Consider the following 56229-nt stretch of genomic DNA (forward strand, 5'->3'; position numbering starts at 1 on the left):
ACCGGCGGAGCGGATTGCGGCAGCGCACTTTGGATTGAAGCCCGATGAGGTATTGCTGACCAATGGCGTGGACGAGGCTATCCACCTGGTGTGTTGTGCGTTTCTGGAAGAAGGCGACGAAGCTGTGATCTGCACGCCGGGCTTCTTCATGTACGACGTGAGCGTTATGATGATGACGCCAAACCTGCGCAAGGTACAAGCAGATGAAACGCTACAATTTCCATTTGAAAAATTCGTTGCTGCTATTACAGAACGGACGAAACTGATTATTGTGTCATCTCCCAACAACCCTACCGGCGCCGTGGTGAGCCGTGAGCACCTGCTGGCAATTGCACGGGCCGCCCCACAAGCAGTCTTGATGGTGGATGAGGCCTACTACCACTTTCATGGTGAGACAACGATGGGAGACCTGTCGGCTGTACCAAACCTACTAGTGGCGCGGACGTTCTCGAAGGCCTACGGGCTGGCGAATCTGCGGATTGGCATGTTGGCTGGAAATGCCGCGCTGATGAAGTATGTGCGCAAGGTTAGTTCTCCTTACAACGTCAATGGCGTCGCTCTCGATTGCCTGACCGTAGCGCTGGCTGACGAAGACTACCTCGCATGGTACGTGGAGCAGGTGCGAGTGGGCCGGGAACGGATGATGCGCGGACTCGACGAATTGGGTGTTCCCTACTTTCCGAGTCACGCGAACTTTGTGCTGATGAAGATTGGGCCGAAGCATAAGGAACTGGTCGCGGCGATGCGTGCGCATGGCGTGCTGCTGCGCGACCGCTCAGCCGATCCGGGATGCAATGGTTCTGTGCGCATCACGATTGGGATCGAGGAGCATGTGCGGATAGGGCTCGCGGCCTTGCGGTCGTCACTCGAAGAGATTGGATGGAAGCCTGTTGAGGTAAATGTAGCTCAGCAGAGCAGCGATGGGGAGAGGGAGTTTGAGTAATGGCTAAGAGCTTGAGCAAGGTTCGGACAGGAACAGTGAAGCGCGATACGACGGAGACGCAGATTGCGTTGAAGCTCGTCGTCGACGGGCAGGGTGTTTATAAAGTCTCCACCGGCATACGATTCTTCGACCACATGCTGGAACTATTTACACGGCATGGCGGTTTCGATCTGACGCTGAAGTGCACCGGCGATTTGGATGTGGATCAGCACCATACCGTCGAAGATGTTGGGATTGCGTTGGGCGAGGCCTTCAATAAGGCCTTGGGCGATAAGAAGGGCATCATGCGCGCCGGCTACTTTGTGATGGCCATGGATGAGACGCTCGCCGTTGCCGCTGTAGACCTGAGCGGTCGCGTGGCTTACGTCGTCGATGACAAGGTGAAGGTGCGACTGGTTGGCGACTTCCAGAGTGAGCTGCTGGCGGACTTCTTCGATGGCTTTGCTCGCGGCGCGAAGGCCAATGTGCATGTGAAGACGATGTATGGCCGTTCGAATCATCACAAGATCGAAGCGATCTTCAAGGCGTTTGCAAGGGCGTTGCGCGGGGCTTGCTCGCGCGATGAGCGGATGCGGGAGATGTTGCCTTCGACAAAGGGATTGCTGTGATTGCGGTCATTGATTACAAAGCGGGAAATCTGACCAGCGTTGTGAAGGCGCTGAAGTATCTTGGCGCTGAGACGCAGGTGACGCAGGACCCGGAGGTGGTGCGCTCGGCGGCGAAGGTAGTGCTGCCGGGAGTGGGGCACTTTCAGGCTACGCAGTTGCTGACTGATCTTGGACTAACTGAGGCGGTGCGGGAGAGTGTTGCGAAGGGTGCTTGGTTTCTGGGAGTTTGTGTTGGTTTGCAGTGGTTGTTTGAAGGTTCGACGGAAGCTCCGGGGATTCCGGGACTGGGACACTTTGCTGGAATGTGCGAACGCTTCCCTGCTTCGTTTGAGGGCGCAGAGTTGAAGTCGCCGCATGTGGGATGGAACTCATTGGAGAACGTGCGGAGCAATTCGAAGCTGCTGCGTGGCGTGCAGGATGGCGGGTTTGTTTATTACACGCATTCGTGGCGTGCCCCCGTGGTCAATGCAACTGCTGCGGTTACAGAGTATGGAGGAGCGTTTACGGGAGTTGTTGAGCAGGAGAATGTAATGGGTGTGCAGTTTCATCCGGAGAAGTCGAGCGCCGTGGGCTTACAGGTTTTGAAGAACTTCGTGGAGTTGTAGACATGCCCTTTATCTATGAATTGAAGATTGCAGGCAATGAGCCTTCGTATACGTTTGTGCAGCAACTGGTGCCCGCGGGGTCGCTCGTAGGGACGGGACAGGCAGTCTGCACATTGACCGATGGAGCGATGGATTTCCATGTATCTGCGCCGAGGCAGGGGTTGCTCGTGGAGTGGTTCGTGGAGCACGGATCAGTAATCGAGAATATGGATGCGCTGGCTCGAGTTGTCTGCGAGGGAACTGAGGTTGACGTACCGGCGGCTGTGCCGGCGAGGCTGGGATAGATGCTGACGAAACGGATTATTGCTTGTCTGGATGTGCGCGGCGGGCGCGTGGTGAAGGGTGTTCAGTTTGTGGACATCGTCGACGCCGGCGACCCGGCGGAGTTGGCGCATCGCCATGCTGCGGCAGGCGCCGATGAGATTGTGCTGCTGGACATTACGGCAACACATGAAGGACGCGGGACGCTGCTCGATACGGTGAAGCGGACAGCTGCGACTTTGTTCGTTCCGTTTACTGTGGGCGGCGGGATTCGCAGTGCGGAGGATGCGGCGGCGGTCTTCGATGCGGGAGCGGACAAGGTGAGCATCAACTCTTCTGCCATTGCCAGGCCGGAGTTGATTGGCGAGATCGGCGGCAGCTTTGGGGCGCAGGCAGTGATTGTGGCGATCGATGCTCGTCGCGGCACAGCAGGGGTGGAAGACGCCGAAGTTTATGTGAGTGGGGGCCGCAAGCCTACGGGATTGCGAGTTGTCGATTGGGCTCGCGAGGCCGAGAGACGCGGGGCAGGGGAGATTTTGTTGACATCGATGGATACGGATGGGATGCGTAACGGATTTGATTGCGAGCTGACTGCGCGAGTGAGTGAGGCCGTGCAGATTCCGGTGATTGCCTCAGGCGGTGCTGGATCGGCTGCCCATTTCGCTGAGGTCTTTGGCAGAGGCAAGGCCGATGCTGCTTTGGCGGCCAGCATCTTTCATTTTGGAGTTACAGATTCGCGCGAGTTGAAAGCGGAATTACAGCGGGCCGGGATCTCTGTGCGGCTGCCTTGCTGAAACCGACCGCCGATTCATACGGATATACGGATTTAAGAACAGGCATCAGCAAAAACAAAATACAGGGGTCTCTCCACTGCGCTACGCTTCGGTCGAGATGACGTTTTATAAGGGGAAAGAAAGCATGTTGATACCTTCGATTGATTTGATGGGTGGCCGGATTGTGCAGTTGGTGCAGGGCGAGAAGCTGAAGCTGGCCTTCGATGATTTTGAGTACTGGATTGAGCGATTTTCAAAGTATCCCGTGGTGCAGTTGATCGATCTCGATGCGGCGATGCGGCAGGGAGATAATCGCGCGTTGATCGAGATGATCTGCAAGCGGCTCCCCTGTCAGGTGGGCGGCGGCTTGAAGAGCGCTGCGGATGGACAGGCGTTGCTCGATGCTGGTGCAAAGCGCGTGATCTATGGGTCGAGTCTGTTTGGCGCCTCGGGTGTGAACAAGGAGTTCGCCGCCGGGTTGAAAAAAGCGCTGGGTGAGGATGCGCTTGTATTCAGCGTGGATACCAAGGGCGGCAAGGTCGCGGTAAAGGGGTGGAAGGATTCGGTGGACCTGACTCCTGAAGAGGCCGTTACGTGGCTGGAGGATTATTGCGCCGCGTTTCTCTATACGCATGTCGATACGGAAGGAACAATGACGGGTTTCCCGATGGATGTAGCGGCAGTCCTGCGGGCCACGACGGGGCGGCAGCTTATCGTTGCCGGAGGAATCAAAGAACGCGCCGAAGTAGACGCTCTGGATGCAATGGGCGTCGATGCCGTAGCGGGGATGGCGGTGTACTCAGGAGCGATGGAAGCATAGACTTTGCGGGTGGCACAATATCAAGGAGTGTCTGAATGCAGGGAATGACGAGGCGAAAATTTATGCAGAGTTCGGCAGCAGCTACATTGGCAGCGAGTGCTTCACTGGCAAACGCGGGCGTTGGAAGTAAAGACGAGCTGTTACTAGTAGGAACACAGACGACGGGCGCGAGCAAGGGAATCTACGCGTACTCGTTCGATGAGGCGACGGGAGAGCTGAAGCAGACCGGGCTCGCCGCGACGATCGAAAACCCGACCTTCATGGCGCTTGCTCCCGGCGGCAAGCGGCTGTTTTCAGTCAGTGAGGCCAGCGATTTTGCCGGAACGACCGGCGGCGGCATCACGGGATTCAATCTCGACCGCAGCACCGGACACCTCACCGAGATCAATGCGGAGCCTACAGGTGGCCCTGGAACCTGCCACGTCGCCGTGGACCACACCGGCCACTGCGCCTTTGTCGCCAACTACAACGGCGGCAGCGCGGCCAGTTTTCATGTAAGCGACGATGGGCATCTCAGCAAAGCGGTCAGCTTCTTTCAGTACGAGGGGCATGGACCGAATAAGGATCGTCAGGATAAACCCCATGCGCACCGCGTGACCGTGTCGCCGGACAACCGGTTTCTGCTGATCAACGATCTTGGGCTCGATGAGATTCATATCTACAAGCTGGATGCGAAGACGGCTAAGCTGACACCGAATGAGCCTCCGGCATGGAAGTCCGCTCCCGGCGCGGGGCCGCGTGCGCTTTGCTTCCATCCCAACGGCAAATGGGCCTACTGTGTCACCGAGATGACGTCGACGGTGGTTGTCTTCGACTGGAACGCGGAGGCAGGAACGCTCGAGGCGATTCAGACAGTCGAGTTGAATCCCGAGGGATACAAGGGCGAGACCGGCGGGTGCGACATTATCTTCGACAGCAAGGGTCGCTTTGCCTATGTGGCGAACCGAATCAACGACTTTATGGCTTCGTTTACTATCTCGGAGACGGATGGCAAGTTGGCCTTGATGGAGCGGACCTCCTGTGGCGGTAAGATTCCACGGCATATTGCGCTGAGCCCGAACGACCGCTGGCTGCTGGTCGCAAACCAGGTCTCAAACAACATCTCCGTCTTCGCGCGCGATGCAAAGACAGGCAAACTGGCGAATTCGGGGAAGAGCTTTGAGCTGGCTGCTCCGCAGTGTTTGGTGTTTGCATAGCGTTAGCAGGAAGTACAGATACTTATGAAGTGAAAGCCGACGGTCGCTCGTCGGCTTTCACTTTTTGGAATATGCCCGTTTGACTCAATCATTGTTGCCCATGGAATCGGCGAGGGCGTAGTACCCTTTGCGGGCCTGCACCTTCTGACCTTTCTGGCAGGTGATGTTGAGCGTGCGGAAGGTGCCGTCGACCTTCAGGTTGGTGGGGGTGTAGCTGGCGAGGTACTGGGTGCGCAGCTCGTCCTGAATCTGATCGAAGGCATCTTCGAGTTTTTTGCCGTTATTGCCGACGTTGATGACGCGGCCACCCGTCTCTCTTGCCAGGCGCTCCATGTCCGCAGCGCCAGTGTCTGCGAGATTGATGCCGAAGCCTCCACCGTAGAATCGGCGATCCGCGATGAGGATGACGTAGACGATGGTGTTGGCTTTCTGAGCGGCCTCGATGGAGGACTTGAGCGTCTCCTGGCTACCCTGGTCGCCGCCGTCGGTGAGCATGACGATGACCTTGCGACCAGCCTCCTGGCGAAGCTTATCGTGGGCGGCGAGGAAGACCGCGTCATAGAGCAAGGTCCCACGAGGAGACCCGTTGCCGGTGACCGAGCCGGTGCCGGCGCCGGTGTTGATGGTTGCCTTGTCGATGGCACGCTTCAGCTCGCGCGGATTGTTGGTGTAGTCCGAGAGAAGATCGACGTTAATGTCGAAGGAGATGAGGAAGGCCTCGTCTTTGGGGGTAAGAACGTCTTTCAGGAACTCGGCGCCGGACTGCTGTTCCAGCGAAAGGACGTTCTGCTGGCTACCGCTGGTATCGAGCAGAATGCCGATGGTGAGTGGAAGCTTCTTTTCCTGGGTGAAATTCTTGATTGTCTGGGGGACCCTATCTTCGAAGATCGAGCAGTCGTCCTTGTGGAGGTTGGTGATGAAGCCGTCCTTGTCGCGCACGGAGAAGTAGACGTTGACGAGATTGACGTTGACCTTGAGGGTCTCGATATCCTGGTCGTCACGTGGCTGGGCGACGGCGGTGCTGGCCGGCGGTGGCCCGTCGGGCGAGGGAGCTTCCTGCGCGTGAAGAGGGAGAGAGAGACCAAGCAATAAGGCGGCAACGGAGGCAAAGGGGCGCATACCTCATTAGACGACGAAGATTGGGTGGAGTCAGCGGAAAAATGCAGCGTCGCTGTAGAGAGAAGGGCGCAACATAAGGGGGTGGTACAGCGTCCAACCAAAAGGCTTAGCTGGGATGGCGGCGCGGCGGTCGCGCTGGTAGTCTGGTAGTTGGCGGGATAATTCTGGATAGGATCCCGGCTGGAAGGTCATTGGGGGGCGTTCGTGGTGAAGTACAGCATATTGGCGGGAGCTGTGGCATGCATGATGCTGGCGCAGCAGGCACGGCAAACGGTAGCACAGGACAACACACCGCAAACAGTGGCACAGCAACAGGCGATTCCCGATGCTCCAAAGCCGCAGCAAGCGACACCGTTCAATGCGGTTGCGCCGGGCAAGGGCACGACTGCCGACGATAGTGACGCCACCTCTTCGAGCCCGGATGCGGAGGCGCCCCCGAGCAGTCTGCCGCAGACGCCGGCTGAGAAGGCCGCGCAGGGAACGCCGCCTGAGATTCCCGAAGCAGGACAGGGGCCAGAAGCTTTTACGCTGCATGTACAGACAAACTTTGTCGAAGTGCCGTTTACAGTGAAGGACAACAAGGGCCGTCCGGTACCGGGGCTGACGTGGCGCGATGTGCGCGTGTATGAGAACGGCCTACGGCAGCAGATGGCCCTGTTCACGGTTGATCCATTTCCATTGTCGGTAGCGCTGGTCATCGACCAGAGCATGACCTACGACAATATGACGAAGGTCAACAATGCTCTGGAGGCTTTGCAGGGAGCGTTTGCGCCCTACGACGAGATCGCCGTTTTTACCTATAACAACGGCCCAAGAATGCAGACGGACTTCACGGCTGCGCAGAGCGCCCGGGTGAGCGCAGTACTGGAGCGGTCGAAGTCGACCGGACGCGAAGGCGCGATGGCTTATACCAGCGGCCCGCTCTCACAGAACATCAATACCAATGGCGGCGCAAACAGCTATATCGACCCCAATACGAATGCGACCCACGGCACCAGCCTGAGCGGTACGCTGAACGTTCCCAAAGAAGTGCACACGCTGAACGACGCCATTCTGGCTGCCGCAACCCACCTAGCGAAGACGCGCAGCGGACGGCGGCGAGTCGTCTATGTGATCAGCGATGGCAAAGAGTATGGCAGCACGGCGAGCTTCAAAGAGGTTGTGAAGTACCTCCAGACCAATAAGATCGCCGTGTATGGAACGCTGGTGGGCGACTCTTCCCTTCCCGTGGTCGGCTTCCTTGACCATATCCATCTGCCGCTGATGATGCGGGACAACGTTCTCAAGTCCTATGCCGAAGCGACGGGCGGCAATCTTGATGGCGAATTCCGGCAAAAGGGCATCGAACAAAGCTTTGCCAGGATTGCCGGAGAGGTGCGCAACCAGTACACCGTCGGCTATTACACCCATGAGCCGTTCATCGATGGGAAGTACCGGTCTCTTGAAATAAAGGTGATGCGGCCCAACCTGACCGTAATTGCGAAGAAGGGCTATTACCCAACGGCGGAGGATATCAAGCCGTCGGTCGTCGTCCGCGGAAAGTAGGCGCACCCTGCTGCATGTGAATGCTCTGCTGGCCCTGGCGGCGGCAGTTTTATGGGGCGGAGGAGATTTTTCCGGCGGAATGGGCGCAAAGAACGCCGGCGGCACGATGGGTGGCGCACTGCGGGTGATTCTGGTGAGCCATGCGGCAAGCTTTGCCGTGCTCGTGGCCGTCGCCCGCTGGCGTGGCGATTTGTTTCCACATGGCGCTGCACTTGCTTGGGGAATCGGGGCCGGAGTCGCAGGAGGGATCTCGCTGGCGTGTTTCTACGTCGCGCTCTCGCGGGGAGCGATGGGGGCCTCAGCCGCCTTGAGCGGTCTGCTGGCTGCGGCTATTCCGGCTGCGGTCGCGATTGCCAGCGAAGGGTCGCCGGGTCTGCTTCGCATCGTGGGATTCGTGGTGGCGGGCGCGGCTATATGGCTGATTGCCGCGGGACCGAATGCTGAAGCTGTCCCAGCGAAGACGGGTACAATCTGGCTCGCACTCGTGGCGGGGACAGGGTTCGGGATTTATTTTGTGGCGCTGAAGATGGCTGGCGTCGCGGGCGTTCTCTGGCCTATGGCAACGGCAAGGATGGGCAGCCTCACCGTCTGCTCTTTGATGCTGCTGGGACTTTCGTTCAGTTCGAAGACTTCGGCGATCGCTCAGGGCCGGTTAACGCGTGCGGCGGTGCGTTGGGCGCTGACAACAGCGGTGCTGGATACTTCGGGCAATCTGCTGTTCATTGCCGCAACAAGGGCCGGGCGTCTGGATGTAGCGGCAGTACTGGCCTCGCTTTATCCGGCGTCAACGATATTGCTGGCGGCCTGGATGCTGAGCGAGCGACCAACGCGGCGGCAAGGGATTGGAATGTTGGTGGCAGCGGCAGCAGTGGTGATGATTACGCTGTAAGCATTCGTAGGCGAGGGGCTAACTTTTCCTCTCGCGCCCCTCCCATTGACACCCCTTGCTACAATTAAAGCAATGGGTGAACAACAAGCTCGGCTTCGCGCCGGGCTTTCAAGTTTAATCTGTCCGCCACAAGTCTAGACTTAAGTTTATTATTTTGAATACTTTAGGACTTGAAGTACAGTGGGGCTCGAGCTATAGCTAAGTAAACGCAGCAGACCGGGAGGCATTGGTGAAGCTCTATAGCTTAATGCCACTGGCGTCCAAGGTCGGAGCCGGATATTTGAGTTTGAGGCCCTGCATGGCGTCGACAATGATTTGCGAAATGGCAACGTTGCGATACCACTTGTGGTCTGAGGGAATGACGAACCAAGGGGCATGCTTGCGACTGGTGGCGGAGAGGATATCGTCGTAGGCGTTTTCGTAGCTCGACCAGAACCTGCGCTCGTGAAAGTCTGCTTCGGAGAGCTTCCAGTGCTTGTCCGGCGTGTCGATGCGGGCCTTCAGACGGTTGGTCTGCTCTCCGTGGGAGATGTGCAGGAAGAATTTGAGAATCACGACGCCGTTATCGCTGAGCATGTCCTCAAACCCGTTGATATTGTCGAGTCGCTTGCGAGCCACCTTGCCGGAAATAACCTTATGGACTCGAGGCGACAGAACATCTTCATAGTGCGACCGGTTGAAGATGCCGATCATGCCCCTGGGCGGAACAGCATTATGAGCACGCCACAGGAAATCGTGCCGGGCCTCCAGCGGGGTCGGGACTTTGAAGGCGGTGACATCACAACCCTGGGGGTTGACGCCGGAGAAGATGTGGCGAATGGTGCCGTCTTTGCCCGCCGTGTCCATCCCCTCGAGAACGATCAACAGAGCTTTCTGTTCGCTGGCGTAGAACACTTCCTGAAGGGTGTTGAGCTGGCTACGATGTTTGACGAGAACCGCTGCCGCAGACTCCTCGGTTTCGAAGTCGCCCGTTTCGGTGGTTGGCAGGCGGGAGAGACGAACCGCCGCGTGCGGCTTTACGAGATAGGGCGACTTCAGTTTCACGAATACATGCCTGCCTGGTCTCGACGAGACTGTTGGACAGAACTACAGAGAAGAGTCAGAAATTTGAACGGGCGCCGTCCGGGCTACACGTGGGGCTGCTTGATCGATTCTTCCGGCTTCGGCGTGACGGCGTGGGTGGTCTCCGTAGGCTTGTTCATCTCCTCGGTGACGCCCTTCATTCCGTCTTTAAAGCCGCGCAGTCCTTCGCCCAGCCCTTTGCCCAGTTCAGGCAATTTCTTGCCGCCGAACAGCACTATAACGATGATCGCGAGGATGGCAAGATGCCAAGGTTGAAATAGATCGCCCATATGAATTCTCCCTACAAGCCGGGCGCGTAACGCTCCAGGCGGCTCATATCATTGTCGCACAAACTGGTAGTACGGATAGACCACAATTCCGGTCTCTTTGTAGATACGATACAGCGAAGCGGGCAGATCTGCGGCAGACGTTATATCTTGGATGATGAAGGTAATGCAGGAGAAGATGTTGGGAAAAAAGATGCAGAGTGTGAAGTCGGGTTTGAAGATGGCCGGGACGTGGAAGAGTGGGACACGCGCGGTAAGTGGAATGTTGCTGGCAGCCATGTTCGGTGCAGGCGCAGCAGCGATGGGGCAGGCCCAGGGCAAGCTGGCTGCAGCGCCGCCGGTTACCTATAACAATCGCTATGAAGTGTATGGTGGCCTGAACTTTATGAACTTTCAGGCCGGACAGAACCTGCCCACGCGGATGAACATGGGCGGCGGAGAGATTCTGGGAACTTACTGGCTGACCAAGCGGGTCGGCCTGGCTGCCGATTATCGCGGCGAAGCGGGAACGACTCCCGTATTTCCCAGCGCGCCGATTCCTCCAAACCCGAACTACATCAACCGTCCACTGGTGTATATGAACATGGGCATGCTTGGAGCACAGTTGCGCGGACCGAAGAACCAGTTTGCCGCAGTCAACCTCCACGGATACTTTGGCGTTGCGCATGGCGTATTCGATGGCGGCACCGGCGGCGTTCCTCCCCAAGATGTCGGCCTGTATGCCAACCGCACCAAGCCGATTGCAGCGCTGGGCGGCAGCATCGACGTCAATCGCTCAAGAAACTTGGCGTTCCGGCTTTCACCCGATCTAATTCTTGAGCACTTTGGGACAGAGACGCGGGAGTTCTTCGCGGTCTCGGCGGGCGTGGTCTATCGCTTCGGCAATAAATAAGAAAAGACACTTTCAATAAAAAACCGGCCGCGAAGTAAGCGGCCGGTTTTTATTGGGCGGTTACTTACCAGACTTCGCGCTGCTGGAGAAAGTCCGGCGAGACCGGGTTTTCGTAGACAGAATAGTCTCGGGTGACAACCGTGATGCCGCTGGCGGAGACAAAGTAATTCTTCTTGTCTTCGTTGGGATCGTACCCGATGACCGTGCCATCTGGAATGTGGACATCGCGATCGAGGATGGCGTGCCGTATACGGCAATGGCGGCCGATGTTGACATGCGAGAAGACGATGCTTGAGTCCACGTCCGCGTAAGAGTTGACACGAACGTCGTGCGAGACGACGCTGTTGCGCACGACGGCTCCGGAGACGATGGAGCCGGAGCAGACGATGGAGTTGATGGCCATACCCGTGCGCCCGGGTTCGCCGAAGACGAACTTGGCAGGCGGATATTGGTAGGGCCGGGTACGCATGGGCCAGGACTTATCATAGAGATTGAAGGTGGGCGAGACCCCTGCAACATCCATATTGGCTTCGTAGTAGGCCTCCAGAGTGCCGACGTCGCGCCAGTAGAGGGCCTTTGTTTTGTTCTCGTCGACAAAGTTAAACGCCTGCACCTTGAAGCGGCCCAGGAGCTTGGGCAGAATGTCGTGCCCGAAATCATGCTTGGAGTCTGGATTTTCGGCATCTTTCAACAGTTCCGGAATAAGAACATCGGTGTTGAAGATGTAGATACCCATGGAGACATCGACCATGTCCGGGGTGAAGGGCGAACGAATGTTGGTTTCTTTCGGCTTTTCAACGAAACCGGTGACGTCTCCATTGTGCGCAATCTCGACGACGCCGAAGGCCGACACCTCATCGGGAGAGATTGGCAGCGTGGCCAGGGTCACCTCGGCGCCGGAATCCTTGTGCTGGGCGAGCATGCGCCCGTAGTTCATCTTGTAGATGTGATCGCCCGAGAGAATGATGACGTATTTAGGCTCCTCAGAGCCGATGGAATAGATGTTTTGATAGACGGCATCGGCGGTGCCGGTATACCAGTTCTTGCTGACGCGCTGCATGGGCGGCAGGATCTCGATGAACTCGCCCAGTTCGTTGGCGACCACCGTTCCCCAGCCTTCGCGGATGTGGCGGTTGAGGGAGAGCGCCTTGTACTGAGTGAGAATGTAGACGCGACGCAGATCGGAGTTGATGCAGTTAGACAGCGTGCTATCGATGATGCGGTACTGCCCGGCAAAAGGAACGGCAGGTTTGGCACGGTCACGGGTCAAGGGGAACAGCCGTTCACCGGCGCCACCGGCAAGCAGAACACCAAGCGTATCTTTCATAATTGACGACCTCGGACTACGAACTGTGAACTACTTTCGTCGGATGCACAAAACCGCGAACGAGCTTCCACAGAAACGCGAGTCTATCATTATGAGGATTCAGTGTGCTGATTTTTCTGATTCAGTGTGCGCAAAATCGAAACCGGACAAAGATGGCCGGGGGATCCAAAGACCGTACCCAGGCTTATTCTTCCCTTGTGTTCTCTTCGGCTACACTGATGCGCAGCGACTTCAGAAAGGTGAGGTCATTTGGGGTGAATGGACCTTCGCCGCTTTCGACATCGGCCTCGAAAAGTTCATCCGATTCGCCGTCGCCTTTTCCTGACTCAACCTCGTTGAGTCCGATCGTAGCTTCGAGCATGAGCAGCACATCAAAACCCTGCTCACGGATGTTTTTCACGACGACGGCAATGTCCTCCGATTCCGAGACGGACTCGTGAATCGCTTCGCCAAGTTTCTGGATTAGTTTTTTGATTTTCGGGTTCAATGCCACCTCCGGACTGCCCTTTGTATGCAACCAACCACGCATCGGGTATTCCCGGGCTTACGCGACCGGCGGGAACGGCATTGCGGGTGCAGCGACGTACCTTGACGCACATCTACAGAATACGCTCGCTCGGTTCGCCCTGCAATCACATTGAATGGAACCTTTTTAGGTACGCTAAACAACGGTATGATGATCGCCCCAAGCCACTTCGAGCCGTTTTGCCAGTTCCTGCACCGGTTGAACCCGCTTGGGGCCCCAGACCAGAAAACCTGCCGCCGCAGCACAGAACCCGCCCATCATCCAGAGAAAACTCTTCATTGTCTCTTGCCCCTTTTCTTTACCAACTTTCGGTTGGATGCAGCAAAGCCCCGGAGCGTCTATTTTGGAAAAGCGCTTTTCGCGCAAAACATCGGAAGGATTAAACTCCAGCCCCAAACATCAGGAGGCTCATCTCACCCGGAGAAGACTGCTTCACTCGACATATTCAAACCGCGCGGCAAGCGATCCGAAGGTCTCGGCGGCGCGGCTTGATACCGCTATCGCATCGCAAGACGACTAGACATAGCGATTGAAGATTTGTCGCAGAAGCTGTTCCAGCGGGTCGATGAACCGCTACACTTTCTAGTATGGATTCGGTTCGCTTCGGTCGTGCCCTTGGGGTTGGAGCTCGTGCGGCGGCAAAGACGTTGGTGACAGCGGTCGACGCTGCCACTGCGCCTAATCCTTCCGCCACGAAGGCGAGGCCTGCCCCGAGTAGTCCCGAGAGGAGTGCACGGCCAACCGAGGCTTCGGCCAGATCAGAACAGCCGACTCAGGCTCCGAGTGCGCGGGTGGGACAACAGGCTGCTCGCACAGCAACTCAGGCACGTCAGACCGGGCAGGGGCTGGTACGCGGCAGCAAGCGCTTTGGAGAGGCCGTCTGGAGACCTTTCGTGAAGCTTTCCGGCGTTCTGGGGCTTGAGTTGGCCGGCGTATTTTTTGGGCTTTTCGCCTTCTTCGGCGCAGGCTGGGCTTGGAAATTGCGGGACAACCTGCATGAGACCGCCGCAAACCATGATGCTCATGTTCGTTTTCTGGTCTGCGTCGTGATGACAGTCGTGTTCGGATATTTTCTGGTGAGCAGCTTCGTGAAGGCCAACCGCAGGGGACGCGGGCGATAGATCGCAACCGCGGCGAGTACACTACAGCGTCATGTCCGAATCACCTAAAACGAGTTCCGGAATTCCTGTCGATCTGGTCTATGGAGCAGAGAGCCTTGAAGGCTTCGATGCCGCGGAAGAACTAAGCAAGCCGGGGGCGTTTCCGTATACCCGTGGGATTCAGCCGACGATGTATCGCGGGCGGCTGTGGACGATGCGGCAGTACGCCGGCATGGGCGATGCCGAGGAGTCGAACCGACGGTACAAATTTCTGCTGGCCCACGGTACGAAGGGACTATCGGTCGCCTTCGATCTGCCGACGCAGATTGGGTATGATTCCGACTCGCCGCTCGCGCTCGGCGAGGTGGGCAGGGTGGGAGTGGCGATTGATTCGATCGAGGACATGCAGAGGCTGTTCGATGGAATTCCGCTGGATACGATTTCGACTTCGATGACGATCAATGCTACGGCGTCGATTCTGCTGGCGCTCTATGCTGCAGTGGCGCGCCGGACGGGTGCGGACGTAAAGAAACTGAATGGAACTGTCCAGAACGACATTCTGAAGGAGTACATCGCGCGCGGAACCTATATCTATCCGGTAGGGCACGCCATGCGGCTGGTGACGGACATCATCGCGTGGGCAGCGGTGGAGACTCCAGAGTGGAATACGATCTCGATCTCCGGCTATCACATGCGCGAGGCGGGTTGTACCGCCGTGCAGGAGGTGGCGTTTACGCTGGCCGACGGCATGACCTATGTCCAGGCAGCGATGGATGCAGGACTGGACGTCGATGCGTTTGCTCCACGGCTGAGCTTCTTCTTCAACGCGCACAATAATTTTTTGGAAGAGGTTGCCAAGTTTCGTGCAGCGCGGCGGCTGTGGGCGCACATCATGCGCGATCACTTTGGCGCGAAGAATCCGCGAAGCTGGATGCTGCGCTTCCATACCCAGACCGCGGGATCGACGCTGACGGCGCAGCAGCCGGAGAACAATATTGTGCGCACGACGTTGCAGGCGTTGGCCGCAGTTCTGGGGGGAACGCAGTCGCTGCATACAAATGGCTTCGACGAGGCATTGGCACTGCCGACGGAGCAAGCCGCACGGATTGCTCTGCGGACGCAGCAGATATTGGCACATGAGAGCGGGGTGGTGCAGACGGTCGATCCGTTGGCTGGATCGTACTACGTCGAGTCGCTGACGAACGAAATTGAGTTGCGTGCGAAGCAATATATGGAGACAATTGCCGGGTTTGACCGCGCTGGGAAGTACGGGATGCTGCGGGCCATCGAACAGGGTTATGTACAGCGCGAGATTCAGACTGCGGCCTACGCCTACCAGCGGGCAGTCGATGCGAAGGGAACAATCATCGTTGGGGTGAATGAGTTTGCCGCCGAGCAGGAAGTCGGAGTGCCAATTCAGCGGATGGATGAAGCCCTGGAGACGCGGCAGGTGGAGCGGGTACGAGCACTGCGGCTGCGGCGGGATCAGAGTGTTCACGCGATGGCGCTACGTCGTGTTGAAGATTCAGCCCGGAGTGGCAGCAACCTGATGCCGCAGATTTTGAATGCGGTGGAGAGCTATGCCACCGTTGGCGAGATCGCCGATGTGCTGCGGACAGTGTTTGGGGAGTATCGCGAAACCGTTGTGATCTGAAGGGCTACCACTTCTGCCGTTGCAAAATGCTATCGTTGATACTGGAAACGGTTGTTTAACTGAGGAATTAAGCACTATGACTGAGTCAGGCCCACTACGTAAGACTGCACTGAACGCCACGCACCGAGCATCCAAAGCCAAGATGGTGGATTTTGGCGGATGGGACATGCCGGTCGAGTACACCGGCTTAATCGCCGAGCACATGGCAGTGCGGACTTCCGTTGGCCTGTTCGACGTGTCGCACATGGGCGACATTCAGTTGCGAGGACCGGCATCCCTGGCCGCAGTGCAGCAGCTTTGCATGAATGACGCGTCGAAGCTGGCGGAAGGACAGGCGCAATATTCGGCGATGCTTTATCCGAACGGTACTTTTGTTGATGACGTGGTAGTGCACAAACTTTCGGACAACGATTACCTGATAGTCATCAATGCGGGAACGCGTGAGAAGGACATTCAGTGGGTGCGACAGGTGATTGGGCGGATGCCGGGCGTCCATGTGAACGACTTCAGCGACTACTATACGCAGCTTGCGATACAGGGTCCGCGCGCGATGGAGACGTTGCAGAAGCTGACCTCGACCGACTTGAGCGCGATCACGAACTACTGGTTTACCTGGGGACAGGTGTGTGGCCTGCACAATGTGATGATCGCTCGCACGGGCTACACGGGCGAGGACGGGTTCGAAATTTACATCCCGTCGGATGTGCCGACCAGTGAGCGCGTGTGGAAGGAAGTGCTCGCGGCAGGGGCTGAGTTCGGTATTTTGCCCTGCGGGCTGGGAGCGCGCAATACGCTGCGACTGGAGTCGGCGATGGCGCTCTATGGGCATGAGATCTCGGACACGATCAACGTGCTCGAGGCAGGACTGGGACGGTATGCGAAGCTCGACAAGCCGGAGTTTGTTGGCCGCGAGGCGTTGCTGGAGATTCAGGCGAACGGCGGCCCGAAGCGCAAGCTGGTAGGGCTGGAGATGATCGAACGCGGCATCGGCCGCGACGGCTATCCCGTGTTTGCGCTCGATGGCTCTCGAATCGGCGAGATCACCAGCGGGTCGCCTGCGCCATTTTTGAAGAAGAATATTGCGCTGGCTTATGTGCCGGTCGAACACGCCAGACTCGAAACTGAACTGGCGGTTGAAATACGTGGACAGAAGGTAAAGGCGAAGGTGGTGCCGACCCCCTTCTACAAACGCCCCAGAAAATAGCCTGCCCAACTGCACTGCTCGAAAACAAGGAGCTACTTTTGCAATTCCTCATTTTGACTCGACGCCGCACGGATGCTTTTGCCCCTGACACCTGGACGTCCGAATTGCTTGAACGGGAATCTCAGCGTGTACGTGAGCTATATGCCGCCGGAGTGATACGCAGCATCTGGCGACGGGGGGACATGCCGGGCGCGGCTCTTCTGTTGGAAGGTTCGACGGAGGATGAGGTACGCGAAGCCATCTCCAGCCTGCCGCTGGCCACGCTCGGAATGCTCGAAATTGTCGCCCTAACACCGCTTGAACCTTATCAAGGCTTTGGCCCCCGCTAAACAGACGTTGCTGCACAATTTCCAGCACTCAACCTACTACAATGGAAGACGGAGAATACCCAGACATGGCCTATCCTGCCAGTTACAAGTACACCAAGGAACACGAGTGGATTGAGGTTGACGGGGCCAAAGGAACCGTCGGCATCACGGACTATGCACAGAACTCGCTGGGCGACATCGTCTTTGTCGATCTGCCCAAGGTGGGCGACAAGGTTGAAGCGGGGAAGATCTTCGGTTCGGTGGAGTCAGTGAAAGCAGTCTCCGACCTGTATGCTCCGGCATCAGGCACCGTAACGGCGGTGAATGAAGAATTGGCAAACGCGCCGGAGAAGATCAACGCAGACGCGAACAAGACGTGGATGCTGAAGCTTGACCTGGACGGAGCACAGTCCGACGGTCTGCTCTCTGCCGCGGACTATGAAAAATTCATCAGCGAAGAGACCGGACACTAACGATGCGCTATTTGCCGAAGTCCCCTGCGGACCGCGAGGAGATGCTCGCCGAGATTGGCGTTGCGTCGATCGACGATCTGTTTTCGAGTATTCCTGCCGAGTATCAACTGAAGCGCGATCTGGCGGTTCCACGGCAGCATGGCGAGTCGGAGATTCTTGACCGCTTTCGCGCCTTCTCGGAAAACAACGCTGCTGGCTATTCGAGCTTTCTCGGAGCGGGCGTCTATCGCCACTATCGGCCTGTCATTATCGACTCGCTGGTGCAGCGTGGTGAGTTTCTGACCAGCTACACACCTTACCAGCCGGAGATTGCGCAGGGCACGCTGCAAGCCATGTTCGAGTTCCAGACGATGATCTGCGAACTGACCGGCATGGAGATCGCCAACGCGTCAATGTATGACGGGTCGACTGGCGCAGCCGAGGCCGTGATGATGGCGGTGCGCGTCACCGGACGCGATGGCGCAGTGGTAGCGCGGACGGTGCATCCGGAGTATCGCGAAGTGCTGACAACGTATGCGCAGCATCAGGAGATTCCGGTTACTGAGGTTGGCTATACGGCGAATGGCCGGGTCGATCTGGCAGCGCTGGATGCCGCAATTACCAGCGATACGGCCTGTGTGCTGATCCAGTCACCGAACTTCTTTGGCACGATTGAAGATGTAACCGCGATTGCTGAGATTGCGCACAAAAAGGGTGCGCTGGTGATTGTGTCAATTGCGGAGGCGGTATCGCTGGGAATCGTGAAACCGCCTGTCGAAGCGGATATTGTGTCGCTGGAGGCGCAGTCGCTCGGCGTCGCCGTTGGGTATGGCGGACCATACTGCGGCGTGATCGCCTGTAAGGAGAAGTTCCTGCGGCAGATGCCGGGACGCTTGATCGGCGAAACCAAAGACGTGAACGGCAAACGCGGCTTCGTGCTGACGCTCTCCACTCGTGAGCAGCACATCCGGCGCGAGAAGGCTACGTCGAATATCTGCACGAATCAGGCGCTGGTGGCGCTGATGACGACCATCTTCCTGACCGTCTATGGCAAACAGGGCATGAAGGAGTTGGCTGAACAAAATCTGGCGAAGGCGCACTATGCGCAGACGACCTTGGGTGCTGGAGCGAAGGTATTGTTCGATGGCGCGCCGCGCTTCCATGAGTTTGTGTTGGATCTGCCGAAGAGTGCGGAGGCTACCAATACTGCTCTGCTTGGCGAAAAAATCATCGGCGGATTGCCCTTGCAGAAGTGGTATCCCGAGCTTGGGCCAAATGCTTCGCTGTGGTGTGCGACCGAGCTGACGACGCGCAAGCAGATTGACGCAGCAGCAGCGGCGCTCACAGGCAAGAAGGGGTAACCGTGGACGTATCCGCGATCATCGGCGAAGAGCTTGTAGCGGTGGAGTTTGTGCAGGAGTATCTGCAGCTTCGCTTTGCGGCTCCATTGTTCGTCTTGTACGCATGGCCGCATGTGCTGTTTCCCGATTTCTCGGTTGCTTATGGCGAGCCGGAATACCGCAATGCACTATGCGCACAGATTGGTGACAAGGTTGTAGCGGCATCGCTTGAAGAGGGCGACGCGCTGACGATTGAGTTTGAAAACGGCACGGTGTTCGGTCTTTCGTTGCGCGAGGAAGACTTGGATGGCCCAGAGTCCGGTAGTTATTCCGAGTCCGGCAGCGCAGGCGATGCGCAGGAGTTTTAGCGATGGCAGATGAGAAGTTTACAGGCACGCCGAAGAAGGCGACGACGCACGTTAATCAGAACGAAGATCTGATCTTCGAGAAGTCTTCGCCGGGCAAGAAAGCCTATCGGCTGGCTGAGTTGGACGTGCCAGCGGTCGATGCCGCTTCCCTGCTGGGCGCATGGACCCGCACCGATCTGGGCGTGATGCCGGAGCTGAGCGAGATTGAGATCATCCGCCACTTCACCCGGCTTTCGACATGGAACTACGCGATTGACCTGGGGATGTATCCGCTGGGTAGCTGCACGATGAAGTACAACCCACGCGTGAACGAAGCGGTCGCGCGGCTCGAAGGGATCGCCGAGGCGCATCCTTATCAGCCGGAGTCCTTGTCGCAGGGCTGTTTGGGAATCATGAAGCTGTTGCAGGATTGTCTGACTGAGATTACCGGCATGGATGCGATTACGCTGCAACCGGCTGCTGGTGCGCATGGCGAGTTTACCGGCATCCTGCTGGTGCGGGCATATCACGAGAGCAAGGGCAATCCCCGGAAGAAGATCCTGATTCCCGACTCCGCGCATGGAACGAATCCGGCGACTGCGGCGGTTTGCGGCTATGAGGTTGCGAACCTGAAGTCGAACGCTCAGGGTATGGTCGATATCGCTGAGTTGGAGCGGATGGTAGATGAGGATACGGCGGCGCTGATGCTGACCAACCCTTCGACAATTGGAGTGTTTGAGAGCGAGATTCACAAGATCGCCGACATTCTCCATGCAAAGGGAGCGCTGCTCTACATGGACGGCGCGAACATGAATGCGCTGGTCGGCAAGACTCGGCCCGGCGATTTCGGCGTGGATGTCATGCATTTGAACCTGCACAAGACTTTTTCTACCCCGCATGGCGGCGGTGGTCCGGGGTCGGGCCCAGTGGCCTGCAAAAAGATACTGGAGCCGTTCCTGCCGACACCTGTGGTAGTCACACGGGCAGACGGAGCGTTGGGATTGGACTACGACCGTCCCCAGAGTGTCGGGCGGGTGCGGATGTTCTATGGCAACTTCGGCATGTTCGTGCGGGCGCTGGCTTACATCCTGGCGAATGGGCCGGACGGTCTGCGGCAGACGACTGAAGACGCAGTGCTGAACGCGAACTATATCCGGGCAAAGCTGGAGGGCATCTTCGAGCTGCCCTATAAGACGCGGACGCTGCATGAGGTCGTCTTCAGCGACAAGTTGCAGGCGCGCAATGGCGTGAAGACTGGCGACATGGGTAAGCGGCTCATCGATTACGGCTTCCACGCCTACACCGTTTCCTTCCCGATGATCGTTGCAGGCGCGATGATGATCGAGCCCACCGAGAGTGAGTCGCGTGAGGAGCTTGATCTGCTTATCGATGCGCTTAAGCAGATTGCACGGGAGGCAGAGGAGAATCCTGAGCTGGTGCAGACAGCCCCGCATACGACGAGGGTGCAACGATTGGACGAGACCACAGCGGCGCGGAGGCCCATACTGCGCTGGAAAGCTCCGGTGGCCTCAGTCCCTTTGGTCCCTGATAGTGCCGCAAAGGAGTGGTAGATCTCAATCTTCTACGATCGCCCGCTGCAGCTTGAAAATACGAGTTCATGATGGCGAGGTGTGGGGCAGTTGGCTGTCACTCTGCGCTTTGACCCAAAGCCGCGATCTTGGTGGGCAGCATGGGATCTGCAAATCGAGCGCTCGGAACCCTTCGGTCCCGGCGCTCGATTTGCAGGCGATAGTGAAGCTACGGCAGCCTCAAGCGGCGGTCGTAACGCGGGCAGCAGAAGAGTAGCTATTCAGCAGTAACAGTCACATATTCGTCGGCCTTGTCCCATTTGATATGAAGCTGGGCGGTGTTCCCCTTGGCATTTTCAAACGAAATGGACATCTTTTCCTGGGAGGTGGGCAGGGTGTTGTTCTTCATGGGAGTGCGGCCGAGGTCACGGTCTTCGTGATACTCCGTGCCCCATTGGCCCGTCTGCTTGTTAATGATGAGGAGCCAGGTGTCGGGGCTCGGCAAGGTATAGATGGTGTAGGTTCCGGCAGGTACGTCGAGCGTTCCAATCTTCAGATTGGCCTTGGTGATCAGCGTGGTAGCAGGATTGGCTCCCGTCCGCCAGACTTTTCCATAGGGGTCTTCGCCACCGATCATTTTGCGACCGCGCAGGGAGGGCGCGTTGTAATGAATAACGATGTTCTTGCCATCTAGGCGGACCTGAGCAGTAGCAGCCGGGCTGAGGAGCGGCTTGCTGGAAGGTGCAGACATGCCGCTCATATGGTCCTGCATCGGAGCGGCGGACTGTGCGAAGCCGGCGGTGGCAAATAGGGCCGTACAAGCCAAGGTGGCGAGGGAGCGAATGAGCATTGGGAGTAATCTCTCTTTCCTGAGTTTCAGGATAATGGTTCGATGCTGGACTGCGACGAAGCGGCTGTCAACCGGCGCGAAGATCATGCTACGCTAGGGGTATGCACCCGTAGCTCAGCTGGATAGAGCGGCAGCCTCCGAAGCTGTAGGTCAGAAGTTCGAATCTTCTCGGGTGCACCACCTTCCCCCCACATAATCTTTGTAATTTCGGACGAGTTGCCGCACGCTAACTCGTCTGCAGCAGCGCTCGTCTGCTCGCGAACCTTCCGATGAATTTGGCCCAGACCGGACGGTGGGGCGTGAAAGGCAAGAGGATGGCGTATCGATTCCCCCAGAGTGGAGCTCCATACTAACCGCGAGCTAGCTGGCTCCTTGCGGCGTGATGCGGCTAGTGGAGTTGGTCCGGAATAACGGCGTACTGAATGAGAAGTTCGAAGGGGACGATGCGAAGTGTGTTTTCGTGCGTGGCTTCGAGAACGACGGGGCAGGCTGCTCCGGCCTGCTGCACCTGCAGCCAGCGGGCGGCGCAGACACACCAGCGATCGCCGGGCTTGAGGCCGTTGAAGCCATACTGCGGCATGGGCGTGGAGAGATCGTTGCCAAGGGCCTTGCTGGCGGCGAGAAAGGCCGCATCGACGACGCAGCAGATCGTGTGGATACCTAGATCGTTCGGCCCGGTATTGCAGCAGCCATCGCGAAAGAACCCAGTCATGGGATTGCAGCCGCAGGTGCTGAGAGGAAGGCCAAGAACATTTTTGCTGGGAGCTTGTTGCGTTTCAATGTTGGCCATGGAGTATTAGATGCCTTCGAGGACAGTCTGGAGGCGGTCAAGCGCCCAGAGCAGGTCTTCTTTTTCAATGATGAGTGGCGGAGCCAAGCGGATGACGTTGTCGTGCGTCTCCTTGGCCAGAATGCCTTCGCGCATGAGCGCTTCGCAGACGGGCCGGGCGGGGCCGTCGAGCTCGATGGCGGCCCAGAGACCGCGGCCCCGGATCTCGCGAATGTGAGGGCTCTTGATCTTGCGGAGGCGCTCGAACATGACGAGGCCCAACTCGGCGGAACGTTCAGCGAGACGCTCTTCGACGATAACTCTGAGTGAGGCTCGGGCGACGGCGCAGGCCAGCGGGTTGCCGCCGAAGGTGCTGCCGTGGTCGCCGGGGTGCAGCAGGCCAAGAACCTCGCGCGAGCTGAGAACAGCGGAGACGGGATAGAAACCGCCGGCAAGCGCCTTGCCGACGATGAGCATGTCCGGCTTGATGCCCTCGTGCTCGTAGGCGAAGAGCTTGCCGGTGCGGCCGAGGCCGGACTGAATCTCGTCGGCTATAAGCAGGACGTGATTCTCTTTGCAGATGGCGGCGGCCTCTTTGAGGAAGCCGTCGGGCGGCATGAGAACGCCAGCCTCACCCTGAATCGGTTCAACGAGGAATGCGGCGGTGTTAGGCGTGATTGCGGCGCGCAGAGCGGCGACATCGCCAAAAGGGATGATCTTGAAGCCGGGCAGGAAGGGGCCGAAGCCGTCGCGGTACTGCGCATCGGTGGAAAAGCTGATGATGGATATGGTACGTCCGTGGAAGTTATTGGCGCATACGATAATCTCAGCCTGATTTTCGGGGACGCCTTTCACCTTGTAAGCCCACTTGCGAGCGAGCTTGAGGGCAGACTCGACGGCCTCGGTGCCGGAGTTCATGGGCAGCGTCATCTCGAAGCCGGTGAGGTCGTGAATCTCCTTGTAGAAGAGGGGAAGCTGGTCGTTGCGGAAGGCGCGCGAGGTAAGGGTGACGCGGTGCGACTGCTCCAGCATGGCGGCGAGGATGCGCGGATGGCAGTGACCTTGGTTGACGGCGGAGTAGGCAGCAAGGAAGTCGAGGTAACGGCGGCCCTCGACATCGTAGACCCAGACGCCCTGAGCCCGCTCGACAACCACGTCGAGTGGCTTGTAGTTTTTGGTGCCGTACTGGTCCTCAAGCCGGATGTACTCGGCGGTGGAGAGTTTCTGCTGTTCGGTCTCAGTATCGTGATGCAGGATGGTGGCTGCCATAACTGTCGCCTTTTAATGTGATGTGAAGCTATTATTTCACGCGTTCGGCAGGGAGCGGCCAGCCTGTCGCGCGAAAGCGGCTTATCGACGCCAGGAAATGGCATACAAACGAAGCCGCATGGCTACAACGAAGGTCCATGTCCGCCACGGTCAGTGGACCACCTGAATGCCTGGCAGCGGCTGGCCGGCAGCGGGTGTCTGCTTGTTCCAGTCCTTGCCAACGAGCTTGGCCACAGTGGCCGCAATCTGACTCTGGGTGACGGGAGTCCCGCCTGCGACTTCTCCATTGTGCGGAATGCCCGGCCCCATAGCGGCGATGAAGATGTATTTCGAATCGGGGATCTTCTGGCCATGGCTCTTCCACTCGACGGGCGCTTCGCCACGTCCGTGGTCAGTAAGCAGAATCAGCGTGGTGTGATCGCGATACTCAGGGTCTGCCTGAGCCATCTCCCAGAGGCGCCGCAGATACATATCGACGCGGTTCGTTGCTTCGAGATAGCGGCCATAGTTGCCTGCATGTGCCCAGTCGTCCGTCTCGCCCAGAGACAGATAGAAGAGCCGAGGATGTTTTGCCTCAATATATTCGACTGCCGTGTAAAAGGTAGGAGCATCGAAGGTTTCGTCGGCCCAGACGCGCGGCGTCTCCGCCTTTAGGTGATTGAGCAGATCGAGCCGCGGTGTCATGGGGATCGAAGTGAGCGGCTCATAGCCGGCATTGTCGGTAAAGCCGCAGCGTTGCCGGTTGAAGGCGTCCGCAATCACGCTCCAGGCACCGAAGGAGGCGGTCTTGCCTGCGAGGCCGGGCTGCTTATTCAGCCACTCGAAGACGGTGACGTTGGGATTTGGCACTGGATCGTTCGAGTTGATGCGCGGATCGGCATAGCCGACGAGCGTTTCACTGTAACCCGGATAGGAAAAATTCCGGCCATTGGTCACATGCGCATCGGAGCCCGTATCGCGATTCCCGTAGATCTCACCTTCGGGAACGATGTGGCCCCACAGAAACGGCATCAGCGCAGCCCTCGCCTGCTGCGGACTCGAACGGACATACTGCCGCACCAAGGTGTCGATAGGCTGATTGTCGTTGTTAGCCTTGGTCAGCAGCGACGCGTCGGCACCGCGAAAGACCTCCTGCCAGCGAAGACCGTCGGTCATGATCAAAAAGACATGCTCATGCGTGGGGTTGGCCGGTTGAGTCGCTGACTGCGCCCGCAACGGGATCACCGCTGCGAACGCGCCAAGGATGGTGAAAAGAACGAGCAGCTTTTTCGGGAAGACTTTCATCCCGCCATGCTATTCAGCTTCCGCACAAATGGCTACTTCGCAACCATTTGGAGCTGCTGCTGGTACTCCTCGTACGGGCCCTTATGGTCGGTGATGCGGAAGTTGTTGGGACCGCCTTCGAAGTGCCAGATGCGCGTTCCGGCCTCTTCGATGAGGTCCTGGTCGTGAGTGACGAGGAAGACTGTTCCTTCGTACTTCTGGATGGCCTGGTTGAGCGCGTTAATGCTCTCGAGGTCAAGATGGTTCGTCGGCTCGTCAAGGACAAGGACGTTAGGTTTCTGCAGCATGATCTTGCAGAAAAGCAGACGTGCCGCCTCGCCTCCAGACAGGGCGTCGGTCTTTTTGAGGCCTTCTTCGCCCTTGAACAACATCTGGCCAAGAATGCCGCGAATGTCTTCCTTCGTAGCCGTGGGGTCGAACTGGTGGAGCCAATCGCTGGCCGTCATGCCCAGCTGAATCGAACCCTTGTGGTCCTGCGCGAAGTACCCGATCGAGACTTCGTGACCCCATTTGACGGAGCCGGAATCGATGGAGACATCCTTCTCTTCGATGCCGGGGCCGTTGGCCAGAAGTGCCTTGAGAAGCGTGGTCTTGCCTTGTCCGTTGCGACCCATGAGGATGATTTTGTCGCCACGTTGAACGGCCGCGGAGAAGTTATCAATGACGTGCTCGACCTTGCCGTCCTTCTGCACATAGGTCTTGTTAACATTCTCGAACTCGAGGACGTTTTTGCCCGAGGGCCGTTCCATTTTGAAGCTGATGAAGGGGCGCGCGATGTTGGAGCGTGCCAGCTCGGATGTTGCCAGGCGCTCGACTTCTTTCTTGCGCGAGTTCACCTGCGAGCTACGGGTACCGGCGCTGAAGCGGGCGATGAAGTCGTTGAGCTGCGCAATCTTCTTTTCGCGCTGCTCGTTCTGACTCTCGATGCGGGTGCGGACGCTGGTCTTCTGGAAGACCATGTCGTCGTAGCCACCGTTGTAGGTGATGATGGTCTCGTAGTCGATATCGGCGATATGCGTGCAGACATTGTTGAGGAAGTGCCGGTCGTGCGAGATCGTAATGACAGTGCCGTTGTAGCGGTTGAGGAAGTCCTCTAGCCAGTGGATCGATTCGAGGTCGAGATAGTTCGTAGGCTCGTCGAGCAGAAGCGCCTGGGGGTTGCCGAAGAGCGCCTGCGCAAGCAGGACGCGGACCTTCTGACCGCCCTGAAGCTCGGACATATGGCGCTCGTGAACCTCGTCGGGGATGTCGAGACCTTGTAGCAGGACTGCGGCGTTGGACTCGGCTTCGTATCCGTCCTCGTCGCCGACAATGCCTTCGAGTTCGCCGAGACGGCTGCCGTCTTCATCGGTCATCTCCGGCTTGGCGTAGATCACCTCGCGCTCTTCAAGTGCCGCCCAGAGGGCCTTGTTGCCCATGATGACGGTGTCGATGACGCGGTAGGAGTCGAAGGCGTACTGGTCCTGCGAGAGGACGCCGATCTTTTTGGGGCGCACGACGTTGCCCTTTTGGGCATCGATCTCGCCGGTGAGGACCTTCATGAAGGTCGATTTTCCGGCGCCGTTCGGACCGGTAAGGCCGTAGCGGCGGCCTTGGGTAAAAGTAACGGAGACATCCTCGAAGAGCAGCTTCGAGCCGTAGCGCATAGTGACATTAGAGACTGAGATCATGGGATTCCTTCTATTTTACAGGGCTTTGCGTTGCGGCGCGGTGAACGGCGCAGAGTTCGTGGAGTTCATTAGGACTGGCCGATGAGCACTCCCGCGGCGAAGACAAGACCACCGCCGACAATGACTTGCAGGCACGACAGCCCAAAGCTCGTCTTGAAGTAACGGTGGCGAATCAGAGCAATGACGACAAGCTCCACTCCGACGACGGCATAGGCCCACGTCAGTGCGGTGTGGACGTTGGGAATCAGAAACGGAAGCGTGTGCAGGAAGCCGCCGATGAAGGTCATCAGGCCGGTAACGAGGCCGCGAAAGACCGGATTTCCTCGGCCAGTAAGTTCGCCATCGTCGGAAAGCCCTTCGGAAAAGGCCATCGAAATTCCTGCACCAACGGCGGAAGCCGCCCCGATAAGAAAGACAGTGCGGGAGTTATGCGTGGCGAAAGCAGTCGCGAAGATCGGCGCAAGAGTCGAGACGGAGCCGTCCATAAGCCCCGCAAGTCCCGGCTGGACGATGCGCAGGACAAAACTCTTGTCGTTTTCGACAACTTCCGAGAGTTCGCTCAGGTTGGGGATATTTTCGGACATTTGCTGATGTGGATCTAAGAAAAATACTGCAAAACCGCTGCTCCGCTCTGCGGCTGGTTGGCACGCAGAGCGAAGCGCGATTGGTTTCGTTATTGACCGCGGCGGGCTGGGCCGGAGCGGCTGCTACCTGGGCGGCTGCTTGAGCGGCCGTTTGCACCGGGACCACGTCCACCGGCGCTTCGTCCACCGGAGAATCCGCCGCCACCGCTCTTGGCGCGGCTGCGGAAGCCACTGCCGCTTCCCTTTGCCGCCTTGTAGGGGCTGGGGTTCGCGGCCATGGGAGCAACAGGATCGTTGCCGCGCCAGGTGCGAGTCTCGAGCTGCATCAGATTCTGTCCCTGAGTTGTTGTGTCAAGGGGTTGATTGCGCAGTTCCTTCTCAAGGTTCTTATCGGCTTCGCGCCACTCGAACTTGATCTTCAGTTCGCGCTCGAGCTTGCGGGCGTCGTGCTTCTCCTGGGGCATGACGAAGGTGGTCGCCACGCCCTTCTTGCCGGCGCGGCCGGTACGGCCGATGCGGTGAACGAAGTCCTCGGAGGCATTCGGCAGGTCGTAGTTGATGACGTGCGCAATGTCGTTGACATCGATGCCGCGTGCTGCAACGTCAGTGGCGACGAGAACGCGATGCTTGCCATTTTGGAAGCCTTTGAGAGCTGCGCTACGCTGCGACTGGCTGCGGTCGCCATGAATTACGTCGGCATCGTGGCCAAGCCTTTCGAGCTTCTTCGAGATGCGGTCGGCGCCATGCTTGGTGCGGGAGAAGACGAGAAACGTCCCCTCCTCTTCCCGCAGCATCTGGTCGAGCAGGCCGAGCTTTTGTTCCTGCATGACGGTGTAGACGCGAAGCTCCACGCGATCAGAAGGCTTCGAGGTCTGTCCGATCTCGATGCGGACTGGCTTGTTGACGTAGTCGCGAACGATCTCGCGGATATTGGCATCGAGCGTCGCCGAATAGCACATCGTCTGCCGGGTCTTCGGCACTGCGCCGACGATGCGGCGGATGGCGGGCAGAAAGCCCATATCCAACATGCGGTCCACTTCGTCGAGCACAAGCATCTCAACTGCATTGATGTTGATCTCGCGGCGGCGGAGGAAGTCTTCGAGCCGTCCCGGAGTGGCAACGACGAGGCGCGGGCCGCGGTCGAGCTGGTCGAGTTGGTTGTTCTCCGACAGTCCGCCGCAGACGAGCACAGCATCGTTCTTCGAGCCGGGAACGAGCTTCCAATATGCCTCGAGCACCTGCATCGCAAGTTCACGGGTGGGAAGTAAAATCAGCGCGCGAATCGGGCCCCGTTTGCCACGTGTGCTTGGCACAGAGTTCGCGTCCATGCGCTCGATCATCGGGATGAGGAAGCTGAGCGTCTTGCCAGTACCGGTGGAGGCGGTAGCGAGAATATCGGCGCCTTCAAGTGCAGGCGGAATGGCTTTGGCCTGAACCGGCGTCGGAGTCGTAAATCCGGCGGTGGTCAGGCGATTCTTCAGCGAGTCCGAGATGTTGAAGTCGGTAAAACAGACGTTGTTCGAATCGAGAGAAACCGACGTGGAGTTGGCGATGACGCGAGGTTCAGCCTGTGTAAGTTCTTGTACTTCAAGAGTTGCGGTAGTCAAGTAATGTCCTTTGGGGGAGTTAAAGAGATCAGCGAAGGGATGCAGGGGTGCCGAGGCACCATGGTTTCTGATATCAGCATTGCTGTCGATTATCGAAGCGCTGCTGCTGCGCGGCGAGACCTGTCCTGTGACAAGCCTTCCAGCCAGAGCAACCAGCGCGGCTTCCGATTTTTTGAAGGAAGATGAGCGGTGGGGAGAGGCGACTCGCAGTCTCTGGCCAAACCCCTAATTCCATCAAGGGTCTTTGCCTGCGAAGCCTGCACCTGTCTTTCCAGAGTGCATAATCAGAATACCACAGATCTGGGCTTTGATAACCACAAGGTTAAGCCTGCGAAAGCTAAGTCAGGCTTTGTCGAGCCTGCCCATACGGCCGCGAAGACCATCCGCAATACCTCTACTTGCATAGCAGAACTTATCCCACTTCCGGTTCTCGGCAAGAATACATTTCACAAAATCTTTGGAGCTGAAGAAGAAGAGCTTGAAGCAGAAGAAAGGAAATTGCTTCCAATATTTCTTCGTGACCCAAACCTTATTGCGCTCTTGGTAGTAGCGGCGTACCGGACTGTAGTTGGAAGTTTGAAACAGATACTTTCCTCTGAATTTATGAACCCTGGGCGTACCTGGCGAGTGAAGTAACAGCGCCTGATCACATTCCTCAATGAAATAACCGTGACTGCGCAGCCGGAGACTGTATTCGTAGTCAACCGCATCGATAAAAAGGTCCTCCTCGAATGGCCCATGCTGATGGAAGGACGAGATTCGCATCAAGGTTCCCGACGTCATAGCAGCCTCAAGCCCACCTGTCTTGACGACAACCGCAGGTAGATCGGAACTTGAACGCTTGTCGATATATCGAGGGACAAGTATACCGAGACGCTCCCCTCTCAGGTTGCCATCAAAAGCCTGGAGCATGGAATTCATGAAGCCTTCAGTCACGCAACTATCCTGGTCGAAGAGAATCACCCACTGAAATGAGTTGGCGTCAGCCAGACGGATGCCCGTGTTCAACGCAGCCGCAATACCAAGATTCTCTCGGTTCTCGACCAATTCAAAACCAATCTGAGAGCTTGCGGTACGCAGAAGATCGACCGATGGAACTGGGGAACCGTTGTCCACAACGATCAAACCTTGGACCTGCGGTCGCAACTTAGTAAGATTTTCAATTACGTCGGGGTCCGGGTGAAATGTAACCACCACGGCACAAACGCCGTTCATTTCCATGCCTGTGATCTCTTCTGGATGACCGGGCAGCCAATCCGTTGTTCGCATCAAGTTTATTCTATCGCTGCATGGATGCACTCAAAATAGATGGCCAATTGCCATTTAGATTCCCACTTAAAAATCAACGGAAGTCAGGGTGGCTATTCTGTTTTGAACTAATAACTCGCCTCGCTCTAATGTGTCTGTCTCGGCCCTCGACGAAATAAGCAGCACATGCGACACGCCGCTACGCACGTAGGTAGAATGAGCATAAGAATCTGGAGTTTATGCATCTGATACAGCGCGTTCGTCGCCACTTGAACAAAGATACGAGACTGGCACGCATCCTTCATGGAGGCGCCTCAGCGTTGATAAGCCGGGGTGTCGCACTGTTGGTGAATGCAGTGACCCTCCCTCTAACGATCCGGTATCTTGGCCCACTGGAATATGGCATCTGGGTGACCATCAGTACGACGGTCGTCATGTTGGCGGTTATGGATCTGGGAGTGGCCAACACGCTTACGAATATGATTTCGCGAGCGTACGCAATGGACGATCGGGCAGCTGCTCAACGCTACTATGCAACGGCCTTCTGGATCAGTTCGAGTATCAGCACTGTTCTTGGCCTAATCAGCCTGCTTTTGTGGCCACGCATCAACTGGGGGGCGCTCTTTCATCTTCAAGACGCCATGCTAATTCATGAGGTCTCGCTGTGCGTCGCGATTGCGCTCGGATTCTTTCTCCTGAGCCTTCCGCTGAACTTGGTGCACCGGATACTGGGCGGATATCAGCAGACGCAAATTACAAATTATTTCAACCTGTTGAGTAATGGGCTATCACTCACAACCATTTTGGTAGTCATCAAGCTGCACGGATCATTGGTCATGCTCATGCTGATGTACTCCGGCTCATTGCTGCTGGGCAGTATAGCTCTGAATATCTGGGTGAATTTGTGGGACAGGCGATGGCTCATGCCCGCACCTCGATTCATACGACGCGCGGTCATCGGCGATTTGATGAGTTCAGGGATGGGATTTTTTATACTTCAGCTTGCAGGCATTGTTGTTTACAACTCGGACAATCTCATCATCACTCACTATCTAGGAGCGGCGGACGTGACTCCGTACAGCGTGACCTGGAGACTCGCAGGATACGCCGCGGTGCTCCAGACAGCTGTTTTGCCCTCGCTATGGCCGGCGTACTCTGAGGCCTACGCACGAGGCGACTATGATTGGGTGCGCCGAATGTTCTGGAACACTGTGCGGATCGCGATGGGAGCAGTGACTGTGGCCGTTCTGATCCTGACTTTTTGTGGGCGATGGCTGATTCGATGGTATGCCGGTCCTGCTGGCGTTCCAAGTGAGCTACTGCTATGTGCCATCTGCACATGGACGCTGATATGCGCAGGGATGGACCTTGAAGCTTGTTTATTGGCGGCAATCAACCGCGTAAGAGCTCAAGGTATCCTTTCCGCAATCGCGGCGGCACTCAATATCATTCTCTCGATCTACCTGGTAAAAAGACTGGGCAGTCTCGGTGTGATCCTTGGGACAATGCTCTCTTACCTGCTGATCCTGGTGGTGCCACAAACTATCATTGTGTGGCAGGCGCTCTATCGACCTCCACAGACCGCCGCGATTTCAGACATGCAGGATCAGCAGCATGCTTAAGCGCTTATTGAAACCGGTATTAGGTCCGACGTATCGAAATATCTATCTGCCACTCCTGGATCGGTCAGGCATGTTGACCTTTCGCTGGAGTGTCAACTTGGCTCGCGCCCTCCGCATCCTGCCGCAGTCCACTTCAATCGCACAGGAGGCCGAAGAACGTTTTTTGATCGTAAACCTTACGCCGCATCTGGGCGATTCGATCATGATGATGCCAATGATCGAATCCTTGCGCAAGGCACATCCTCAATCCAGGATTGAATGCGCTGTAGAGGCTTCGATCGCTCCACTTTTGCGGGAGATGCCAATTGTCGATTGTGTCTACGCTCTGAGATTGGGCAACATCCCTCCGATAACACGTGCACTCGTAACGCATCGCATCTTGCGCATTGCGCAATATTACCGACAGCAGATGCGTTGCAGCGCACCCACAACGTGCGTCATGCCAAGGTGGGGTGATGACCTCTTCCGATCGAATATCCTCGGGTATCTGACAGGAGCTAGACGCCGTATAGGCTTTGCCTCAGATGTGAGCGCCGCTCAGCAACATCCGCTGCCCTATCGCGATGCACTGTTGACTGAACTGATACACGGCGGCCGTGGAGTGCACGAACCGGAAAAGTTCTGCCTTCTCTTGAGGGAAGCTGGATTAATCCCAAATGCCAATTCCGGAGAAGCAAGCACTCAGGTAATCGCCTCACTCCAACACATTGCCGACAAGACAGACTGGCCTAATCTAGCAGAGCGGGTTGGAGTGGACAGAAATCTGCCTTTTGCAGTCGTCGCGCCGGGTGCAAGTATGCCAAAGCGACAATGGCCAATCGAATATTGGGCCGAGGTAATGGCGGACCTTCGCGCCAAAGACATGAAGGTCGTGGTGCTAACGGGCGCTCCAGACGCGAACCTAGCAAAGCAGTTGCACGAACTGAGTGGAGGCTGGGCCACGCTGGTTGCCGGAAAAACCAGTGTGGTGGAATCAGTTGCGCTGATATCACATGCGAAGATGTTCTTTGGCAATGACTCCGGCCCGGGACATATCGCCGGGGCATTGGGCGTTCCAACCTTCATTCTTTTTATCGCAGAAGAAAATTGCGATCCCGATGGACCGTCTGCGCCGGAACGTATCCATCCTATTGGACCGCACGTGGTATTTTGCCGGCCAGCGAAATGCCTCCCTCCCTGCGTCTCGTGCTGCGAGGCAGAAGAGGCACATTGCATCAAAACAATATTGCCATCGGATGTGATTGAATCAACTTCACGCAAAAGGACAAGCGACGGATTCGTTACAACCATGACAGGACGGACTGGACGCGAAATTGAGCATACTGCCTGAGATCGAAATACTGTTGGCGACGTATAACGGCGAGCGATTCCTATCAGAGCAGATCGACTCTATTCTCGCGCAGGATTATGCAAATGTACGGGTCCTCGCGCGAGATGACGGATCGGATGACGGCACAGCAGCCATTCTTGAGGAGTATGCAAGCCGGTTCCCCGAACGCTTCCGGGTTATGCCTTCCAGTCCAGGAACGGGGCATCCAAAGTGGAATTTCCTGCGTCTCATGGAAGCATCGACAGCCGAGTATGTATGTTTCGCTGATCAGGACGATGTATGGCTGCCGCAAAAGCTATCGATGACGATGCAGGCGATGAAGCGACTGGAAGCTCGATACGGCAGGGAACTTCCGCTCCTTGCATTTACCGATCTCCGCGTGGTCAATGAGCAATTGGAGACACAGCACGAATCCTATTGGAAACTCCATCGCATGAACCCGCGTCAAGCCAATCATTTCGCTCGGCTACTTGGTCAGAATGTCGTTACCGGATGCACCGCTATGCTAAACCGGCCATTGCTGAAGATGGCACTTCGTATGCCGGACGAGGCGGAGATGCATGACGGTTGGACGGCTCTGCTGGCAGCGGCATTTGGGGCAAGCGAACCCGTCCTGACGCAGACAATGCTCTATCGGCAACACTGCCATAACATCCTGGGAGCTGCCAAACCGGAGCCCCAATTGAAGGTGCCCAAACTACGCCACCACCAGGAACGACAGAAGCGATGGCAGATGAGTGAGCGACAAGCCAAAGCACTACTGCGCATCCATGGCGCCGAGTTGATGGCAGACAAGCGAAGGATATTGGAAGCTTTTGTACAGTGCGGAGAGAGCGGCAACAGACTGTCACGAATTGGAACAGCTCTGCGTCATGGTTTCTATGTGCCGTGGGTGAGAAACAACCTGTCCATGCTCTGGTACCTGTGGGATCTAAAAGCAGCAAAAGTTACGCCGCAAAAATAACATCGGCCAACGATGAAATCGCCGGCCGATATTCTTAGTGTTCCCAATCTTGCCGATTCGTTAGATATGACAGCTCACCATGCCCCGCTTCTCGAGATAGCGCTGATGGTATTCCTCAGCTTTCCAGAAGGCTTTGCTCGGCTCAACCTTCGTCGCAATCGGTTGACGATAGGTGCCGGAGGCATTCAGTTCGGCGATCTTCGCTCTTGCCTCTGCGGCCTGCTCGTCGGAGTGGGTAAAAATGACGCTGCGGTACTGCGTTCCCCAGTCCGGCCCCTGTCGATTGATCTGGGTCGGATCGTGAAGCGCAAAAAATGCGTCGAGGAGTGTCTCGTAGGAGAGGCGGGATGGGTCAAACGTAACTTGAACGACTTCCGCGTGGCCGGTGCGGTCGGTGCAAACTTCCTGATAGGTTGGGTGTTCGAGGTCTCCGCCTTCGTATCCTACTGCTGTGTCGATGACTCCGATAAGTTCGCTGAAACGGGTTTCCACACCCCAAAAACATCCTGCTCCAAATGTTGCCTTTTCGATTGCCACGTATTACTCCTTTACTGATTCATTGGATGCGCGACGTACGCGTTTGTCATCGCCCTCCGGATGAATAGCTCGAGTATTTTGTGCCTTGGAAGACACCAGCGTCAAGTGCACCGGATGGCACAAACCCTGTAAGGCGAAAATCTGCCTGGCGAAAGAATCAAGGCATCCGTTTGTACAACTTAGGCAATTCCCATCCCGCCTACGGCGAAGCCACTTGCTAAGGCCAGCAGCAAGATAACTAAATCAATTGCAAGCGGAAAAGAGAAGCTAAACTGGCCGTCGTCGCGGAGCTGTGGATTTCCCCACAAACGTTCGGCGCGGCCTGCTCGATTTCGGCTTCGCGGGCGTTTTGAGCTGCGCAAACTCGGGTGTCTTCTTCTTCGGGACGACTTTCTGGCCCTTGGCCGCGCGTCCCAGCGCCGTCACTTCGCCCGGCGTCAGTTCGCGAAACTCGCCCGGAGGCACATCGAGACGCAACGCGCCGTAGCCGATGCGGCGAATCTTTTCAACATGGTGCCCAATCTCCTCGAACATCTTTCGAAGCTGGCGATTGCGGCCTTCGGTAAGCGTCAGTTCATACCAGGGATTATCCCCGCCACGGACGAGTTCGAGCTTTGCCGGAGCCGTAATGACCCGGTCGCGCCGTCCGCTGCGGACTTCGTTGAGCCGCCCACGATCAATCATGATGCCGCGCCGGATCTGGTCGAGCCCGCTGGCAGGCGGCTGTCCGCTAATTTTGACGAGGTACGTCTTCTCCACCCCCGCAGCAGCCTTCGAGAGCGAGTTTGCCAGTTCGCCATCGTTGGTCATCAAAAGCAGTCCTTCGGAGAGATAATCCAGCCGCCCGACAGGATAGAGCCGCACATGGTCGCCATGCGGCCCCTTCTGCTTCGTCATCAGCTCCATGACGGTGGGGCGCTTCTCCGGATCGTCGAGCGTGGTGACGTAGCCTCGCGGCTTGTTGAGCATGTAATAGCGCTGCTGCTCGCGGCCATGCAGCAGCTTACCGTCGACGCGGATGTGATCTTTTGAGATATCGTGACGGGTGCCCAGCTCTTTAATGACATTGCCGTTCACCTGCACGCGACCATCGAGGATGATCTGTTCGGCCTTGCGGCGGCTGGCGATACCGGCTTGCGCAAGAATCTTCTGGAGACGGTCGCCCTGAGGGGCTTCCTCGGGCTGTTTTACGCTTTTCGTGGTCATATTCCTGGCTTTCTGACTGCGGGGCTGCTCATCGCGGTCGGGTACTTCTCTGTAGATTGTATCTGCTGCGTAAATAGTTGTATCTCAGAACGCTGGTGATCTGGCGCCCTCATCATTGATCAATGTCTCTCGCTGGCGTCAAAGGCTTTATAAAAGCTACTTCATTGAGGCTCTGGTTCAGCGGCCCCCTCATGATCCTCTTCAGGTTTGTCGAGCGGGTCATTCTCTCCATCGCTGTCGACAGGTTCTTTCGAAGCGTCCAGTGGATCATCGAGCGGGTTGTCCTCCGGATCGGGACTGCCGTCCGCCTGAAGCGCATGGGTGTGTCGCTCGGCGTCGATGGCGTGCGCCCCTTCTTCACGATCCCCCGGAGCCTCTCCCGCTTCAGCATGATGCTCCATGGGAATCTCTTCCTGCTCGGCCAGTTCTCCGGCCATCTTCTCGAACTCTTCGATGCTGGGCAGCTCGTTGATGTCCTTGAGGCCAAAGCGCAGGAGAAAGTCACGTGTCGTCTTATAGAGGATCGGGCGGCCGATCACCTGCTTGCGGCCGGCGGTAGTGACCAGCTTGCGCGCCATCAGACTGCCCAGAACGCCGCCCGAATCGACACCGCGAATCTCCGAGATCTCGGGTGCCGTGACCGGCTGTTTGTAAGCCACCACCGCCAGGGTCTCCAGCGCCTGCAGCGAAAGCTTCAGCGGTGGTTTCAGCGATTTGACGAAGCCGCGGACAGCATCGTGATACTCCGGCTTGGTGGCAAGACGATAGCCGCTGGCGACCTCACGAATTTCAAGACCACGGTCGCCGGTCGCATAATCCTTAACAAGCTGGTCGAGCATAGCCCGGAAATAGTCCCGCAGGCGGCGTTCCTTCTCCTTGGCCTCGCGTGCAATCTTCTTTTCGTCGGGGACCGGGACGGCATCCGCAGGAGCTTCGCTTCTTGGTTCTGCGGCTTCGGTCGAATGCAGTTCTCCAGCCGAAGGTACCGCTTCGCTTAACGGAGAAGACGCTCCCCCCTCTTCCTCGATTCCTTCTTCCTGGTCAAGAACCTCGTTGTTGAGGATATCGACGCCCGCCGAAGCCTCTTGCAGATCAAGCGATTGCTGAGCGGCCTCAATCTGGTCGAGTTCAGCCTGGGCTTCATGCCCCAGCAGGCCGACAAGTTGAGCCAGAGTGACTGGCTCTTCCGAGGCATAGATGACGGCTTCGATCTTGGCTTTAAGGCTCATAGTTTATTCCCTAAGCATACCAACGCCGCACCCGTTCGACGCGATCTCAATAGTATGTTTCAGCATGGAGGGTAAAAATGGCACGAATGGAAGTCGTTCGCGGAGACATTACACAGCTTGCCGTCGACGCAATCGTAAACGCGGCCAACAACTCCCTGCTCGGCGGAGGCGGGGTCGACGGCGCAATTCACAGGGCAGCGGGTAAGGAACTTCTCAGAGCGTGCGAAAAGCTCCACGGCTGCGCAACCGGTTCGGCCAAGGCCACGTCTGGCTTCGATCTCCCGGCAAAGTGGATCTTCCATGCCGTGGGTCCGGTCTGGAGCGGCGGCTCCCACGGCGAAGCCGACCTGCTGGCGGGCTGCTACCGCCGCTGCATGGAGCTAGCCGGCGAGCACAACGCGAAGTCCATCGCATTCCCGGCGATCTCGACCGGCATCTATCGCTTCCCCCTTCAGCAGGCAGCGGAGATCGCCGTCCACACAGTTCGCCAGCATCTGCAAAGCAGCGACGTAGACCGGGTAATTTTCTGCTGCTTCGACGATGCAACGGTTGAGGTCTACCAGAAAATCGTTTAGGGAGTCGCACGGCGACTCGCATGCCGGAGACCGAGGTGGCATTCTTTTGCATAAATGGAAAAACTTTGCCCACAATCGGTCTCCGAAAGACACGGATCAGGAGCTTTTTACGGTTATGCTTTGGCCTGAAAATTGCTTAATTTCGATTATGTTTCACCTTATGTTCACCGACACCGAATTCACGGCAGCGCTGCCAATGGGTCAAGCGCTGTCATGCAGGAACCAGTCTCGCTGATGCTGATGGGTACGGGGATGCTCGGCTAGCCGCCGCGCTTCGCCGCAGACTAAGCTAGTAGGATGCAGAAGCATAGAAAGCCCCGGCCCATAAGCCGGGGCTCTTTGTTTTGTACTCTTACTTCCAGAATAAGTTGAACATGCGATAGGCTGACACCTTGACCCTCTTTGCCCTGCTTAGCGTGATCGTCTGCCTCGCCGCGCTCTTCGGTCTGGTGAGCAACCGCTTCCTGCGCCTTCCTCCTACCATCGGCACGCTCGCTCTCTCGGTTGTCGCCGTCTCCATCCTCACCGTACTCGGCAAACACCTTCCCGGCATCCAGGACTTCGCCACGAAGCTTGTTCAGTCCATCGATTTCAACGCCATCGTTTTGCACGGGATGCTTGCCTTCCTGCTCTTCGCGGGTGCCCTGCATCTCGATCTCGGGCGTCTGAAGAAACAGGCTTTCCCAGTCGCCGCGCTCTCGGTAGTCGGCACTATACTTGCCACCCTCTTCGTTGCAGGCCTACTCTGGCTGATCCTGCACCTCTGCCGCATGGCTGCCGACGTCCCGACCTGCCTCATCTTCGGCGCACTCATCTCGCCCACCGACCCCGTCGCTGTGCTCGAAATGCTGCGCCGCGTCAAAGCCCCCGCCGAGGTGCAAACCCTGCTCGGCGGCGAATCGCTCTTCAACGATGGCGTCGGCGCCGTCCTCTTCCTTGCGCTCCTCGAGGCATCCGGCCCACATGGAATGCCTTCTCTCTCGCGTTTTTCCATCCTGTTCCTACTCGAAGCCGGTGGTGGTCTCGCGCTGGGGCTCATCGCAGGGTACGCCGTCTCGCGCCTGATTCGCCTAAGCGACGACTACACTCTTCGCACCCTGCTCACCCTCGCCCTGGCCATGGGCGGATACGCTCTTGCGGACGCACTGCACCTCTCCGCGCCGCTCGAAGCCGTCGCCGCTGGCCTCATGGTCAGCTACCGCGCACATGCCGTTTCCACACCTGTCCGGCAGGAAGTTGCTGATTTCTGGGCTCTACTCGATGACATGCTCAATGTCGTTCTGTTCCTTCTGCTCGGGTTCGCCATGATCTTGGTGCCCTTCTCAACGCGCCTCTTCGTCGCTGGCCTGCTGACCATTCCTGCCGTTCTGCTGGCGCGCGCAGCATCGGTCGCGGTCGTCCTGTTCCCTCTCCGCCGCTATGTAGACCGCTTCGGAGCCCTGTGCGCCGTGCTTACCTGGGGAGGGCTCCGCGGCGCGCTTTCCGTCGCCCTCGTCCTGACGTTGGCGCATCGCGCCGGGGCAATCGAACTGCTGTCGATCACCTACACCGTTGTCGTATTCTCTGTCCTCGCGCAGGGTCTCACCATGGTCCCGCTCCTCCGCCGGTTGGGATATGCCCGCACACAAGTATGATGGGACCGCAGAAAAAAATCAGAGCGGAGCAGGCGAAAATGCCGTCAGAGATACGCACGCACAGGTCCATTCTCCAGAAGTCCCTCACCCTCTGCCTCGCTCTCACCCCCTTCGCCACGGCGCAAACAGTTCCCCACTCTCCGGCGGCAATTCATCTGGTGGGAGTCCGCGCCGTACTGGACAAAACTCTCGACGCCCGAAAGGTAAAAGAGGGAGACACCGTCCTCGCCAGGCCCGAGGTAAAGATTCACCTTGGCGATGGCGTCGACCTCGAGACCAACAGCAAACTGCTCGGACGCGTCGATACCGTCCAACCGTCGCTCAGCAAGAGCGACTCCACTGTAACCGTGACCTTCGACAGGATCCAGTTGAAGGATGGCCGCCAAATCCCGATCAAGGCGACCATTCTCTGGATCGGCCAGCCTCCCAGCCTCCTCAACCCAACCGTCGTCTCCGCCGCCGCCGATCGAACCACGCCCGGCGTAGGCGTCGGTGCCGGGATGACCGGAACACCACCCGCGCAAGGTTATCAAGGTTCAGAAATAGCCGGTCCGCCGAAGCGTCACCAGGATCGGCCCGCCCCTGCCCCCGCGCCAACCGGCGTCTTCTCGCAAACCAATGCAATTCCTGGCATTAACTTCACCAGCGACATCCGCAAGCCGGAATCCGGTTCGTTCAATTCCTCAGGCCGAAACGTGAACATCCCCGCAGGGACTGTCTTCGCCTTCGCCCTTGCGGCTCTGCCCACCAATGCGCCGAATCCATAGCAATCGGCCCAAAGCAGCAATAGCTCACTACCGCCAATCGTCCCGGGCCTGCGCCTGATCGGCAAAGACAGCATCGAAGTTATCCGTCTTCTTGATAAGGATGTCGCCCTCCTGCATCGGCTGATGCAATAGCACCGCCTGTAGACGCACCAATTCCAGCATCGCCAGAAACATGCAGATCAGCGCGCGCTCGGTATGGGTATTGTGCAGCAGCCGCCGTAGGCTCACCGGCTTCTCTTCCATCAGGAGCCGCCGCTTCACATAATCGATCATCTGTGCGACAGTCACGGACTCCTCGTCCACATTCAGGACTGGCCGCTCCCGTAGACGGCTCAAAATATCCTGGAACACGCGCACCAGATCAACGGTATCGGCGGCAATCTCGCGTTCGGCGCCGGCCGCCTCTTTGAACTCGCGCATCCCCGGATTCGTCCAAGTGGCCTCTTCAATCTGTTGCTTCTGCATCAGCATCTGCGCCGCCGCCTTAAAGCGCTCATGCTCCAGCAGCCGCTCCACAAGTTCACGCCGCGGGTCTTCCGGGTCGCCGCCGAGCACATCGCTGGGGTCGCGCGGCAGCAGTGTCTTCGACTTGATATGGATCAGCAGCGAGGCCATGTAAATAAACTCGCCTGCGGCATCTACATCGGTCTGCTTCAACTGATGCGTATAGTCCAGAAACTGGCTGGTGATCCGCGCAATCGGAATGTCGTAAATATCGATATTCTGCTTGCGAATCAGGTCCAGCAGCAGATCAAGCGGCCCATCGTAGACGTGGCGTACGGTAACCGAAAAGGGCGACTGCGAAGCCTCTTCCTTGGCCGCGGAAGGCCGCTTCGGCTCCGGCGGCGCGGGGGGAACCGGCTTGGGCTGCAACTCAAAAGGCTCATGCGACTCTGCAGCATCAGGGGTCGTCGTGTCGGGTGTCGCAACAGTTTGCTCGACCGCAGCCTCTGCATGTTCTGTCTCGTGGGGCTGCTCAGACGTGCCTTCGGGATGGAGAATATCTTCAGCCATAGTTATTCGAGACCTACCACAGAGCGAACCTGCTGCATCGTTATTGCGGCACGTGCTGCTGCTCTTGTAGCGCCGTCCGCGAGAATCGCATCGACCTCAGCGGGATTCGCCTCAAAATAACGGCGGCGCTCCTGTATAGGCGCCAGCGCCTTAACTACGCCATCGGCCAGCCAGCCCTTGCACTCGATACATCCTATTCCAGCAGTTGTGCAGCCTTCACGCGCCTTCTGCTGGGTCTCTTCTGTCGAAAAGACCTTATGCAGATCGAAGACCGGACAAACATCCGGATTGCCGGGGTCTTCGCGGCGAATCCGGGCCGGATCGGTGACCATTGTCTTCAGCTTCGACCGAATCTCCGGCTCCGAATCGGAGAGCAGAATCGTGTTCTTATAGCTCTTCGACATCTTGCGGCCATCGGTGCCAGGCAGCTTGGGCGAGGGCGTCAACAGGACTTCAGGCTCGGGAAGAATAGTCTCAACAAAGTACCCCGATTTGAGCTTTGTTTGATGTGCTGCCTGAACCAGTTCATGAGTGTTGAAATCGTCTTTATCGGGCTGTTTCGCGATCTTCCGCGCCTTCGTTTTGACAGCATCCAACTCCCAGGGAGCCGCGTTGGCATCAAGATAAAAACGCCCCGGATACAACGAGTTGAAACGACGCGCAATCTCGCGGGTAATCTCAACGTGTGCCTCTTGGTCTTTACCAACGGGGACATACTTGGGCTGATAAAGAAGGATGTCGGCGGACTGCAGCAGCGGGTAGCCAAGGAAGCCGAAAGTAGCGAGGTCCTTTTCTTTTAGCTGCTCCTGCTGATCCTTATAGCTGGGAACGCGCTCGAGCCAACTTAACGGTGTGATCATCCCCAACAAATCGTTAAGCTCGAAATGAGCTGGAACCTTGCTTTGAATAAAGATTGTGCAAAGCCCCGGATCAAGCCCCGCAGAGAGGAAATCGAGGGCCACATCGCGGATGTTTTGCTTGAGATTGCTTGTATCCGCATAGTCAGTCGTTAGCGCGTGATAATCCGCGATGAAGAAATAGCACTCATATTCATGCTGGAGCTTCACCCAGTTATAGAGCGCACCCATATAGTTGCCGAGATGCAACCGGCCCGTGGGACGCATACCGCTCAAAACGCGGCCGCGCGGAGTAATCGATGTATTTTCAGTCATTGCTATCAAAACCTAAGGTTACATGATGGGCTGGCTGGCGAAATCGTGTGTCGGCATTGCAGAACAACCACGGCGGTCAAAGCGTAAAAAGAAGCCGATTAAAAGTCCCCAGCAGAGGGTTGAAGAACAACGTGAAGATAAAGCTCCCTCCAATCAGAAACAGCACAATCAAACCAATCATGCCCATCCGGTCATAGAGTTGCACCGCCTTGTAGGGCAGAAAGTGCCGCAAAATATGGCTTCCGTCCAAAGGAGGAATTGGGATCAGGTTAAAGATGAACAGCAACAGATTGATAAGGATCACAAAATAAAGGAACAGAGCCACGGGGAACAATGTCGGAAGGTTCGCTGTGGAGATACCTTTCATATTGGAAGCCAGCGCTACCGCCGTCGCCACCGCCGATATCCCCCCTGCGATCACATGCTTGAGAATAATGAGCAGCAGCAGCGCCACCGTAGCCATAGCCAGATTGCTGGCAGGCCCGGCAAGCGTCACCAGGATGTCGTCCCTCTTATAATTCTTGAAGTTACGCGCCGTCACTGGCGTAGGCTTGGCCCATCCGATGAGCGGCCAATGGTAGACCAGCGCCAGTAGCGGCATAAACACCGAACCCAATGGATCAAGGTGTTTCAGCGGATTCAGCGTGACACGCCCCAGCATTTTACCCGTCGGATCGCCCAGCTTCCACGCAACCCACGCATGGGCGCACTCATGGACGCTGAAGGCAAGCACAAGTACAACAACCTGAAAAAGCACCAGCACAACTTCCTGATTCATATCTCTAGCTTATCGGAGGCTTGGCCTTCTGGCGCTTCACATGGGCAGGAATCCCCACCGAGACGCTCGCCGCAGGCACGTCACGGGTAGCGACAGCCATCGCGCCCAGCATGGCATCTTCGCCAACATTCGAGCCCGCCAGTACCGTGCCATGGTAGGTAACACGCGCCCGCGGACCAAGCTCCGTAGGCTTATTCGTCACATCCGCCTGCATGTTGATGTCATGCGTATGGCTGTAGATATTGGCATAATCTGCAACACTGGTGCCTTCATGCAGAATGATGCCGCCCCGATCGTCGAGCATGACATTCTTGTGGATCGTGCAGTTGTCTTCGATGGTCAGGTTGTAACCAAAGGTGAACTCGACATTGTGGAAGATCTTCACATGCTTGCCGACATGCTTAAAAATATGTCGCCCCAGCATGCAGCGAAAGCGGAATCCCAGCCAGTGATTCAGCCCCAACGGCGAGCGGTCGAACATCTGCCAGAACCAGATCAGCGGCTTGCGCGGTGCATACTGCGCCGGGTCGACGTCCCCATAATACTCAGGCTCAAGCGTAGCGTTGCGCGGATCGAAGGACTCAGCCAGTACGCTCGACGCTAGCTCGATCGTAAGAGTGGTCTGTTTACGTCCGCCATAAATTCGGCCGAGATAAATCTGGTGAAGTTCGTCGCGAACGATCTCGGAGCGACGGTCAATGGATTGGCAGCGAGTGAACTCTTCGTTAAGCTGTGAAAGCCAACGGAGGTAGGTGGCCTCCGCTTCAGGAGTAGGTTTGAGTTCGCGGTACGCGTGAATCGTCATAAGGCGCTTCCTTCATAGACCTATTCGATGGCGAAAACGGCGGTGACGGTGGCAGACTTTTCAATCTCGCGGGGATTGATAGCCAGTGGCTGAACCTTCTCCATCCCCATCGGCGCAGCCATGGCGCGCATCATCGGGCGAATCAGTGAGGGCTGCACCTCGTTACTGGCATAGAGCAGCACCCCTAGTTTGGCATTGAGACTCTGCGCCATCTGTTCGGCCTGCGTGCGCGCGTGCTTCAAGGCCTTGGCGGCTGCCTCAGCCTCGGGAGCGTTCTCGTCCTTGAAGCTCCAGTCAATCTGGCCGCTCTGGTTGGCACCGGCCTTGACGGCGAGATCAAGCACCTTCGCCGCCTCATTGGCATTCGTACGGACTGTCCAGCTCTGCGTCACCTGGAACTTGCGCTGCGCCTTCTCGGCGTCGCTCAGCTTTTCCACCTCATAATTCTGGACCGGAGCAACCGACTGGTTCTCGCTCTGGATCGACTCGGACGGGATACCAGCCCCAGTAAGAGCCTTGACAATGGCATTCGAGGTGCGCGATCCGGCGGCGTAGGCGGCATCGCTGCTGGGGCCATAGGCGATAAATCCGACATGAACGGTGGCGATATCCGCCATGACCGTCACCTTATCCGTCGCGGTAACGGAGATTGTGCGATTTTCCTTGCTGACCTGAATCGTCTGCGCAAAAGCGGAGACGGAGACGGCTACAGCAACAGTGCAAAGTGCGACGGCGTGGAAGACCTTCATTCTTCTTCTCCTATATTGCCGATCAGGTCGGCCATGGTGGGCTTATGTTTCGGCTTGGCTGCGAGCTTCTGTTTGGGATCGGGGAGGACGCGCTCCGGCGGCGGCGTGCCGACGCGGGCTCGCGCATTCGCCTTCACCGCTTTGATCTTCGAAAAAACCTGCTTCTTCGGCTTGCTCATCTCGACACCTGCCGGCTGCAAAGCCCACACCGATTATGCAATACTCTCTTCGCAAGGGCAGCATAACGGACGACGCAGCGAAGTAACCGTCCCAGACCCCCGGATGAGGTGCCCGATGGAAGAGCGAGATTTTTTCGATGAGCGGCCGGAACAGCGGACGCATGTAATGACCTGTCCGCATTGCGGACAGCAGGACGAGTATCAGCTGAGCTGGCTGGTACGGCGCAAAAAGCCACAGTTGCCCCGGGGAGCCGACGACCGCGATCGTGCCCGTTTCGCCAAGGCGCAGAGCTATATGGTCCGCCGCGACGATATGGTGGGCTGTAAAAACGTCCGCTGCCGGAAACGGTTTGACGTCGCCGGAATCCAGTCGGTGGCGTTTATTTAAAAAATCCCTGCTTTAGGGCACGGCGTCAGCCGTGCCCTGAGCTATTTTGTTTACTGCGCGGCTTTAGCCGCTAAGGTACATTTTCTTTAGGTTTTTTCGCTCACGCGACCGATAATGGTCTGCTGTGATTTAATGGAGCGGTATGACCCGGCGGGGTGACGCAACCTTCGAACCGGAATCACACGCAGGAGACGAGTACACCGATGGCCAACACCTTGCTGCCCCTGGAAGAGCGGAATCTGACCCCCGATCAGGTCGAACAACTGGATCGTCGCCGCCGTCGCGGCCAGCTTTTTCTGACGCTCTGCCTGCAATGTTTCGTCGTGGCATCGCTGGTCACCCTATGGGCCGGACAAGACTGGACGCTCTCTCCGGGCTGGATGCATCCCATGGTCTACTGGGATGCGATCATGTTCGCGGCGGCTCTCTTCTTTGGCGTCGTTGGCGTTCGCCTGCGTCGCGGCAGCACGGAGTTCATCAGCTATTAGGAAGGTAAGGTTCCTTCCATAGCTGACGGGCCCTTGGAACCGCCTGCGGAAGCTGTAACGGATGCGGGCCGCGCTGAGTGAGGCGCAAGTTCGCGGATGGATTCGGATGGTTGCTGTAGCATGCGTAGCGACGGTGGGTGTCCGCTCGATGGGCGCAGCTTCCATTCCCGGAATCCATCTCTCCGCAACCCTGGCCGAGCCGGTGCACTTCTCAGAGATTGAAGTCGCCCTTTTTCTCATCGCCACTGCGATTTCAGTAGCACTTTTCTTCTGGCGTTTTGGGCCCATTCTTCGGACGATCTACCGCTCAAAAAAAGATACTGACTTCTCTCTTCACCCAATCGCCCGAAGAATAGGCGACTTCGCATGGGAAGTCCTCTGCCAGGGGAAGGTCATCCGCCAGCGCCCCCTCCCCGGACTGGCGCACGCCTTCGTCTTCTGGGGATTTCTGGCGTTTGCCCTGGTAAGCCTAAACCACATCGCCAACGCCGTCGGCCTGGGCTTCCTTAGCCCCACCAGCTACATCGGCAACTTCTACTTCATCTTTGCGGCAATCTGGGCGCTGCTGGTCGCAGTCTCGATCACCGCTCTGTTTGTGCGGCGTTTTTTTGTGCGCCCCATCTGGCTAGGCAAAAAGCTCTCCTATGAATCAGGCGTAATCGCCTTCCTGATCTTCCTTCTGATGGTCAGCTATCTCGGCGCATTCTTTGTCGACGCCAGCGGAACAGCAATAAAGATTCTATGGTGGACTCACACCCTTACACTGCTGGTCTTCCTGCCGCTGATTCCTCACACCAAGCACCTTCATCTGGTCATCAGCCCGTTTACGATCTTTCTGAAACGCGATGGCTTCTCCAAGATCCCTCCACTTAACGGCGATGAAGACTTCGGCCTGGTCGCCGGCAAAGATGTGACCCAATTGATCTCGCTCCAGGTCTACAGTTGCGTTGAGTGCGGTCGCTGCACCGAGCACTGTCCCGCGTCCAACACTGGAAAGGTGCTGAACCCCAAGGAGATTATCCTCGGCACGCGTTCCTACCTGAACGAGTTCGGCCCAGCCTCCGAGACGCCATTATTGACGGATGCGCGGGTAGAATCTCCCGACAATCCGGCCGCAAAATATATGAGCATGGAAGCCGCCTTCGAGTGCACCACCTGCGGAAGTTGCGAGTACCAATGTCCCGTAGGCATTCAGCACTTACCCATCATCATCGGGCTGCGGCGCGGCGCAACCAACACCGGCGAGTGGGAAGACACGCACGGAACCAAACTTTTTCTGGCGCTTGAAAAACAAGGCAATGCTCTAGGCTTGAGCGCGATGGAGCGCGACAAATTCATCCAAAAGCAAGCGTTCCCCATCTTCGACGGAACCCAGAAGTATTGCCTCTGGCTCGGCTGCATGGGCGGATACGATCCCAAGGGCCGCGAGATTATCGCCGACTTCGCACGCGTCATGCAGCATCTCGGAACAACATTCGGCGTACTGAAAAAAGAAAAATGCACGGGCGATCCGGCGCGCCGCTTGGGCAATGATCTCCTGTTCCAGACAATGGCGGAGTTTGGATTGAAGGCATTCGAAACCGCAAAGGTTCAGAAGATCGTAGCCATCTGCCCCCATTGTGTCAGGACGATCTCGAACGACTGGCGCGAGTACGGCATCGCTCCCGAGATCGAGCATCACAGCGAATTCATGGCCCGCCATAAAGACCGCTTGCCTCAGCAGAACTCGGGCGAAAGCATCGTCTACCACGACCCCTGCTATCTTGGCCGCTATCGCGAGGTCTACGAAGAACCGCGCAAAATCGTGTCAATGGCGGGCAAGCTGGTCGAAGCCCCCCGCTCGCACGAGCGCAGCTTCTGCTGCGGCGCTGGCGGCGGACTTGCCTTCCTTGGTGAAGAGAGCGGCGAGCGCGTAAGTCACGTCCGCGCAGCCGAGCTTGCGGGTACTGGCGCGCAAATCGTGGGCACTGCCTGCCCCTTCTGCAATACCATGTTCCGCGATGCGCTTTCGGCAATGGGCGAAACTCCGCCGCAGTTGCTGGACATCGCGCAATTAACCGCCAGAGCTCTGCCGGCATCAGAGATTAAAACAGGAGTTCAATGAAGATACTCGTAGCGATAAAGCAGGTGCCGGAACGCGATGCCCCCATTAGTATTGCAGCGAACGGCAAGTGGATTGACGAGGGCGGCTTGAGCTACACCATCAACGAGCCTGATGCCTACGCACTTGAAGAAGCATTGCAGCTAAAAGAAAAAACCGGCGGCGAGGTGGTCGTACTCTGCGCCGGTCCGGAGCGCGTCACCAGCACACTCCGCGAAGCGCTGGCCAAAGGTGCCGACCGCGCCATCCACATCGAAGCCGACGACCTCGGCGAGCGCGACACGCTGGGGGTCGCCCAGTTACTCGCAGATGCGGCCAAAGCCGAATCCCCTGATTTGATACTGACAGGGTTACAATCTGACGATCTCGGCCTCGGCCAGACAGGCGTGGTCCTCGCCGAACTCTTGGGTATGCCTCACGCGACCATCATCATGCAGGTCGAAGTCACCGGCTCCAGCCTTAAGGTAAAGCGCGAACTCGAAGATGGCTGGTTTCAGCACGTCGAAATGCCTCTGCCCGCTCTGCTGACGATCCAATCCGGAGGCAACAAACTGCGCTACGCCACGCTGATGGGCATCAAAAAGGCAAAGACAAAAGAGACCAAAACGGTCCAGCCCGCAGCTTCCATATCGTCTAAGGCAGTTACTTTAGAACGCGTCTATCTTCCGGAGAAACAAAAGCAAACAGAGATGCTGACCGGGACTCCCGCCGAAGTAGCAACCAAACTGGTAGAGAAATTGAAGTTCGAAGTGAGGGTGATTTGAGCAGCGTTCTCGTATTGATGGAGCAGCGCGGTGGCATCTGGAACCGCATGAGCTTTGAAGCTCTGGCAGCAGGCCAGCAACTGGCGGCGAAGCTCGGCATCGAGTGTTCGGCTGCGGTCCTCGGCGAAAACCTTGATACCCTTGCCTCTGAGTTGACCGGAAAAAATCTGGCAAAGGTCTTCGCCGTTCAGTATGAACTCCTGAAGACCTACACCTCGGATGGCTACGTCGTCGTGCTCGAACAATTACTAAAGCACGCCGCCCCAGCTTACGTGCTTATGCCGCATACCTATCAGGTGCGCGACTTCGCTCCCGCGCTGGCAACTCGTTTCAAGCAGGTGCTCATCAGCGATGTCATCGCCATCCACGATGGTCCGATATTTGTGCGCCAGTTGCTGCAAGGCAAGTTGAACGCAGACTACAAGCACTCGAGCGCAGGCCCCTGCTTCCTGTCAGTGCAGGCCGGAACCTTCCGCGCCGAGGCCATCGAAGCCGGAACGGCAACCCTCGAAAACTTCACGCCACAACTCGAAGCCAGCCAGATTCGCAGCACACCCGGCGAGCCATTCCGCGAAGCAGCCCAGACCATCGATCTCAGTGCCGCACCCGTCATCGTCTCCGTCGGTCGCGGCATCGGCGAGCAGGAGAACATCGCCATCATCGAAGAGCTTGCCTCAGCACTCGGGGCGGAACTCGCCGCATCGCGTCCCATCTGCGACAACGGCTGGCTGCCGATGGAGCGGCAGGTCGGTAGCTCCGGCCAGACCGTCTCGCCCAAACTCTATCTTGCCGTCGGAATCTCCGGCGCCATCCAGCATCTCGTTGGGATGAAAGGCTCAAAAACCGTAATCGCAATCAATAAAGACGAGAATGCGCCCATCTTCGAGGTCGCCGACTACGGCGTCGTAGGAGACCTCTTCGAGATCGTCCCAGCCCTGACCAAAGCGGTGCTTGCGGCAAAGAGTTAACGATATTTGCAATGGATCGCCCGGCGATAGCTATACTGAGGCATATCGCAATTGCCTGCTTCCCTCCCCAAGTGAATGCATCCAATAGATGTTGAACAGAAGTCGATGGCTGACCCGATGTCCTATACAACGATTGACGATGCCGCTACCACCGTTCTGGAGCGGACTGAAGCTGACCGGGACGGTGCTCCTCAACAGGCGCAGGGCAGGCTGCGCGACAAGTTTGGCCGCGCCATCACCGATCTCCGCGTCTCGGTCACCGATCGCTGCAACTACAAATGCGTCTACTGCCGCACCGGCAACGAAGGCGCGCAATATACCGAGCTTGCCATCGCTGATTACCTGCGCATGGTCGAGCGCTTCGTCTCACTCGGCGTGGAAAAGGTACGTCTGACCGGTGGCGAACCGCTTCTGCGTCATGGCCTGGTCGAGATGGTCAGTGAGCTAGCAAAAATGCGCACAGCTTATCTACCGGACGGCACGCCAACCGAAACTGGCCATCCACTCGATATCGCGCTCACCACCAACGGCCATCTGCTGGAGGATCTGGCAAAGCCGCTGAAAGACGCTGGGCTCAATCGCATCACCGTCAGCATGGACGCCGTGGACGCGGCGACCTTTTCCGCCATCACACGCGTCCCCCGCAGCTTCGACCGAGTCATGGCAGGCATTCGACAAGCAAAAACTGTTGGCCTCGGACCCGTCAAGGTAAACTGCGTCCTCCTTCGCGGGTTCAACGATGGACAGATTGAGCAGTTCGCAGACTTCTCGCGTCGCGAAGGCATCATCGTGCGCTTCATCGAATTCATGCCGCTTGAGGAAGACCGCAGTTGGAAGCCCGAGACCGTCATCCCCATGGATGAGGTTATTACCCGGCTCAGCGCTTACCGCCCGCTGGTAGAACTTCCGCCGAATGCCGCAAGTGAGACCGCAAAGCGGTTTACCTTCGACGACGGACTCGGCGAGATCGGTATCATCGCGCCCGTATCGCGGCCCTTCTGCGGACACTGCAGCAGGGTACGACTTACATCCGATGGGAAGATACGCACCTGCCTGTTTTCGCAGAGCGACCACGATCTTTATGGAGAAATGGTCCGAGGTGGAACCGATCAGGAACTCGATGCGTATATTCGCAAAGTGGTGATGCGGAAAGAGGCACGTCATCACATCGGCGAACCAGACTTCGAGAAACCTTCTCGAAACATGGTTCATATTGGCGGATGACGTAATTCTCGATACGATGAACTGCTTAAGGCCTATTAACACTTTGCTGACACAATTGCTTCTGAATAAGCAATGCGCTCTCTTGAGGTCTGGTAAGTGAGAGACAAGCGGAAGTTTGAAGTTATCGACGGCCGGCAACTCGATCACCTCAAGGTGTTCCACGACGTCGCGCGTTCGTTAACAACCAGCCTCGAACTCGAAGAGATCCTCGGCGCCATCATGGACAAGATGGCCCAGTTCTTCGGACCGGAGCGATGGTCGATGATGATGGTCGACGAGGCAACCGACGAGTTGTACTGCGCCATCGCCGTCGGCCAGGATGCTGCGAGCCTCAAAGGGCTGCGCGTCGCCATGGGCGAGGGCGTCGCCGGATGGGTCGCCCAGACCGGCAATCCGCTGATTGTGCCGAATGTCGTGCTCGATCCGCAGTGGTCTAGGTTTGCAGCCGCCCATCCCGAACTGGGAATCCAGTCGATCGCCTGCATTCCTGTCCGCGCAGGGGACAAGACACTGGGCGTCATTCAATTGCTGAACAGCAAACTCGACCTGTTATCGGAGTATTCAATCTCGTTTCTGCGAATCCTCTGCGACTATGCCGCGATTGCGATCCAGAACGCGAAGTCGGTGACGTTGATTCACGAACTTACTATTACCGACGATGTTACCGGTCTCTTCAATGCGCGCCACCTGTACACCCTGCTCGACGAGCAGGTTGCACTTGGTAGAGTGTTCAGCCTCATGTTCATGGATCTCGACCGCTTTAAATCGGTCAACGATACGCACGGCCACCTCATTGGAAGCCGTTTGCTGGCCGAAGCCGGAGGCCTGTTGAAACGCTCCATCGGGCCGGATAACTGCGCCTTCCGCTACGGCGGAGATGAGTTTGTCGTGCTCTTTCCGGGCATGTCCAAATCGGCCGCCACCGAGGCAGCTATCACTACGTATCACGACCTTCAGGCCTCGCGCTTTCTCGAGGGCGCCGGACTTTCGCTCCGACTCTCCGGCAGCTTTGGGCTGGCCACCTATCCGGAAGATGGCAATACTGTGCCGACGATCCTGCGCTCCGCCGACACCATGATGTACGAGGCGAAATCGACCCGCAACAACATCGCCGTCATGGGCAGAGGCCTCCTGATGGATCGCATCGCCATCGCGGGCGTGCGCGACGAGCGCTAGCGCCTGTCTTGCTCCATCAGGAGCATCTTCGCTATCCTAATGAATTTAAAAAACTTACATTAAGGGAACCCAGGGGAGCGGGGTATTTCAAAGACTCTGTTTACTCCCGACGGCGACGCTCAAGCACAAGCGGGCGCGCAGGTTCAGGCTTGATGACATCCCGGTTTTCCGGCGCGATGGGATGTACACCGAAGTCCCAGACGCTCAGGTTAAGTACCTTATCCGAAAGGACTTCCATCAGAGCATACTCTCCAAAATCCAGCGGTTGTTGCGGAGTGAGCTTCATCCAGTGGCCCCCAGGCAGAACCTCTGACGTAGTTTCAACCACATTCTCCTGCTGTTGAGCACCGCCCAGCAGACCGATGCGGATGCTGGCGATATCGCGGACGCCGGTGCGGACATCGGCTCGGAGAATAACGTACCGGTTGCTCGCAGAGCCGTTAGGTGAGTCGGTTTTGATGGCATTCGAAGCACCGTGAGTATCAACCGTAAGCGGCGTCCCCCCAGTGGGCGGAACCGTGTCATCGCCGATGCGAATGTAGAAGACAGGCGAGGCCACATGGAGCTGCACATAGGATTTTTCGCCCTTAAGCTGCGCGACCTGATGCGGGCTGGAGAGCGGATTGATGACCGCGCGCAAAATATTGTGTCCAGTGTTGGGGTTCAGATCACTGTCGTTCTGGGAAAGAGGAACAAGTTCAGGCGCGCCATGAAAGGTGTCGAGGACGAGAACGCTGTTCTGTTCCGGTAAACGAAGGTCCTTCGCTACTTCCGGGGTAAGCGAGGCGCGGTCGGCTTCTTCTTTGAGCAACTCAGGATCGATAGCAGGAGGTTCTCCACTCTCGGAGTTCCCCTCCGCCTGATCGGGCGAGTGCCGCTTTTCCCATCGGTGGGTCGCATCCAGGTCGACGAGCGAAACCGGAATCTCTTCCTCCGCGCCATCACGTTCCGCGCTAATGTAATGCACCAGGCTGCCTACGATGCGGTAGCTCATCACCACCTGATAGCTGCCGTCCTTAAGATAGAGACGGGTGCGATGAGGGGTCACGGAGTCCGCCGCGGGCAAAGTCTTCTGCGCCGACTGGGCCGCGTGGCATGGTCCAACGGGGAAGACCGCCAGCACGGCAACCAGCAGAAGCCCCATGGCAGAAAACGTTACGGGGGATGATGTCGTCTTAGTCATATAAGGTCAGCTTCGACAGTGTAGTATCCCTGCTTTTTAGACGTACTCGCTCCCCATTAGGATTATTGCCGAGTTTGGCTTGTAATCTCTGATGTGCTACACAGATAGAAGCGCGAAATATCGATGCAGAGCTATCTCCAACGCGGAAAAAGCAGTCAGCAGCCAATAATATGGATGCGGACGATCGCGGCGCTGTGCATTCTGATGGTCACCTTTATGAGTGCGGCGCAGGCTTGCCACACTCATGCCGAGACCTCTTCGCTCAAGCAGACCTCGCAGCATAATCAGCCTGCGCCGGAAGATCATTGCCCGGTCTGCATGGCGATGCATTCTGCGTTACCGGCAGCGGTGCACCTGGCTCCAGCGCCGACCATCGAGATAGAACCCCTGAGCGCGATTGCATCCGATACGCTACAACCCTTCCAGTGGCGTTTCGAGATGGCCAGTCGCGGTCCTCCTGCCGGTCAAAGCAGTCCCTCCTCCATCTAAGGCAGCGACAGAAAAGTTTCATTCAAATTCTTCTGTCCACAAGGCACCGCGCTCGCGCGTCATCGCGCTTTTTAAAATGATGCTCTTTGAGAGCATCAGGAACGGCCTATCTCCATGCTCAGACACATTCCATCCCGAATATCTTCCATCACCCTTTCTCTCATCCTTCTGGTCAGCGGCGCGCTGGCGCAGGGAACCAGCGGAAACATTACAGGGACCGTCACGGATACCACCGGCGCAGTGATCTCCACTGCGGCAGTCACCATTCAAAATCCCATCAGCGGCTACAAGCAGACGACGCAGACGGATGCGAACGGGCAGTATCACTTTAACAACCTTCCCTTCAATCACTATCACATGTCAGTGGTTGTGCCAGGTTTTCAACCTACGACGCAGGATACGATGCTGCGGTCGGCATCGAGTACAGTCGTCAACTTTCAATTGGCAATCGCTGCGAGTTCACAGACCGTCACGGTCGATGCAGAGGCATCGGATATGGTGAATAACGATCCGACGTCGGCGACTTCAATAGACCGCTCGCTGTTTGCGCGACTGCCGACGGAGAGCACAAGCGCTCCGCTGAGTTCGCTGGTGACGTTGAGCACGCCGGGAATTGCTTCGGACTCGAACGGCTTGTTTCATCCGATGGGCGAGCACGCGGACACGACCTACTCAATCGACGGCCAGCCCGTCAGCGACCAGCAGAGCCGCGTCTTTGGGAACCAGCTTTCGCTGAACGCGATTCAGTCGATCAACGTGATCGATGGCATTGCGCCGCCGGAGTATGGCGACAAGGCTTCGCTGGTGGTGCAGACAACGACGCGGTCGGGACTTGGGCTGCCACATCCGACGGGTTCGGTTTCGCTGAACTATGGCTCGTTCGGAACAACAACCGGAAGCGCGGCGCTGGGCTTTGGAAATGAGCGGTTCGGAAATTTCAGCAGCTTTGACGCTGTGGATAGTGGGCGGTATCTCGACACGCCGGAGAACCAGCCGTTGCACGCGCATGGCAACAATGAGAACTTCTTCGACCGCATTGACTATCACCCGACTCAGGCCGATTCTCTGCAACTGAATTTGAGCGCGTCGCGTAGCTGGTTTCAGAACCCGAACCAGTACGATCAGCAGGCCGCCGGGCAGGACCAGCGGGGAGAGATCTTCAGCTACAACATCGCGCCTTCGTGGACGCACATCATCAACGCGAATAGCCTGATCGACATCAACCCCTACCTGCGCCAAGACAACTTCCACTACTTCCCCAGCAAGGATCCCTTCAGCGATACGCCAGCGACACTGGCGCAATCCCGGCGGCTGCAGAATGCCGGGCTTAAGATAGATTACAGCTACTCGCGCGGAATCAACAGCTACAAAGTGGGAGCGATGTTTTACCACACGTTCCTGAATGAAGGTTTCTCGCTCGGCATCACTGACCCAACGTTCAATGCGCCGTGCCTCAACGGGAATGGCGCTCCGGATACGAGCCCGGATGCGAACGACCCGAACAACTGCCCGGTAGGAGATACGGCGAATCCAAACTATAACCCAGGCACGGGCGCGTACGATCTAACGCGCAACGGATCGCTGTACCACTTCAACGGCCACACAGACATCAAGCAGGAAGCGGTCTATCTGCAGGACAATATCGTGTGGAAGAACTGGTCGTTTCTGGCTGGCGGACGCGTGGACAACTACAACGGCCTCAGCAGCCGCTCGATGGTGGAACCGCGCCTCGGCGCCACCTATAACGTGAAGCCGACGAATACGGTGCTGCGGCTTGGCTATGGCAAGCTCTTCCTGACTCCCTATAACGAGAATCTGATCGTCTCAAGTTCGACCGGCATTGGCGGATTAGAAGGCGCGGGCGCTGCAGTTGCGCTGAAGCCAGCGGCACGCAACCAGTACGATGCAGGCTTCGAGCAGGGCTTTGGCAAACATCTCGTTGTGAATGGAGAATACTTCTGGAAGTACACCGACCGCGATTACGACTTTGATGTTCTATTGAACACGCCGCTGGCCTTTCCTATCCAGTGGCAAAAATCAAAGATCGATGGCTTCGGCGTCAAGATCACGGTTCCCATGACACATGGGGTATCGGCCTACTCGGTGCTGGGCCACACTCGCTCCCGCTTCTTCGGGCCGGAAGTTGGCGGCATCCTGTTCAACCAATCTCCTGTTCCGGCTGGAACGCCGTTCCGTATCGATCACGATCAGGCCTTTCAGCAATCCACGCATATGCAATACCAGCCAAAGCCGAACGGGCCATGGTATGGCATTACCTGGCGGTATGAAAGCGGTCTGGTGGCGGGCAATGCGCCGATCGACAACGGTCGGACTCCTACCGATCTGACTTACCTTACGGCCGATCAGCAGTCGCAGATTCTACTGCGCTGCGGCAATGTGCAGGCTACACGCACTACACCGTTGACGAGCTGCCCGACCGGACAGCTTTCATCTCCGCTACTATCGCTGGCGAAACCGGGAACGGAGAACGATGATCGCAATCCGCCGCGCGTCGCTCCGCGCACGATGTTCGACATGGCCGCCGGATGGGACAACGTCCTGCACCGCGATCGGTTCAAGACCAACCTGAGTGTGACGGCAGTGAATATCACCAATAAATATGCGCTGTATAACTTCCTCTCGACATTCAGCGGAACCCACTTCGTCTCGCCGAGGACGGTGAGCGCGCAGGTCACGCTCAACTTCTAAGAAATAATTCCAAGAGCAATGAGTTAGCGATTCGGCTGAGTCGGTTCAGGCTCAGCCGAACTCGCATCGTAGGATAGAAGTGTGCCCTCCTCTCAGCAAAGCTCATCCCA

At 57.3% G+C, this 56229-nt stretch carries 58 protein-coding genes, 1 tRNA gene and 1 pseudogene (2 of these 60 running past the window's edge); 36 read left to right on the plus strand and 24 right to left on the minus strand.

What is annotated here, in order from left to right:
* From hisC to P4G45_RS13670, 7 genes are all read left to right on the plus strand, one after another.
* A protein-coding gene (gene hisC, locus P4G45_RS13640) for a histidinol-phosphate transaminase (RefSeq protein WP_348267028.1) crosses the window boundary here: on the plus strand, window positions 1–943 show its 3' portion. It extends 188 nt beyond the left edge of the window; the window shows 943 of its 1131 coding nt (coding positions 189–1131); the start codon falls outside the window, past its left edge; it ends in the stop codon at window positions 941–943.
* The gene (gene hisB / locus P4G45_RS13645; RefSeq protein WP_158910151.1) at window positions 943–1551 is read left to right on the plus strand and encodes an imidazoleglycerol-phosphate dehydratase HisB; all 609 of its coding nucleotides are present in this window, start codon (window positions 943–945) and stop codon (window positions 1549–1551) included. Before hisC ends, hisB begins: the two co-directional genes overlap by 1 nt.
* Complete coding sequence (gene hisH, locus P4G45_RS13650) at window positions 1548–2156, plus strand: imidazole glycerol phosphate synthase subunit HisH (protein WP_348267029.1); 609 nt, start codon at window positions 1548–1550, stop codon at window positions 2154–2156. Before hisB ends, hisH begins: the two co-directional genes overlap by 4 nt.
* 2 nt (window positions 2157–2158) lie before the next feature.
* On the plus strand, window positions 2159–2440 hold the full coding sequence (locus tag P4G45_RS13655) for a biotin/lipoyl-containing protein (RefSeq protein ID WP_348267030.1): 282 nt from the start codon (window positions 2159–2161) through the stop codon (window positions 2438–2440).
* A complete protein-coding gene (hisF, locus tag P4G45_RS13660) occupies window positions 2441–3211 on the plus strand; it encodes an imidazole glycerol phosphate synthase subunit HisF (protein ID WP_348267031.1) in 771 nt (256 codons plus the stop codon).
* Window positions 3212–3335: 124 nt separating this feature from the next.
* Window positions 3336–4010, plus strand: coding sequence for a HisA/HisF-related TIM barrel protein (locus P4G45_RS13665; RefSeq protein WP_348267032.1), 675 nt, complete (start codon window positions 3336–3338; stop codon window positions 4008–4010).
* Between the two features lie 44 nt (window positions 4011–4054).
* The gene (locus tag P4G45_RS13670) at window positions 4055–5206 is read left to right on the plus strand and encodes a lactonase family protein (RefSeq protein ID WP_348267033.1); all 1152 of its coding nucleotides are present in this window, start codon (window positions 4055–4057) and stop codon (window positions 5204–5206) included.
* Between the two features lie 84 nt (window positions 5207–5290).
* On the opposite strand, the gene P4G45_RS13675 is transcribed toward P4G45_RS13670, so the two are convergent.
* Entirely contained in the window at window positions 5291–6325 is a 1035-nt protein-coding gene (locus tag P4G45_RS13675) for a VWA domain-containing protein (RefSeq protein ID WP_348267034.1), read from the minus strand.
* Window positions 6326–6529: 204 nt separating this feature from the next.
* On the opposite strand from P4G45_RS13675, the gene P4G45_RS13680 reads away from it, so the two are divergent.
* Window positions 6530–7870, plus strand: a complete 1341-nt coding sequence (locus tag P4G45_RS13680; protein ID WP_348267035.1) for a VWA domain-containing protein — start codon at window positions 6530–6532, stop codon at window positions 7868–7870.
* A gap of 16 nt (window positions 7871–7886) precedes the next feature.
* The gene (locus P4G45_RS13685; RefSeq protein ID WP_348267036.1) at window positions 7887–8759 is read left to right on the plus strand and encodes an EamA family transporter; all 873 of its coding nucleotides are present in this window, start codon (window positions 7887–7889) and stop codon (window positions 8757–8759) included.
* Window positions 8760–8996: 237 nt separating this feature from the next.
* Here P4G45_RS13685 and P4G45_RS13690 read toward each other — a convergent pair whose 3' ends face one another.
* Window positions 8997–9803: a polyphosphate kinase 2 family protein gene (locus tag P4G45_RS13690; protein WP_348267037.1), complete on the minus strand. Its 807-nt coding sequence runs from the start codon at window positions 9801–9803 to the stop codon at window positions 8997–8999.
* A gap of 83 nt (window positions 9804–9886) precedes the next feature.
* Complete coding sequence (gene tatA / locus P4G45_RS13695) at window positions 9887–10111, minus strand: twin-arginine translocase TatA/TatE family subunit (RefSeq protein WP_348267038.1); 225 nt, start codon at window positions 10109–10111, stop codon at window positions 9887–9889.
* 151 nt (window positions 10112–10262) lie between these two features.
* Between tatA and P4G45_RS13700 the strand changes: the two genes are divergently transcribed.
* Window positions 10263–11000, plus strand: a complete 738-nt coding sequence (locus P4G45_RS13700; protein ID WP_348267039.1) for a hypothetical protein — start codon at window positions 10263–10265, stop codon at window positions 10998–11000.
* Between the two features lie 64 nt (window positions 11001–11064).
* Here P4G45_RS13700 and glgC read toward each other — a convergent pair whose 3' ends face one another.
* From glgC to P4G45_RS13715, 3 genes are all read right to left on the minus strand, one after another.
* The gene (gene glgC / locus P4G45_RS13705) at window positions 11065–12327 is read right to left on the minus strand and encodes a glucose-1-phosphate adenylyltransferase (RefSeq protein WP_348267040.1); all 1263 of its coding nucleotides are present in this window, start codon (window positions 12325–12327) and stop codon (window positions 11065–11067) included.
* A 184-nt stretch (window positions 12328–12511) separates the two neighbouring features.
* Window positions 12512–12820 carry a hypothetical protein gene (locus P4G45_RS13710; protein ID WP_348267041.1) on the minus strand — a complete coding sequence of 103 codons (309 nt, stop codon included), beginning with the start codon at window positions 12818–12820 and terminating at the stop codon, window positions 12512–12514.
* A 168-nt stretch (window positions 12821–12988) separates the two neighbouring features.
* A complete protein-coding gene (locus tag P4G45_RS13715; protein WP_348267042.1) occupies window positions 12989–13249 on the minus strand; it encodes a hypothetical protein in 261 nt (86 codons plus the stop codon).
* A gap of 191 nt (window positions 13250–13440) precedes the next feature.
* Here P4G45_RS13715 and P4G45_RS13720 point away from each other — a divergent pair, with 191 nt between their 5' ends.
* The 8 genes from P4G45_RS13720 to gcvPB all read left to right on the plus strand — a co-directional run bounded on the left by P4G45_RS13720 (window position 13441) and on the right by gcvPB (window position 20829).
* Window positions 13441–13974, plus strand: coding sequence for a hypothetical protein (locus P4G45_RS13720; RefSeq protein ID WP_348267043.1), 534 nt, complete (start codon window positions 13441–13443; stop codon window positions 13972–13974).
* A gap of 31 nt (window positions 13975–14005) precedes the next feature.
* Complete coding sequence (locus tag P4G45_RS13725) at window positions 14006–15607, plus strand: methylmalonyl-CoA mutase family protein (RefSeq protein ID WP_348267044.1); 1602 nt, start codon at window positions 14006–14008, stop codon at window positions 15605–15607.
* A 76-nt stretch (window positions 15608–15683) separates the two neighbouring features.
* Window positions 15684–16811: a glycine cleavage system aminomethyltransferase GcvT gene (gcvT, locus tag P4G45_RS13730; RefSeq protein WP_348267045.1), complete on the plus strand. Its 1128-nt coding sequence runs from the start codon at window positions 15684–15686 to the stop codon at window positions 16809–16811.
* Between the two features lie 38 nt (window positions 16812–16849).
* Complete coding sequence (locus P4G45_RS13735) at window positions 16850–17140, plus strand: muconolactone Delta-isomerase family protein (protein WP_348267046.1); 291 nt, start codon at window positions 16850–16852, stop codon at window positions 17138–17140.
* 65 nt (window positions 17141–17205) lie between these two features.
* Window positions 17206–17592, plus strand: a complete 387-nt coding sequence (gcvH, locus tag P4G45_RS13740; protein ID WP_348267047.1) for a glycine cleavage system protein GcvH — start codon at window positions 17206–17208, stop codon at window positions 17590–17592.
* Window positions 17593–17594: 2 nt separating this feature from the next.
* Window positions 17595–18932: an aminomethyl-transferring glycine dehydrogenase subunit GcvPA gene (gene gcvPA, locus P4G45_RS13745; protein WP_348267048.1), complete on the plus strand. Its 1338-nt coding sequence runs from the start codon at window positions 17595–17597 to the stop codon at window positions 18930–18932.
* Window positions 18933–18934: 2 nt separating this feature from the next.
* The gene (locus tag P4G45_RS13750) at window positions 18935–19279 is read left to right on the plus strand and encodes a hypothetical protein (protein ID WP_348267049.1); all 345 of its coding nucleotides are present in this window, start codon (window positions 18935–18937) and stop codon (window positions 19277–19279) included.
* 2 nt (window positions 19280–19281) lie between these two features.
* The gene (gcvPB, locus tag P4G45_RS13755; RefSeq protein WP_348267050.1) at window positions 19282–20829 is read left to right on the plus strand and encodes an aminomethyl-transferring glycine dehydrogenase subunit GcvPB; all 1548 of its coding nucleotides are present in this window, start codon (window positions 19282–19284) and stop codon (window positions 20827–20829) included.
* 235 nt (window positions 20830–21064) lie between these two features.
* On the opposite strand, the gene P4G45_RS13760 is transcribed toward gcvPB, so the two are convergent.
* Complete coding sequence (locus tag P4G45_RS13760) at window positions 21065–21637, minus strand: DUF2911 domain-containing protein (protein WP_348267051.1); 573 nt, start codon at window positions 21635–21637, stop codon at window positions 21065–21067.
* Between the two features lie 103 nt (window positions 21638–21740).
* On the opposite strand from P4G45_RS13760, the gene P4G45_RS13765 reads away from it, so the two are divergent.
* Window positions 21741–21817: transfer RNA gene (locus P4G45_RS13765), tRNA-Arg, on the plus strand.
* Window positions 21818–22025: 208 nt separating this feature from the next.
* On the opposite strand, the gene P4G45_RS13770 is transcribed toward P4G45_RS13765, so the two are convergent.
* The 7 genes from P4G45_RS13770 to P4G45_RS13800 all read right to left on the minus strand — a co-directional run bounded on the left by P4G45_RS13770 (window position 22026) and on the right by P4G45_RS13800 (window position 30089).
* Window positions 22026–22427, minus strand: coding sequence for a DUF2237 domain-containing protein (locus tag P4G45_RS13770; RefSeq protein WP_348267052.1), 402 nt, complete (start codon window positions 22425–22427; stop codon window positions 22026–22028).
* 6 nt (window positions 22428–22433) lie between these two features.
* Window positions 22434–23675, minus strand: a complete 1242-nt coding sequence (rocD, locus tag P4G45_RS13775) for an ornithine--oxo-acid transaminase (protein WP_348267053.1) — start codon at window positions 23673–23675, stop codon at window positions 22434–22436.
* A gap of 150 nt (window positions 23676–23825) precedes the next feature.
* Window positions 23826–24959, minus strand: coding sequence for an alkaline phosphatase family protein (locus P4G45_RS13780; RefSeq protein WP_348267054.1), 1134 nt, complete (start codon window positions 24957–24959; stop codon window positions 23826–23828).
* Between the two features lie 32 nt (window positions 24960–24991).
* Window positions 24992–26629 (minus strand): ATP-binding cassette domain-containing protein, encoded by a 1638-nt coding sequence (locus P4G45_RS13785; protein WP_348267055.1) that lies wholly within the window; start codon window positions 26627–26629, stop codon window positions 24992–24994.
* A 68-nt stretch (window positions 26630–26697) separates the two neighbouring features.
* Window positions 26698–27213, minus strand: a complete 516-nt coding sequence (locus P4G45_RS13790; protein ID WP_348267056.1) for a VIT1/CCC1 transporter family protein — start codon at window positions 27211–27213, stop codon at window positions 26698–26700.
* A gap of 89 nt (window positions 27214–27302) precedes the next feature.
* Entirely contained in the window at window positions 27303–28820 is a 1518-nt protein-coding gene (locus tag P4G45_RS13795) for a DEAD/DEAH box helicase (RefSeq protein ID WP_348267057.1), read from the minus strand.
* 342 nt (window positions 28821–29162) lie between these two features.
* A complete protein-coding gene (locus tag P4G45_RS13800) occupies window positions 29163–30089 on the minus strand; it encodes a glycosyltransferase family 2 protein (RefSeq protein WP_348267058.1) in 927 nt (308 codons plus the stop codon).
* 218 nt (window positions 30090–30307) lie between these two features.
* On the opposite strand from P4G45_RS13800, the gene P4G45_RS13805 reads away from it, so the two are divergent.
* From P4G45_RS13805 to P4G45_RS13815, 4 genes and pseudogenes are all read left to right on the plus strand, one after another.
* On the plus strand, window positions 30308–31690 hold the full coding sequence (locus P4G45_RS13805; protein ID WP_348267059.1) for an oligosaccharide flippase family protein: 1383 nt from the start codon (window positions 30308–30310) through the stop codon (window positions 31688–31690).
* Between the two features lie 70 nt (window positions 31691–31760).
* On the plus strand, window positions 31761–33020 hold the full coding sequence (locus tag P4G45_RS13810) for a glycosyltransferase family 9 protein (RefSeq protein ID WP_348267060.1): 1260 nt from the start codon (window positions 31761–31763) through the stop codon (window positions 33018–33020).
* A 13-nt stretch (window positions 33021–33033) separates the two neighbouring features.
* Window positions 33034–33294 (plus strand): annotated as a pseudogene (locus tag P4G45_RS17065) (glycosyltransferase); the annotation flags it as partial.
* A 27-nt stretch (window positions 33295–33321) separates the two neighbouring features.
* Complete coding sequence (locus tag P4G45_RS13815; RefSeq protein WP_373694213.1) at window positions 33322–33984, plus strand: hypothetical protein; 663 nt, start codon at window positions 33322–33324, stop codon at window positions 33982–33984.
* 60 nt (window positions 33985–34044) lie between these two features.
* On the opposite strand, the gene msrA is transcribed toward P4G45_RS13815, so the two are convergent.
* The 3 genes from msrA to scpB all read right to left on the minus strand — a co-directional run bounded on the left by msrA (window position 34045) and on the right by scpB (window position 36956).
* Window positions 34045–34521, minus strand: a complete 477-nt coding sequence (gene msrA, locus P4G45_RS13820) for a peptide-methionine (S)-S-oxide reductase MsrA (RefSeq protein ID WP_348267061.1) — start codon at window positions 34519–34521, stop codon at window positions 34045–34047.
* Window positions 34522–34788: 267 nt separating this feature from the next.
* Window positions 34789–35727 carry a pseudouridine synthase gene (locus P4G45_RS13825; protein WP_348267062.1) on the minus strand — a complete coding sequence of 313 codons (939 nt, stop codon included), beginning with the start codon at window positions 35725–35727 and terminating at the stop codon, window positions 34789–34791.
* A gap of 161 nt (window positions 35728–35888) precedes the next feature.
* Window positions 35889–36956, minus strand: coding sequence for an SMC-Scp complex subunit ScpB (scpB, locus tag P4G45_RS13830; protein WP_348267063.1), 1068 nt, complete (start codon window positions 36954–36956; stop codon window positions 35889–35891).
* Between the two features lie 77 nt (window positions 36957–37033).
* Between scpB and P4G45_RS13835 the strand changes: the two genes are divergently transcribed.
* The 3 genes from P4G45_RS13835 (at window position 37034) to P4G45_RS13845 (ending at window position 39932) form a co-directional block, all read left to right on the plus strand.
* Window positions 37034–37531, plus strand: coding sequence for an O-acetyl-ADP-ribose deacetylase (locus tag P4G45_RS13835; protein ID WP_348267064.1), 498 nt, complete (start codon window positions 37034–37036; stop codon window positions 37529–37531).
* Between the two features lie 392 nt (window positions 37532–37923).
* On the plus strand, window positions 37924–39165 hold the full coding sequence (locus P4G45_RS13840; protein ID WP_348267065.1) for a sodium:proton antiporter: 1242 nt from the start codon (window positions 37924–37926) through the stop codon (window positions 39163–39165).
* Between the two features lie 38 nt (window positions 39166–39203).
* On the plus strand, window positions 39204–39932 hold the full coding sequence (locus P4G45_RS13845) for a hypothetical protein (protein WP_348267066.1): 729 nt from the start codon (window positions 39204–39206) through the stop codon (window positions 39930–39932).
* 27 nt (window positions 39933–39959) lie between these two features.
* On the opposite strand, the gene P4G45_RS13850 is transcribed toward P4G45_RS13845, so the two are convergent.
* The 6 genes from P4G45_RS13850 to P4G45_RS13875 all read right to left on the minus strand — a co-directional run bounded on the left by P4G45_RS13850 (window position 39960) and on the right by P4G45_RS13875 (window position 44629).
* Window positions 39960–40946 (minus strand): segregation/condensation protein A, encoded by a 987-nt coding sequence (locus P4G45_RS13850; protein WP_348267067.1) that lies wholly within the window; start codon window positions 40944–40946, stop codon window positions 39960–39962.
* Window positions 40947–40948: 2 nt separating this feature from the next.
* Window positions 40949–42118, minus strand: a complete 1170-nt coding sequence (trpS, locus tag P4G45_RS13855; protein ID WP_348267068.1) for a tryptophan--tRNA ligase — start codon at window positions 42116–42118, stop codon at window positions 40949–40951.
* A gap of 76 nt (window positions 42119–42194) precedes the next feature.
* Window positions 42195–42896 (minus strand): site-2 protease family protein, encoded by a 702-nt coding sequence (locus P4G45_RS13860; RefSeq protein WP_348267069.1) that lies wholly within the window; start codon window positions 42894–42896, stop codon window positions 42195–42197.
* A 4-nt stretch (window positions 42897–42900) separates the two neighbouring features.
* Window positions 42901–43701, minus strand: coding sequence for an acyltransferase (locus P4G45_RS13865; protein ID WP_348267070.1), 801 nt, complete (start codon window positions 43699–43701; stop codon window positions 42901–42903).
* Window positions 43702–43721: 20 nt separating this feature from the next.
* Complete coding sequence (locus tag P4G45_RS13870; protein WP_348267071.1) at window positions 43722–44450, minus strand: SIMPL domain-containing protein; 729 nt, start codon at window positions 44448–44450, stop codon at window positions 43722–43724.
* Window positions 44447–44629: a hypothetical protein gene (locus tag P4G45_RS13875; protein WP_348267072.1), complete on the minus strand. Its 183-nt coding sequence runs from the start codon at window positions 44627–44629 to the stop codon at window positions 44447–44449. The genes P4G45_RS13870 and P4G45_RS13875 overlap by 4 nt, the downstream gene beginning before the upstream one ends.
* A 115-nt stretch (window positions 44630–44744) precedes the next feature.
* Between P4G45_RS13875 and P4G45_RS13880 the strand changes: the two genes are divergently transcribed.
* The 7 genes from P4G45_RS13880 to P4G45_RS13910 all read left to right on the plus strand — a co-directional run bounded on the left by P4G45_RS13880 (window position 44745) and on the right by P4G45_RS13910 (window position 51738).
* A complete protein-coding gene (locus P4G45_RS13880; RefSeq protein WP_348267073.1) occupies window positions 44745–45017 on the plus strand; it encodes a hypothetical protein in 273 nt (90 codons plus the stop codon).
* A 203-nt stretch (window positions 45018–45220) separates the two neighbouring features.
* The gene (locus P4G45_RS13885) at window positions 45221–45505 is read left to right on the plus strand and encodes a hypothetical protein (protein WP_348267074.1); all 285 of its coding nucleotides are present in this window, start codon (window positions 45221–45223) and stop codon (window positions 45503–45505) included.
* A gap of 106 nt (window positions 45506–45611) precedes the next feature.
* Window positions 45612–47609: a (Fe-S)-binding protein gene (locus tag P4G45_RS13890; protein ID WP_348267075.1), complete on the plus strand. Its 1998-nt coding sequence runs from the start codon at window positions 45612–45614 to the stop codon at window positions 47607–47609.
* Window positions 47606–48370: an electron transfer flavoprotein subunit beta/FixA family protein gene (locus P4G45_RS13895; protein WP_348267076.1), complete on the plus strand. Its 765-nt coding sequence runs from the start codon at window positions 47606–47608 to the stop codon at window positions 48368–48370. The genes P4G45_RS13890 and P4G45_RS13895 overlap by 4 nt, the downstream gene beginning before the upstream one ends.
* The gene (locus P4G45_RS13900) at window positions 48367–49338 is read left to right on the plus strand and encodes an electron transfer flavoprotein subunit alpha/FixB family protein (protein ID WP_348267077.1); all 972 of its coding nucleotides are present in this window, start codon (window positions 48367–48369) and stop codon (window positions 49336–49338) included. The genes P4G45_RS13895 and P4G45_RS13900 overlap by 4 nt, the downstream gene beginning before the upstream one ends.
* 105 nt (window positions 49339–49443) lie before the next feature.
* Window positions 49444–50562, plus strand: coding sequence for a GTP 3',8-cyclase MoaA (gene moaA, locus P4G45_RS13905; RefSeq protein ID WP_348267078.1), 1119 nt, complete (start codon window positions 49444–49446; stop codon window positions 50560–50562).
* Between the two features lie 96 nt (window positions 50563–50658).
* The gene (locus P4G45_RS13910) at window positions 50659–51738 is read left to right on the plus strand and encodes a sensor domain-containing diguanylate cyclase (RefSeq protein WP_348267079.1); all 1080 of its coding nucleotides are present in this window, start codon (window positions 50659–50661) and stop codon (window positions 51736–51738) included.
* A gap of 100 nt (window positions 51739–51838) precedes the next feature.
* On the opposite strand, the gene P4G45_RS13915 is transcribed toward P4G45_RS13910, so the two are convergent.
* The gene (locus tag P4G45_RS13915; protein ID WP_348267080.1) at window positions 51839–52921 is read right to left on the minus strand and encodes a hypothetical protein; all 1083 of its coding nucleotides are present in this window, start codon (window positions 52919–52921) and stop codon (window positions 51839–51841) included.
* A 174-nt stretch (window positions 52922–53095) separates the two neighbouring features.
* Between P4G45_RS13915 and P4G45_RS13920 the strand changes: the two genes are divergently transcribed.
* The 3 genes from P4G45_RS13920 to P4G45_RS13930 form a co-directional block, all read left to right on the plus strand.
* Window positions 53096–53410 (plus strand): DUF2946 family protein, encoded by a 315-nt coding sequence (locus P4G45_RS13920; protein WP_348267081.1) that lies wholly within the window; start codon window positions 53096–53098, stop codon window positions 53408–53410.
* Between the two features lie 114 nt (window positions 53411–53524).
* Window positions 53525–56119, plus strand: coding sequence for a TonB-dependent receptor (locus P4G45_RS13925; protein WP_348267082.1), 2595 nt, complete (start codon window positions 53525–53527; stop codon window positions 56117–56119).
* Window positions 56120–56200: 81 nt separating this feature from the next.
* Window positions 56201–56229: the 5' end (the start) of an EamA family transporter gene (locus tag P4G45_RS13930; protein ID WP_348267083.1), read on the plus strand. It continues 934 nt past the right edge of the window; 29 of the gene's 963 nt are visible here — the first part of the coding sequence; its start codon is at window positions 56201–56203; its stop codon lies off the right edge, out of view.

It is taken from the genome of Edaphobacter paludis, from assembly GCF_039993895.1.
Classification (GTDB): domain Bacteria; phylum Acidobacteriota; class Terriglobia; order Terriglobales; family Acidobacteriaceae; genus Edaphobacter; species Edaphobacter paludis.

Excerpts from the sequence above, each read along its gene's own strand:
- P4G45_RS13925 (WP_348267082.1), top strand. The coding sequence starts at position 53,525 with ATGCTCAGACACATTCCATCCCGAATATCTTCCATCACCCTTTCTCTC.
- P4G45_RS13720 (WP_348267043.1), top strand. The coding sequence starts at position 13,441 with ATGGATTCGGTTCGCTTCGGTCGTGCCCTTGGGGTTGGAGCTCGTGCG.
- P4G45_RS13880 (WP_348267073.1), top strand. The coding sequence starts at position 44,745 with ATGGAAGAGCGAGATTTTTTCGATGAGCGGCCGGAACAGCGGACGCAT.
- P4G45_RS13870 (WP_348267071.1), bottom strand. The coding sequence starts at position 44,450 with ATGAAGGTCTTCCACGCCGTCGCACTTTGCACTGTTGCTGTAGCCGTC.
- P4G45_RS13835 (WP_348267064.1), top strand. The coding sequence starts at position 37,034 with ATGGCACGAATGGAAGTCGTTCGCGGAGACATTACACAGCTTGCCGTC.
- tatA (WP_348267038.1), bottom strand. The coding sequence starts at position 10,111 with ATGGGCGATCTATTTCAACCTTGGCATCTTGCCATCCTCGCGATCATC.
- gcvPA (WP_348267048.1), top strand. The coding sequence starts at position 17,595 with ATGCGCTATTTGCCGAAGTCCCCTGCGGACCGCGAGGAGATGCTCGCC.
- P4G45_RS13655 (WP_348267030.1), top strand. The coding sequence starts at position 2,159 with ATGCCCTTTATCTATGAATTGAAGATTGCAGGCAATGAGCCTTCGTAT.
- P4G45_RS13845 (WP_348267066.1), top strand. The coding sequence starts at position 39,204 with ATGCCGTCAGAGATACGCACGCACAGGTCCATTCTCCAGAAGTCCCTC.
- gcvPB (WP_348267050.1), top strand. The coding sequence starts at position 19,282 with ATGGCAGATGAGAAGTTTACAGGCACGCCGAAGAAGGCGACGACGCAC.
- P4G45_RS13860 (WP_348267069.1), bottom strand. The coding sequence starts at position 42,896 with ATGAATCAGGAAGTTGTGCTGGTGCTTTTTCAGGTTGTTGTACTTGTG.
- P4G45_RS13790 (WP_348267056.1), bottom strand. The coding sequence starts at position 27,213 with ATGTCCGAAAATATCCCCAACCTGAGCGAACTCTCGGAAGTTGTCGAA.
- hisF (WP_348267031.1), top strand. The coding sequence starts at position 2,441 with ATGCTGACGAAACGGATTATTGCTTGTCTGGATGTGCGCGGCGGGCGC.
- P4G45_RS13810 (WP_348267060.1), top strand. The coding sequence starts at position 31,761 with ATGTTGACCTTTCGCTGGAGTGTCAACTTGGCTCGCGCCCTCCGCATC.
- P4G45_RS13675 (WP_348267034.1), bottom strand. The coding sequence starts at position 6,325 with ATGCGCCCCTTTGCCTCCGTTGCCGCCTTATTGCTTGGTCTCTCTCTC.
- hisB (WP_158910151.1), top strand. The coding sequence starts at position 943 with ATGGCTAAGAGCTTGAGCAAGGTTCGGACAGGAACAGTGAAGCGCGAT.
- P4G45_RS13915 (WP_348267080.1), bottom strand. The coding sequence starts at position 52,921 with ATGACTAAGACGACATCATCCCCCGTAACGTTTTCTGCCATGGGGCTT.
- P4G45_RS13785 (WP_348267055.1), bottom strand. The coding sequence starts at position 26,629 with ATGATCTCAGTCTCTAATGTCACTATGCGCTACGGCTCGAAGCTGCTC.
- P4G45_RS13815 (WP_373694213.1), top strand. The coding sequence starts at position 33,322 with ATGACGATGCAGGCGATGAAGCGACTGGAAGCTCGATACGGCAGGGAA.
- P4G45_RS13725 (WP_348267044.1), top strand. The coding sequence starts at position 14,006 with ATGTCCGAATCACCTAAAACGAGTTCCGGAATTCCTGTCGATCTGGTC.
- P4G45_RS13665 (WP_348267032.1), top strand. The coding sequence starts at position 3,336 with ATGTTGATACCTTCGATTGATTTGATGGGTGGCCGGATTGTGCAGTTG.
- P4G45_RS13805 (WP_348267059.1), top strand. The coding sequence starts at position 30,308 with ATGCATCTGATACAGCGCGTTCGTCGCCACTTGAACAAAGATACGAGA.
- P4G45_RS13800 (WP_348267058.1), bottom strand. The coding sequence starts at position 30,089 with ATGCGAACAACGGATTGGCTGCCCGGTCATCCAGAAGAGATCACAGGC.
- P4G45_RS13700 (WP_348267039.1), top strand. The coding sequence starts at position 10,263 with ATGATGAAGGTAATGCAGGAGAAGATGTTGGGAAAAAAGATGCAGAGT.
- P4G45_RS13825 (WP_348267062.1), bottom strand. The coding sequence starts at position 35,727 with ATGACCACGAAAAGCGTAAAACAGCCCGAGGAAGCCCCTCAGGGCGAC.
- scpB (WP_348267063.1), bottom strand. The coding sequence starts at position 36,956 with ATGAGCCTTAAAGCCAAGATCGAAGCCGTCATCTATGCCTCGGAAGAG.
- gcvT (WP_348267045.1), top strand. The coding sequence starts at position 15,684 with ATGACTGAGTCAGGCCCACTACGTAAGACTGCACTGAACGCCACGCAC.
- P4G45_RS13875 (WP_348267072.1), bottom strand. The coding sequence starts at position 44,629 with ATGAGCAAGCCGAAGAAGCAGGTTTTTTCGAAGATCAAAGCGGTGAAG.
- glgC (WP_348267040.1), bottom strand. The coding sequence starts at position 12,327 with ATGAAAGATACGCTTGGTGTTCTGCTTGCCGGTGGCGCCGGTGAACGG.
- rocD (WP_348267053.1), bottom strand. The coding sequence starts at position 23,675 with ATGGCAGCCACCATCCTGCATCACGATACTGAGACCGAACAGCAGAAA.
- moaA (WP_348267078.1), top strand. The coding sequence starts at position 49,444 with ATGGCTGACCCGATGTCCTATACAACGATTGACGATGCCGCTACCACC.
- P4G45_RS13770 (WP_348267052.1), bottom strand. The coding sequence starts at position 22,427 with ATGGCCAACATTGAAACGCAACAAGCTCCCAGCAAAAATGTTCTTGGC.
- P4G45_RS13895 (WP_348267076.1), top strand. The coding sequence starts at position 47,606 with ATGAAGATACTCGTAGCGATAAAGCAGGTGCCGGAACGCGATGCCCCC.
- P4G45_RS13885 (WP_348267074.1), top strand. The coding sequence starts at position 45,221 with ATGGCCAACACCTTGCTGCCCCTGGAAGAGCGGAATCTGACCCCCGAT.
- trpS (WP_348267068.1), bottom strand. The coding sequence starts at position 42,118 with ATGACTGAAAATACATCGATTACTCCGCGCGGCCGCGTTTTGAGCGGT.
- P4G45_RS13865 (WP_348267070.1), bottom strand. The coding sequence starts at position 43,701 with ATGACGATTCACGCGTACCGCGAACTCAAACCTACTCCTGAAGCGGAG.
- P4G45_RS13670 (WP_348267033.1), top strand. The coding sequence starts at position 4,055 with ATGACGAGGCGAAAATTTATGCAGAGTTCGGCAGCAGCTACATTGGCA.
- P4G45_RS13890 (WP_348267075.1), top strand. The coding sequence starts at position 45,612 with ATGGTTGCTGTAGCATGCGTAGCGACGGTGGGTGTCCGCTCGATGGGC.
- P4G45_RS13780 (WP_348267054.1), bottom strand. The coding sequence starts at position 24,959 with ATGAAAGTCTTCCCGAAAAAGCTGCTCGTTCTTTTCACCATCCTTGGC.
- P4G45_RS13850 (WP_348267067.1), bottom strand. The coding sequence starts at position 40,946 with ATGGCTGAAGATATTCTCCATCCCGAAGGCACGTCTGAGCAGCCCCAC.
- gcvH (WP_348267047.1), top strand. The coding sequence starts at position 17,206 with ATGGCCTATCCTGCCAGTTACAAGTACACCAAGGAACACGAGTGGATT.
- P4G45_RS13920 (WP_348267081.1), top strand. The coding sequence starts at position 53,096 with ATGCGGACGATCGCGGCGCTGTGCATTCTGATGGTCACCTTTATGAGT.
- P4G45_RS13760 (WP_348267051.1), bottom strand. The coding sequence starts at position 21,637 with ATGCTCATTCGCTCCCTCGCCACCTTGGCTTGTACGGCCCTATTTGCC.